This is a genomic window from Zarconia sp. (genome assembly GCF_057467645.1).
The window spans coordinates 1-53,670 of sequence record NZ_JBRJXU010000015.1 but is presented as its reverse complement, the minus strand read 5'-3'; the positions used below and the strand labels follow the sequence as shown (position 1 = coordinate 53,670).

40 protein-coding genes are annotated in these 53,670 nt (G+C 50.5%); 12 read left to right on the top strand and 28 right to left on the bottom strand.

Features of this window, described 5'->3' with window-relative positions; translation table 11 throughout:
• The 8 genes from AC2215_RS02635 to AC2215_RS02600 form a co-directional block, all read right to left on the bottom strand.
• The coding region (locus AC2215_RS02635) for a protein kinase domain-containing protein (RefSeq protein ID WP_486808398.1) at positions 1-1,181 on the bottom strand (1,181 nt) is incomplete at its 3' end.
• 196 nt (positions 1,182-1,377) lie between these two features.
• A complete protein-coding gene (locus AC2215_RS02630; protein ID WP_486808397.1) occupies positions 1,378-3,720 on the bottom strand; it encodes a hypothetical protein in 2,343 nt (780 codons plus the stop codon).
• A 49-nt stretch (positions 3,721-3,769) separates the two neighbouring features.
• Positions 3,770-6,031: a hypothetical protein gene (locus AC2215_RS02625; RefSeq protein ID WP_486808396.1), complete on the bottom strand. Its 2,262-nt coding sequence runs from the start codon at positions 6,029-6,031 to the stop codon at positions 3,770-3,772.
• Between the two features lie 27 nt (positions 6,032-6,058).
• Positions 6,059-6,871: a sugar phosphate isomerase/epimerase family protein gene (locus AC2215_RS02620; RefSeq protein ID WP_486808395.1), complete on the bottom strand. Its 813-nt coding sequence runs from the start codon at positions 6,869-6,871 to the stop codon at positions 6,059-6,061.
• Positions 6,872-6,897: 26 nt separating this feature from the next.
• Entirely contained in the window at positions 6,898-7,671 is a 774-nt protein-coding gene (locus AC2215_RS02615) for a Rossmann-fold NAD(P)-binding domain-containing protein (RefSeq protein WP_486808394.1), read from the bottom strand.
• Positions 7,668-8,483 (bottom strand): glycosyltransferase family 2 protein, encoded by an 816-nt coding sequence (locus tag AC2215_RS02610; protein WP_486808393.1) that lies wholly within the window; start codon positions 8,481-8,483, stop codon positions 7,668-7,670. Before AC2215_RS02610 ends, AC2215_RS02615 begins: the two co-directional genes overlap by 4 nt.
• A 137-nt stretch (positions 8,484-8,620) precedes the next feature.
• The gene (locus AC2215_RS02605; protein ID WP_486808392.1) at positions 8,621-9,619 is read right to left on the bottom strand and encodes a glycosyltransferase family 2 protein; all 999 of its coding nucleotides are present in this window, start codon (positions 9,617-9,619) and stop codon (positions 8,621-8,623) included.
• Positions 9,620-9,624: 5 nt separating this feature from the next.
• Positions 9,625-10,791, bottom strand: coding sequence for an FAD-dependent oxidoreductase (locus AC2215_RS02600; protein WP_486808391.1), 1,167 nt, complete (start codon positions 10,789-10,791; stop codon positions 9,625-9,627).
• A gap of 420 nt (positions 10,792-11,211) precedes the next feature.
• On the opposite strand from AC2215_RS02600, the gene AC2215_RS02595 reads away from it, so the two are divergent.
• A complete protein-coding gene (locus AC2215_RS02595) occupies positions 11,212-11,577 on the top strand; it encodes a response regulator (protein ID WP_486808390.1) in 366 nt (121 codons plus the stop codon).
• 54 nt (positions 11,578-11,631) lie between these two features.
• On the opposite strand, the gene AC2215_RS02590 is transcribed toward AC2215_RS02595, so the two are convergent.
• The 4 genes from AC2215_RS02590 to AC2215_RS02575 form a co-directional block, all read right to left on the bottom strand.
• Positions 11,632-12,297, bottom strand: a complete 666-nt coding sequence (locus AC2215_RS02590; protein ID WP_486808389.1) for a class I SAM-dependent methyltransferase — start codon at positions 12,295-12,297, stop codon at positions 11,632-11,634.
• Between the two features lie 392 nt (positions 12,298-12,689).
• Positions 12,690-13,283 (bottom strand): DUF6940 family protein, encoded by a 594-nt coding sequence (locus tag AC2215_RS02585; RefSeq protein WP_486808388.1) that lies wholly within the window; start codon positions 13,281-13,283, stop codon positions 12,690-12,692.
• A gap of 8 nt (positions 13,284-13,291) precedes the next feature.
• Positions 13,292-14,521, bottom strand: a complete 1,230-nt coding sequence (locus tag AC2215_RS02580; protein WP_486808387.1) for a homocysteine biosynthesis protein — start codon at positions 14,519-14,521, stop codon at positions 13,292-13,294.
• A gap of 170 nt (positions 14,522-14,691) precedes the next feature.
• Positions 14,692-14,886 (bottom strand): hypothetical protein, encoded by a 195-nt coding sequence (locus tag AC2215_RS02575; protein WP_486808386.1) that lies wholly within the window; start codon positions 14,884-14,886, stop codon positions 14,692-14,694.
• A gap of 356 nt (positions 14,887-15,242) precedes the next feature.
• Here AC2215_RS02575 and AC2215_RS02570 point away from each other — a divergent pair, with 356 nt between their 5' ends.
• Positions 15,243-15,878, top strand: a complete 636-nt coding sequence (locus AC2215_RS02570; protein ID WP_486808385.1) for a MotA/TolQ/ExbB proton channel family protein — start codon at positions 15,243-15,245, stop codon at positions 15,876-15,878.
• 39 nt (positions 15,879-15,917) lie between these two features.
• Here the strand turns inward: AC2215_RS02570 and AC2215_RS02565 are convergent, their stop codons facing one another.
• On the bottom strand, positions 15,918-17,864 hold the full coding sequence (locus AC2215_RS02565) for a trypsin-like serine protease (RefSeq protein WP_486808384.1): 1,947 nt from the start codon (positions 17,862-17,864) through the stop codon (positions 15,918-15,920).
• Positions 17,865-18,093: 229 nt separating this feature from the next.
• Positions 18,094-20,604: an AMIN domain-containing protein gene (locus tag AC2215_RS02560; protein ID WP_486808383.1), complete on the bottom strand. Its 2,511-nt coding sequence runs from the start codon at positions 20,602-20,604 to the stop codon at positions 18,094-18,096.
• Between the two features lie 424 nt (positions 20,605-21,028).
• On the opposite strand from AC2215_RS02560, the gene rbsK reads away from it, so the two are divergent.
• Positions 21,029-21,952, top strand: a complete 924-nt coding sequence (rbsK, locus tag AC2215_RS02555; protein ID WP_486808382.1) for a ribokinase — start codon at positions 21,029-21,031, stop codon at positions 21,950-21,952.
• A gap of 26 nt (positions 21,953-21,978) precedes the next feature.
• Here rbsK and AC2215_RS02550 read toward each other — a convergent pair whose 3' ends face one another.
• The 7 genes from AC2215_RS02550 to AC2215_RS02520 form a co-directional block, all read right to left on the bottom strand.
• Positions 21,979-22,392: an FHA domain-containing protein gene (locus AC2215_RS02550; protein WP_486808381.1), complete on the bottom strand. Its 414-nt coding sequence runs from the start codon at positions 22,390-22,392 to the stop codon at positions 21,979-21,981.
• 346 nt (positions 22,393-22,738) lie between these two features.
• On the bottom strand, positions 22,739-26,317 hold the full coding sequence (locus AC2215_RS02545; RefSeq protein WP_486808380.1) for an EAL domain-containing protein: 3,579 nt from the start codon (positions 26,315-26,317) through the stop codon (positions 22,739-22,741).
• Positions 26,318-26,795: 478 nt separating this feature from the next.
• The gene (locus tag AC2215_RS02540; RefSeq protein ID WP_486808379.1) at positions 26,796-27,230 is read right to left on the bottom strand and encodes a hypothetical protein; all 435 of its coding nucleotides are present in this window, start codon (positions 27,228-27,230) and stop codon (positions 26,796-26,798) included.
• Between the two features lie 385 nt (positions 27,231-27,615).
• Positions 27,616-28,806: a class I SAM-dependent methyltransferase gene (locus tag AC2215_RS02535; RefSeq protein WP_486808378.1), complete on the bottom strand. Its 1,191-nt coding sequence runs from the start codon at positions 28,804-28,806 to the stop codon at positions 27,616-27,618.
• A 374-nt stretch (positions 28,807-29,180) separates the two neighbouring features.
• Entirely contained in the window at positions 29,181-30,257 is a 1,077-nt protein-coding gene (locus tag AC2215_RS02530; RefSeq protein ID WP_486808377.1) for a hypothetical protein, read from the bottom strand.
• 82 nt (positions 30,258-30,339) lie between these two features.
• A complete protein-coding gene (gene lhgO / locus AC2215_RS02525) occupies positions 30,340-31,527 on the bottom strand; it encodes an L-2-hydroxyglutarate oxidase (RefSeq protein ID WP_486808376.1) in 1,188 nt (395 codons plus the stop codon).
• Between the two features lie 274 nt (positions 31,528-31,801).
• Complete coding sequence (locus AC2215_RS02520; protein ID WP_486808375.1) at positions 31,802-32,722, bottom strand: glycosyltransferase family 2 protein; 921 nt, start codon at positions 32,720-32,722, stop codon at positions 31,802-31,804.
• 1,430 nt (positions 32,723-34,152) lie between these two features.
• Here AC2215_RS02520 and AC2215_RS02515 point away from each other — a divergent pair.
• The 3 genes from AC2215_RS02515 to AC2215_RS02505 all read left to right on the top strand — a co-directional run bounded on the left by AC2215_RS02515 (position 34,153) and on the right by AC2215_RS02505 (position 35,552).
• Complete coding sequence (locus tag AC2215_RS02515; RefSeq protein ID WP_486808374.1) at positions 34,153-34,536, top strand: hypothetical protein; 384 nt, start codon at positions 34,153-34,155, stop codon at positions 34,534-34,536.
• Between the two features lie 339 nt (positions 34,537-34,875).
• A complete protein-coding gene (locus AC2215_RS02510) occupies positions 34,876-35,040 on the top strand; it encodes a hypothetical protein (RefSeq protein ID WP_486808373.1) in 165 nt (54 codons plus the stop codon).
• A gap of 23 nt (positions 35,041-35,063) precedes the next feature.
• Positions 35,064-35,552 carry an HAD domain-containing protein gene (locus AC2215_RS02505; RefSeq protein ID WP_486808372.1) on the top strand — a complete coding sequence of 163 codons (489 nt, stop codon included), beginning with the start codon at positions 35,064-35,066 and terminating at the stop codon, positions 35,550-35,552.
• Between the two features lie 207 nt (positions 35,553-35,759).
• Here AC2215_RS02505 and AC2215_RS02500 read toward each other — a convergent pair whose 3' ends face one another.
• Complete coding sequence (locus tag AC2215_RS02500; protein WP_486808371.1) at positions 35,760-36,689, bottom strand: LysR substrate-binding domain-containing protein; 930 nt, start codon at positions 36,687-36,689, stop codon at positions 35,760-35,762.
• Between the two features lie 143 nt (positions 36,690-36,832).
• Here AC2215_RS02500 and AC2215_RS02495 point away from each other — a divergent pair, with 143 nt between their 5' ends.
• The 4 genes from AC2215_RS02495 to AC2215_RS02480 all read left to right on the top strand — a co-directional run bounded on the left by AC2215_RS02495 (position 36,833) and on the right by AC2215_RS02480 (position 42,245).
• Positions 36,833-37,771 (top strand): aspartoacylase, encoded by a 939-nt coding sequence (locus tag AC2215_RS02495; protein WP_486808370.1) that lies wholly within the window; start codon positions 36,833-36,835, stop codon positions 37,769-37,771.
• 113 nt (positions 37,772-37,884) lie between these two features.
• On the top strand, positions 37,885-40,668 hold the full coding sequence (locus AC2215_RS02490; protein WP_486808369.1) for a protein kinase domain-containing protein: 2,784 nt from the start codon (positions 37,885-37,887) through the stop codon (positions 40,666-40,668).
• Positions 40,669-40,860: 192 nt separating this feature from the next.
• On the top strand, positions 40,861-41,514 hold the full coding sequence (locus AC2215_RS02485; RefSeq protein ID WP_486808368.1) for a CDP-alcohol phosphatidyltransferase family protein: 654 nt from the start codon (positions 40,861-40,863) through the stop codon (positions 41,512-41,514).
• 410 nt (positions 41,515-41,924) lie between these two features.
• Positions 41,925-42,245 (top strand): hypothetical protein, encoded by a 321-nt coding sequence (locus tag AC2215_RS02480; RefSeq protein ID WP_486808367.1) that lies wholly within the window; start codon positions 41,925-41,927, stop codon positions 42,243-42,245.
• A gap of 158 nt (positions 42,246-42,403) precedes the next feature.
• Here AC2215_RS02480 and AC2215_RS02475 read toward each other — a convergent pair whose 3' ends face one another.
• A complete protein-coding gene (locus tag AC2215_RS02475) occupies positions 42,404-43,147 on the bottom strand; it encodes an SDR family NAD(P)-dependent oxidoreductase (RefSeq protein ID WP_486808366.1) in 744 nt (247 codons plus the stop codon).
• Positions 43,148-43,397: 250 nt separating this feature from the next.
• Here AC2215_RS02475 and AC2215_RS02470 point away from each other — a divergent pair, with 250 nt between their 5' ends.
• Positions 43,398-43,535, top strand: coding sequence for a hypothetical protein (locus AC2215_RS02470; protein ID WP_486808365.1), 138 nt, complete (start codon positions 43,398-43,400; stop codon positions 43,533-43,535).
• Positions 43,536-43,601: 66 nt separating this feature from the next.
• Here the strand turns inward: AC2215_RS02470 and AC2215_RS02465 are convergent, their stop codons facing one another.
• The 5 genes from AC2215_RS02465 to serA all read right to left on the bottom strand — a co-directional run bounded on the left by AC2215_RS02465 (position 43,602) and on the right by serA (position 49,481).
• A complete protein-coding gene (locus AC2215_RS02465; RefSeq protein WP_486808364.1) occupies positions 43,602-44,513 on the bottom strand; it encodes a LysR family transcriptional regulator in 912 nt (303 codons plus the stop codon).
• Between the two features lie 110 nt (positions 44,514-44,623).
• Positions 44,624-46,009 (bottom strand): CCA tRNA nucleotidyltransferase, encoded by a 1,386-nt coding sequence (locus AC2215_RS02460; protein ID WP_486808363.1) that lies wholly within the window; start codon positions 46,007-46,009, stop codon positions 44,624-44,626.
• 114 nt (positions 46,010-46,123) lie between these two features.
• A complete protein-coding gene (gene panD / locus AC2215_RS02455) occupies positions 46,124-46,516 on the bottom strand; it encodes an aspartate 1-decarboxylase (protein WP_486808362.1) in 393 nt (130 codons plus the stop codon).
• Between the two features lie 338 nt (positions 46,517-46,854).
• Positions 46,855-47,745, bottom strand: coding sequence for a 50S ribosomal protein L11 methyltransferase (prmA, locus tag AC2215_RS02450; protein ID WP_486808361.1), 891 nt, complete (start codon positions 47,743-47,745; stop codon positions 46,855-46,857).
• A 152-nt stretch (positions 47,746-47,897) separates the two neighbouring features.
• Positions 47,898-49,481 carry a phosphoglycerate dehydrogenase gene (gene serA / locus AC2215_RS02445; RefSeq protein ID WP_486808360.1) on the bottom strand — a complete coding sequence of 528 codons (1,584 nt, stop codon included), beginning with the start codon at positions 49,479-49,481 and terminating at the stop codon, positions 47,898-47,900.
• A 431-nt stretch (positions 49,482-49,912) separates the two neighbouring features.
• Between serA and AC2215_RS02440 the strand changes: the two genes are divergently transcribed.
• A complete protein-coding gene (locus AC2215_RS02440; protein ID WP_486808359.1) occupies positions 49,913-53,272 on the top strand; it encodes a substrate-binding domain-containing protein in 3,360 nt (1,119 codons plus the stop codon).
• Positions 53,273-53,670 lie beyond the last annotated feature (398 nt).

The following is a 53,670-nucleotide window of genomic DNA, read 5'->3' as shown; positions in this document are numbered from 1 at the left end:
GGTGCGGGGGGTTCCGGTTCCGGTGCGGGGGGTTCCGGTTCCAGGGGCAGGATTTCGACGATGGGGGTAACTGCTGGGGATGGGGGTTCGGGTTGGTTGAGGGCAAAGCTAATCCCCACCAAGGTTCCGACTCCCACGAGTCCACCGGCGATAGCGCGGGCGATGGCGGTTTTTTTGAAACCGGGTGGGGAGGGAAGAGACGATCTGCCCGAGGCGGAGGGGTCGGTGGCGGCCACCGTTGCACCGGTGGCGGGGATGGGGACTTGATAGATGGGGGTCCCGGTCGCAGGGATGGGGACTTGATAGATGGGGGTTCCGGGAGCGGGGGCGACACCCAATGCCGGAGATGGCTTTGGGGTGGTGGGTTCGAGGGCCGCTCGCATTTCCTGGGGTTGGGAATAGCGATCTCGAGGATGGGATTCGATCGCTTTATCTAAGACGGCGGCTAATTGCGGGCTGACTCCTTGAGCGTATCCTTGCCACAGCAGGGCCCCAGTTTGCGGATCGGTTGTCATCTGCTGCGGTGTAAAACCGGTGAGGGCGTAAATCGCCGTCATTCCCAAGCTGTAGAGATCGCTGGCGAAGACGGGACGACCGGAGGCCTGTTCGGCGGACATAAAACCGGGGGTGCCGATGATGATGCTGTGGGTGACGTTTCCCGTGGAACTGAGGGTCGTCGCCATGGTTTCCCGAACCGCCCCAAAATCGATCAGAACGGGTTCGCCATCAGATTTTCGGAGAATGATATTCTCGGGTTTGAGATCGCGATGGACGATACCCTGGCGGTGGACGTATTCGAGGGTGGACAGCAAGCTCTTGAGGAGGCTGCGGACGCAAGGTTCGTCAAGGACACCTTCGAGTGCGACCTTGTCGGCGAGGGTTTGACCGTCAATCCACTCTTGCACCAGGTAAAATTGCCCGGCTTCGCAAAAGTAGGCATAGAGGGAGGGAATGCGATCGTTCCCATCCCCCAAGGATTCGACGATCGCCGCTTCTCGGGCAAATCGTTCTCGTACCAGTTGCAGGACTTGGGGATCGTTGCCGGCGGGTTTGAGTTGCTTGATGGCACAGTAGCGACCGGAGGGCATGTGGGTATCTTGCGCGAGAAAGGTTTCTCCAAATCCCCCCCGTCCTAGGGAACGAACGATCCGATAGCGATGGTTGAGTAGGGTTGAGTTCATAATCGATGGCGGTCGGGTAACGCTTTTTCGCAGCCAGAAAAGCTCTTGGTCAGTGTGGGTTCTCGATCGATCTTCACCCACCGACAGACTCTTTCCGTATCAATACTCAGTATAAATAATTCATGGAAGTTCACCCGATGCAACATTCCGATCGCACCTTATCCGATGGGGATTTCCGATGCGTCCCGATCTTGAGTTATCGGACAATGTTAATTTCTAGATCGTATCCAACCGGTCGGAGTCGATCGCCTTCGGCATCGTAAGCCCACACCCACAAGCTCTCTTTCCCCAACGGGAGGGTCATCGAGGGAACGGCCAGACTCCAGGAACCATCGCCATTCACCCGCGACGCCGTCACGAGGCGATCGCTGCTGCCGTAACTGAGATAGACCGCATCGGCCGGTCGATTTCGTTCAGGAAGAATGGCGGAACCTTCAATGGTATAAATGGGTTTTCCCCGGCGAAGTGCGTGCCGATTTCCGGGTTCTGGCATGGGGAGGCATTCCCGGTCTTCGGTGGCGATGCACCACCGCTCGAGGGTGCCAATGGCGGTGCTGTCTCGGGTTAATTCTAGGGGAGTTTGGCTGCGACGCCACATCCACCGTTCGGCAACGAGGCGTTCGGGTCGGTATCGTTCGAGGATGTATTGGAAAATAATGGGGGTGGTATCGGCGATCGTACGTCCGGTGAGAATAATACCGTCGGTGAGTAAGATGCGCTCGGGTTGGGTCGCTTCGAGTTCGCGCGCGACGACTTCCTGAGCAACCGTTGGTAGCGCGTAATAAAGGTTGCCGAATTTGGAACAAGAGGGTTTATCGAATAAGTAATACCAAATCCCTTCGGTATTGGCCGTATAAAAGCAAGATTGGCGATCGATGTCGGCTTTAAAGGTTTCGAGAACTTCTAAATGAGCGGGTTGCAAGATTTCAGCATTTGATTTCGTTAGGTTATCGAAGCGTCCGGATAGATTAGAAAGCGCAAAACCAGGTTCGGCGGCAATTAAAGCGAAGAGAATTGCCACAACCATAATTTTTCGATCGGGATAATTTAAAAATAAAATTAATTTTTCTTTTAAATAAATCTGGTTAACTTTTAAAGTGATATAAGTAATGAGTATAAAGCACCAAAACCCACCTTGACCCGCCATAATAACATTACTGCGATCTAACGGAACTCTCATGTGAAGTAAACTCACAAAAAGAGTCACGAATAAGAAAAAATGCTTTTGAATAAAGTGTTTAATATTCGTGTTGTGGATAAAGTCGTACGTTAAATAGACCAACGTCATGCTTTGCACGAGCATTGGCAGCCAATATAATTGATTGACCCAATTAATTTTTAGATCGGGCATCGGCAACGCAAACATATACCGACTGTATTTCGGCCAGTAGGAAACCTGAGATAAAATTTCGGTCACTTGAGAGAGTCCGAGAATGCATACAATGAATAGACAGGAAAATATAATCCCTAAAATTGAAAACCGAATCCACCGCCAGTAAGTCTGCTTTTCTAAGCTCAAACTTAGTGCACTGACAAAAATATAAGTGACTAAAAAATAAATGGCTCGATCGTAAGTATGCAAAAATCCGATCGGAATTAAGACACCCACCCAGAACGAAAGCAGGCGCAGTTTTTGGATCGCGGATATTTTCGCACTATAGGGTTTGTCGAATGAATGAGGCTCGTAAAATCCCCCTGAATAAGGGGAATTCAGAGAGACTGGAGATTCACAATCTACCCTCCCTGAGTTGGGAAGCGCGATAGACAAACGAAAATAACGGAGCGTTAACGCGAGGTTAATTGTCAAAATAAAGCTTCTGCCGCCATCAAGGAAAAAGAAATATTTCTCAAATAAACAGCAGATAACGATCGAAAAAATAAAAATATATTGGCGATACTTTGTCAATAATAAACTGACAATCTCCCACAGTATCCAAAAATAGCCGAACATTGCCAAAATGGAGGTATAAACATAAAAAAAACGGGTCATGGCAATCCCGTTATTTCCATCTCCAACCCACCAATTTGCCAGTAAACTCGGTACGGCATCTAAGCCAAATCCATGAATAAAAACACTTTGAAGAAAAGGTTTTTCGAGTTGGGTGAAATTCGGTAAATATCCGAGATATTCTCCTTCGTGAAAGGTATCTACCAGCGGTCTCCCGAAATCGGGACAGATTCGATCGAGCGACCAGATGATAATTAAGCCGATCGTGAAGATTGAAACCAGGGCTTTATTTTCGATGATTTTTAAAACGAGAGCGAGACATTTTGCTTTTATTTGTGAATGAAGTTGAGATAGGCAAAATGCGATCGCCGCTGGAACAAACAACAGAATTGCAAATTTGAGATAATCGGTATAAGGAGAAAATTGTTTGATGGCAACTGTTGAAACCACTCCCGTATCATTTTCGGCAAACGGAAGTTCGATCGTATTGACGATTGGCAAAAGCACCAACCATGAAATTAGGGTAATACTTAGGAGACCGGTGAAATTGGAATTCTCTCTTGAATTTCCTCGGTGTTGGGAGTCTGGCATGGCTTGCAATTCGTCACTAAAGTCGAGTAAAGTAATTGCTTATTACTTATCAATCATCCATTTCTACTCGAAGATCCGAACCAAGTTGCACCAGTTTATCTTGGGTGAGATCGTAACTCCAAACCCGGAAAATATTATCCCCTTCAGGAAGAGACATCGTCGGAATCGTCAGCGTCCACCGCAAATCGGGATTAATCCGCGCCGCAGATACCAACCGATTCTCCTCGCCGTAACTGAGGTAGACCGCATCGACGGGTTGACCGTTGGGGGATAGTGTCGTCCAGCCGTTCAGAGATGCCGTATCCCCCATATCGATTTCCAGTTCCTCTAAATTAGCCGTCAGTCGGCAATCTGGGGGAGTGTAACACAGGGTATCGGCGCTTCCCAGGGTATTGGAGGCAACCGGATCGAAGGTAATATTTTGCGATCGCCGCTGCCAAAACCAATGGTCGGAAATACTGCGGTAGGGTTGATAGTTTTGCAGGAAATATTGATAAACCCGCGATGCCGAATCGAGAATCGGGACGCCATCAATCGCATTCGACCACATGGAATTGGTTAGGAGAATAATATTTGGCTGAGTTTCCTCAATTTCGCGAATCACCGCATCTTGGGTTTCGGGAGGTCGAACGTAGTATAGATAGTTGATTTTAGAACAAGAAGGCTTGTCGAAGAGATAGTACCACAGTCCTTCCGAGGTTAAGGTATAAAAACAAGATTGCCGATCGATTTCCGGCTGTAGCGTCTCCCAGGCTTCGAGATAGTGAGGCTGAAGCAGTTCGGTGTCGGGTTTGCGTAGAGACTCAACATAGTCTTGAAGGCGCGCGCCGTAATTAAAGAGATGAAAGCCGGGTTCGGCGGCAATGGCTGCCAGTATCAGTAACACAAAAAATAATTGCGCGGTGGGTGCGATCGTTCCTTCAGTAACACCCGCTTCAAAATAGGTTTGATAGAGTTTCAGCATCAGGTAAACGAGCAAAAATACTGTCACTGTTGCTGCAAAGGTTCCCCGTCCGGGACTGCGATCGACCAAAATTCGCATATAGGTTAAAGAGGCAACGAACAAGACGAGGATGAGATGATTTTGAAGGAAAAAGTCTCTTTTAGAATGGGAAATCCAATAGTCCCAAACGAGATAGATGAGAACGGAGGATAAGAATAAAATTCCGAACCAATCTAAGAATGAAAAGTAATTGAGTTCGATATCTCGCAGGGGGAGAAAGGCGACATATTTGCCATACTCAGACCAGTAGGCAACTTGTCGGAAGATCTCAATGACTTGTGCGATTCCCAGGATGGAAATTTCCAGGAGAAATCCCAGACAAATCCCCAAGCCAGACTCTCCCAGCCAAACTCGCAGGTTTTGCCGACCAAAAGCAATCATTAATGCCGAAGCCACGAGATAAACGGGAACGAAATAGGCGGCGCGATCGTAAGTGTGGAGAAAACTCAAGGGTAAGGATGCGCCGACGAGAACCGCTAGAAATTTTGGGTGTTTGCCACCGGAGAAAACGGTCGGAACGGCAACGCGAAAATAACGCACCACCAGCGCCAGTTGCATGATAAAAACTACATCGCGACCACCGTAGGTTTTATAGATAAAGTTTTCTAAAACACAGAAGAAAATTAAGGCGATCGAAAAAACTTGGACTTGATACGCTTTGAGTTCGATTGAACTGACAATTTCCCAGATTAGCCAAAAATAAGCCATGCAGGCGATCGCATTTTCTACGGAATAGAAAAAACGGGTCAGGGCGATGGTATTATTTTCTGTAGCGAGGCGATCGGCAATCAAGCTTGGCAGTGCGTCTAAGCCAAATCCGTGAATAAAAAATGTTCCTAAAAAAGGTCGATCGAGTTGAGTAAAGTTCGGCAGCAAACCGAAATACTCCCCCTCGTGAAAAGGATCGATGACTGCTGAGTTCCAGTCGGGAACTCCCCAATCAGCAACGACGATAAAACTGACGTAAATCGTCCAAAATATTGCCAGCGATATTGCTAAAGCTAAAACCCGCTTTTTTCGAGTCAAAAGAGAGAAAATGGTTCGATAGATCTTCTGCCAAAATTGTGGCTTGAGTATGAGGACGATCGCGGCCACCAGAGATGGAAACAACAACAGCAATAAAAACTTCAGGTAATCGGTATAGGGACTCAAATTTTTGATGCTGGTGTAGGAAACAATCGAACGTGCCTCTTCTTCTAATGGCAGCGCAATCCCATTCACCACCGGCACGATCGCGATCCAAGAAATAAGAACGATCCCCAAAACGGCAATCGGATTGGGTTTAAGCTGAGGTTTAGAAACAGACATAGATGCAAGGGACCCCACGGGGGGAATTTAGCCGTAATATTTCAGCGCGGTTTTTAACGCCATCTCCACGTTAATGTAGTTAGAATCGGCATCTTGCGCTTTCATCTCGACGGATGTCCAACCCTGATAGTTCCCTTGTTTTAAAGCTTTAGCAAAGCGACGGTGTTCGACGATTCCCGTTCCGACGGTGCCGAGATAGGGTTCGCTAATGTGAAAGTGGCAAATTCGATCGACGCATTTGGCGATCGCCGGTTCGATTTCTTCTTCGCTTAAGGTCATTCCCGCCGTATCTAAATGCAATCCGAATCCCTCATTTCCCACGGCTTTTACTAAGTCTAAACCTTGCGCGGAGGTATTGACAAAATTGCAGCTATATAAAATTGGATTGGGTTCGATGCACAAGGTCACATGATGTTTCTTGGCGACTTCACCCATCTCAAAGAAAAAGTCTCGTGCGATTCGTTCGGCTTCTTTGGGTTTGATATTTCCCACCCGCCGATTTTTGGGAGATCCAAAGACCAACACCCGCACCCCCAATTTCTCGCCGAGTTGAATAATTCCCGTTAAATAGTCGCGGGTTTCTTGCCGATTTTCAGCACTCTCAAAGACTTTCAACTCCGATCGACCGTACAACAGCGCCTGGAGGGAAACGATTTCAATGCCGCGAGAATTCCAGAACTTTTTGTAATCGGCAATTTCTCCATCGCTAGCAGTCAATGGCGACGACCAAATTTTGGTGGGTGCAATTTCAACACCCCGAATTTCTAAGGTTTGCATTAAATCTGCAATGGCTTCTTCTTCGGGGTTTTGCCACGCAATATTAGAAATAGAAATTTTCACGATCGTCCCCTCTTTTCTGGCTGGGTTTACACGGGTTTTTGAGATTGTGCTTTCACAAAGTTGGTTAAATCTTTGAGTATGCACGATCGCTCGTACAAATAGGACGATGCACCCCTCCCGAATCGATCGCCGTATCGGGTTTTCATATCGTAGCGAATCGGTCGATCGTGGGGTCGATTGGTAAACGCCAACCCAAAAGCGTCTCGCGCCACCTCGCGAACGGGGGTGGGTTCCGTGGCAAAATTCACCAATTCGAGACCGCAATCGAGGACGATCTGAATATCTCGCCACAGATAGTCTAGGTTGTAAAACTGAAACACGTGGTCGCAGTGAATTTTCTTCACTTGGTTGTTGTGGAGGAAGTCGTAGACGATATTTTTTTTCAGTCCATCCCCAAACAGTGCCGGTAAGCGGACGATGGCACAATCGAATCGATCGCGAACGAAATTTTCGAGTTCGAGGCGATGTTTGCCATAGGGGTGCAAGTTTTCCGTATCGATGGCAGTGGCTTCATCCACATCTCGCGGAATCGGATACACATCCACCGTCGAAATGAGAACGAACTTGTCTGCTTCAACTTTTGTTAAGGATTGCATCAATCGATCGAGACTGGCTTTGTCGCGATCGGGTTCTTTATTCGCCAGCCACTTCACCGCCGGCGCACCCGCACAGATGAGGAAGTCGAATTTCTCGCCGGCAATGGATTCGATATTTTTCGAGTTGTATCCCTTCTCGAAGGAACTTTGGCGGGTGAGATTCCCCCCCACAAATCCGGTATATCCGATAATGCCTCGATTCACGATCGCACCTCCGCAATTGAATTAGATTTGGGATCGTACTTTCCCAGACAGGCTTGAATCAGGGTTTGCATCACGAGAACGTTCCCCCGAATCGGACTGATTTTCGTCGGTGTCGGTCCGGTTTTGGGATAGATGCGAGTGACGGGAAGTTCGCGCACGTCGTATCCCAACCGCGCCGCGCGAATCGCCAGGTAGTAGTGGAGTTCGTAGCCGGAAAAGACCTCCCGAAACGGTGCCACCCGTTCGTCAAGCAGCAAGCGGCGAGAGTAGGCACGAAACCCGTTGGTGGTATCGGTATAGGGCCACCCGGCCGCGAGACCAATCAGCGGCGCGTGAATGAGTTTGATAGCCCAGAATCGTTCGGGGGGGGTGTTAATCGCCTCACCACCGGGAACGAATCGCGAACCCTGAACGTGATCGCATCCGTCGTCGAGGGCCTCAGCAAAGCTGGGAATCGCCGAGGGATCGTCTTTGTTGTTCCCGTCAATGGTAATGATGCCGTCGTATCCTCGCTCCATGGCGTAGGCAAACCCCATCCGCAACTGAGCGCTCAATTTGCCGGTATCTTGCTTCACCAGCAGCGTTCGCACCCCCAGTTGCGACAGTTTATCGGGTTCGGTCGACCCATCGCTGCTGCCGCCATCCGCAATTATGATATCGAAGCGGCTCGAAATCTGCCGCATTCGATCGAGCTGCTTTTGAATTTTTAATCCTTCGTTAATAATTGGAATGCAGATGCAATATCGACTCTGTTTGGGGGCCAGTTCGATGGATTGGTGGCGGGGAACTTGCCAGGTTTTGGTCTCGAGCAACGGTTGATACCCTCCATATCGCGACGATCGCTTGGTGGTACGGTCGATCGCCTTGCTGGCTCGAACCAGATTGGCGATCGACTCTAAATTTTTTGAGTTTAAATTATTGTTTTAGTTTAAATTGTTTTAGTGTCATCCTAAAGAGAAATTTTTTTCGACTCTTGCACGATATTTCGACGTTCTCGATCGGCAATTAATACCGAACTGTTTTGTTCGCCAGCGACGTAATAAGCCGGCCATCCTTTCAGGCGATCGAAAATAAATCCCACATATTCCGCAAGTATTGTCAATACCATCGAAACAAAAAAGAACATGATGGCATTTTGAAACGAGAGGGTCATCCAACCTTCTGCAACCTGCTCTTTGAGCAGGTAAACCAGTGCGATATAGACGATATAAAAAATATTTAAAACACTGGCAAACAAGCCGATATAACTTGCAAATCGCAAAGGACGAACGGAGTTGACGACGATAATTTGCAGTGCGGTATCTAATAGTTCCAGAAGTCCTTTCAATCTGCGGTGGCGGTATCGATAAATAAAATCGTAGGTAAACGTATCCGAGCGATAACCGACATAGGCACCGAGCAAGCGTAAATAACGAGATTTATCGCGAACTTGAGTAATAGCATTCACCACCTGTCGGCTCAAGACTCGAAATTGAGTCGAATTTTGAATTAAAGGGATTTTAAAGAATGTCCGGCACAGCCAATAAAATAAGTTCGCACCGGCTTTCATCCAGAAGGGTTCGTCATGGCGATCGCGACGAATTCCGATTAAAATATCCTTCCCATCTCGCGCAGTTTCAATCAGCTGGGGAATGAGTTTTGGCGGATCGGATTCGGGAATCATGACGACGACAAAATCGCCAATTACCGAGTCTAAACCCGACGAAATCGCGACATCCATACCAAAACTGCGAGAGAGATTAATGAGGCGAATACATTCGTAATCTCGCAGTAAAGAAGAGACGACAATCGATGTATTGTCTGTCGATCCATCATCGACCAAGACTAATTCATAATTCGCGAAATGGTTCCGTAAAACCTGCATCACGTCTTCGATAAATGGTTTGACAATTCGCGCGTCATTATGCAGGGGAGCTACCACCGAGACAAAACAATCCGATCGTTCCACGCTACTCAAGTTCCTTGGATTAACTGCAAACCATTCAATTCATGGGGAAGGTCGTAAATATTGTCGATTTTACCACCCAAAACGCAATACAAATTTGGAAGTTTGGGGTTGTGCTCGAATAAAATCGGTCGGCTATCATCCACCTCGCTTTGCGGCAAGACGGTTTTTACACCCCAAAGGGAATCGACATACTTACATTCATTGGCAACGGGTAAATATCGCATTGTATCGCGAATCGAAAAGGGAAAGTTCGTTTTTTTGCGAATGTTGCTGTAAGATTGGTGGTCTTCAATCCTGAGATTATCGCTTTCTTGCCAATAGCAATGAGGTGTATACCGAACGTGGCTTAAGGTGTGGAGTCCCCGAGGGGGAAATGGCATCAGGGAGAAAAACGGTCCGCACATGACAGTAATGCCGATGGATTTGAGTTGAGGTGGCACATCCACCAAGGCCATTTCTGCTAACTCGTACTTGAGGGGAACAGTGGGGAGATGAGAAGCCTTGAGAATTTGGTTTATTTCTGAATAAGTACAGTTAAAAACATAACGGGTGCGAATACATCGTTTGCTGTCAGAATTTTTTATCGAAACCTCAATTTGCTCTCCTTTTTTTTGCTGGAGGCAATCGACATGAGTATCAAGCAAAATATCGATATTTGCATCATCAATTTCTTGGCTAACTCGGTGCTTGAGCTTGACCGCATCGAAGGCATATTCTTGGGTTTTAAATACCGCTTCGATCGAACTCGAATTAAATAACCGAGAAATAGAGGGTTCGGCGGGTTTGATGGGAATTCCGACTCGCTGGCAAAATGTCTTAAACTGAGCGGAATTCACTTTAGAAAATGTGCGGGCGATGGCATAATATTTATCGAAGGTATTATCGATACAATCGCGATATTCTTCCACAAACCGAGGAAAATTAACCTTCGATCGCCATGCCGTTAATAAACTGCGGGGATAGTGGTAACCGTTGTGAACTCTCGCTTGATTGGTGTAAGAGGCGCGTTGGAGCAAATCCCCTTCTCGTTCGACAATTAAAATTCGATCGAGATGCGCTTTCAGATAAATTGCAATTTTACATCCGAAAAATCCGCCACCAATAATGACGGCATCATAGTCACTGGATGCAGGGGAAGTTGAAGGTTTCGCGAGATCGGATCGGCACATCATAGCATTGTGGAAAATCGACACCAGCCGGGACGGAAGGCGATCGTGATTCTACTCAATTCCGTCTCCAGTATTAAGATTTGAGTCGAAAACCAGTCTGGGGTGTTCCCCAAACCGAAAAAATCGGTGCGAACGTCTAATTCTAATGACAAGATTCGATCGCAAACGGACAAAAATAGGTAAGCTGTTTTAATAGCTAAAAGTTTGGTCTCGATCGCGTCAGCTCGAAATAGGTCTATCCCCTCATTGACTTTGATTCTTTATCGGGTGCATATTTTGGGGAGATGGCTCCTATAGTTCAATAAAGCGCGAACATCTTGAAACTTTTCTATCCTGACGAGCGACTCTTTTTATAGAGTCGTAACATTATGGGATGACGAACCGAATCATGGCTCGGCAGATCTTTTAGGAGGTGGGAAACAGATGACAACAGTATTAGTGGTTGAGGATAGCATTACCCAACGGCGGACGATCTCGAGTTTGCTCAAAAAGAAAGGACTGACAGTACGCGAAGCGAGTAACGGACAAGAGGCACTTAAAAGCGTCCAGAGCGCTCGCCCCGACTTAATTTTGCTCGATATTATCATGCCGCAGATGAATGGCTATGAAGTGTGCCGGCGGCTGAAAGCGAATCCGAAAACCCAAGAACTTCCAGTGGTTATGTGTTCGACGAAAGCCGAAGATTTCGATCGCTATTGGGGATTGAAGCAAGGTGCGGATGCATATATTGCGAAACCCTTTCATCCCCTTGAGTTAGTAGGAACCCTCAAACAACTGCTGCGAGGGTGAGCGTCGGGTCTGGTTGTGGTGATGGGCGCGGCTGTATTCTGATTCAAAAAACGGTTACGGGCGGCGATACTCGATTCGGACTTGGGTGACGGTATCGCTTTCGGTAAAGGTATTGCGCTCGATTTCTGAGAGTCCCAGCATGCTAAATTCGTGGAGTTCTCGATCGCTCAACGCCCACGGGGGACCATCGGGTTCGGCATCGGTATCCCGCAGTCGCGTCACCACCAGCAGCGTTCCGCCAGGGGCCACCAAGGGGGCAATAGCGGCGAGAACATCCGATCGCACGTTTAGGGGTAAGGCTTGGATCGTGCGGCATTCAAACACGAAGTCAAACTTGCTGCCCCAGCTGGGATCGAGATCGAATAAGTCGGCAACGAGGTAGGTAACATCGGAGTTGGGGAAGCGTTGCTCGCACCAAGCCATTGCCGTGGGAGAAATATCAAAAGCCGTGACTTGAAAACCCCGCGCATTCAACGCTTCGGCATCATCTCCCAACCCGCAACCGATAACCAAAGCCGATCGCCCATCTCCTCGAATGCGATCGCCTTCGAGCCACTCCTGAAGATAGGGATGGGGCGCGAGTTTGGCCCAGGGTACCAGGGAGGTGTCTCCTTGAGATTCGGCGTACAGGGTTTCAAACCACGCCGAAGGATCTGCCTCGGATTCCGTTGCCAATTGCTTGATTTTCTGTCGTAATTCGATCGGTTGTTGCTCGAACATCGATAACCTCTGGGAATGGATAGCGCTTTTATTAAGATAGAACTGGTATTGGGGCTTGAGGGCGGTTCGATCGCAAATGTATAGCAGACACGGGCCGGTATCATGACAAATTTTCAGTCATGGGGAACGGGGAATGGGGAATGGAAAAAACCTGTTTCTTCGATTCGTGTAAATAAACTGCGGGCGAAGCGCAGCGGAGGGGGAGCAAGGCGCAGGGGGAGCAAAGTGCAGGGGGAGCAAAGTGCAGGGGGAGTATAGCTCAGGGGTTGCGCTATCAAGCAAACAACTGCCCACCCTACAAATTTTGACTCCGTATCCTCATTGGAGGGCAAAGCATTTGGATATGTCAGATTTCGTTTGTCGCATAATTTATCGCCCAACTGCTTGTGCCCCTACAGACTCTTCCGATACGGCACATATCCATAGTATTTCGGTCGACAATCCAAGCGGACGTGAAGCCACGCCACACCTCCCCCAGCGGTACTCAGCCAAATCGGTCGTTCTGAAATCTGCTGCCGCATGGTTTGTCCGACAATCCGCCACAGACTCTGTTGTTGAGCATCCGGGGCACTGCGAACGAAAGCAGCCAAATGACTGTAGTCTGAAGTGGCATCCCCAGGAGAGGGAACCACCAGGGTTGCATCTCCCCCCAAATTCTCGAAAACGACGATACCATCGTTAATTGCATCAGTTGTAAAGTAATCGGCAAATGTCCGGAGATCGGGATAGCTAGCAAGTCCGGGAGAATCGAGCAGAACGAATTCAAAGGGGCGATCGAGATTATTTTTTGTAATCGGTGGCGTTTCCCAGCGATAAGCTAAAAACGGAGAACTAGCCAGTAGCGAGATGAAGAAACTGCGGAAGTCTTTTTTTTCGGACCATAAATTTAAAACCTCTGCGTAGGAAATCCGCTGACCCTCGCGAGTGACGGTGTACCTGTATACGCGATTGTGGTTCGAGATTTCCCATGTCGCGTCGAACATCATTTGACTCCTTAATCCGATCGATCTAAATTCATCTGACCCCCCCACAAATCTTGAGGCAAAAACGCCCGATCTTTAGGAATAGAAGCGACGGGTTCGGTGAGGGTAAATTCCCCGGCTTCGATCCAGGTTTTGAGTTCTTCGGCCACTTCCCGCGAGCGGGCAATACTGGCTAAAGGGGCGACTCGCACCGCCTTGCCGTCGATGGTAATCTTGCCGCCTTTGAGTTGGGCGTAACTGACTAAGCCGAAGGTAGGACGGACGCGGCGGGGAATGGCAAAATCCACCACCGGGGCGACCAAATCCGTGTCTTGCACGGCGCAACGCTGCACCACAGTTTCGTCGAGAACGGGGAACGGGATACCCACCCCCAACATTAAAGAAGGGCCGTAGTTGTGGAAATAACATCCCCGCACCCATTGGGGATTCATCTGTTTGGCATCTCCCACTAGGGCGAGCGTTGCTGCGGGACCGATGGGGGTGCGATTGGGCAAGCGTTTTTGCAGGGGAAAATGCTGCGTCCCTTCCCAGGCGACGTAGCCAATGCCGCCTCCGAGAAAAATCCGGCTGCCGATGCCCACAACGTTCAAATCGGGGTCGTTAAACAGGGGAGAAATCGCGCCGGGATTGGAGTATACGGCGTTGCCCAGTTGGGGTTGCAGCGGTCCGAGATAGGTGAATAAAGGGCGATCGCCGCCATTGACTCCGACGATAAAGTTTTGGTAGAGATTGCGGGGATTGAACAGGTAAAATTGATTGATGCGATCGCGGGTGATAGTCGTCTCAAAGGCGGCGCGGGGGTAACAATCGGTGGTTTGCCCGATCGCCTTCAGTTGGATGGGTTTCCCGGCAATTAAGTCCTCAATGACGTGACCCCCACCTCGAATCGGTCCTCCTCGGTTTTGGTTTTCGGGGGTTTCGCGATTGCGCGGGTCTTCGGCTTCGAGGGTATCGGTCATTTGCGCTGCCCCCAAATACAAATCCACTGCCCCAAATCCGGAGTAGGCAGGAACCCCATCCAGCCAACAGCGACGAATTTTAATCGGCGGATCGGTTTGACCTAAGTTAATTATCGCCCCACTCGACTCCATGGGTTCAAAGGTGCCGGTGGTAATGACATCCACCTCTTTGGCAGCTTGAGTCACGCCAATTTCGGCGACGTGCGCTTTGGTTTCTTCTACCGTCCAGACGACAGCTTGTTGGCGCTCGATTTTCTCGTTAATTTCAGCAAGGGTTCGCATGAGACAGCCTGGGTATGAAGGAAAAACCCGAGAAATGACCGGTGAGTTTTGGTTGACTCGATTGTCAAAAGCATACACTTGCAAGGTGCCAGAGAAGGGGCATCATTGAAAAAAAGCTGGCTCGATCGATTATTATCGATCGTTGCGCGATCGTGCGTGACAACGATAAATTACAACGAATTCTTCGATCGAAAACCACGTCCGATCAGGGCGATCGCCACCACCAAAGGAACCCCCAGAACGGCAATGAGTGCGTTGGTGGGTGTCGCCGAAATCGACAGTTGCGGTCCAATGGATTTAATGAAGATCGAGCAGGCGGTTGAAGCGGCGATAACTTTTAAAATTACAAATATTTTATCGTTCATCTTAAATCGTTTGGAATCAGAAATGGCTATTATTAATAATAAAAAATAAATATTACATTAAATCTAATTGTTCGGATAAAAAATCAAAAAATTATCCATTTAAATCCTAGATATAATATTGTATTTATCATTTGTTTGTAATCAATTGAGTAATTTATGTCTTAGACATGAATCGATTTTCCACTTTACTTTAAATATTTTGAACCGGGATTGACTCTGATGATAATGTCACCCGGAAGAGAGCGCCGCTTTCAATTATAATCGAGGACATGGAAAGAATGAAGGGAATTTTTCCAGTGCGTGGAAAACATTTAGCCCTGAGTTCTCATGCTTATCGATCTACGGGGAATCCATCTATGCGACTGAGCGATTTGTTTTTTGCCGCTGGCATTGTTGTTTGGCCTTTGCTTCTTTTTTCACTAGTATCGATCGCTCTAATTGCCGAACGCTCGTTCTTTTGGCTTGGCATTTTACAGCGACAAGATTCAATAATCCAAGAAGCCTTGAAATTATGTCGTTCGGATTGGTATTCCGCGATAAAGTTACTGCAAAAAAATACCAATTTTCCCATAGCTCGAATCTTTCTCGAAGCGATGGAACTCGATCGCCCCAATCCGATGGAGTTTCGCCTCGCCCTTGAAAGTGCCGCACAAGCCGAACTTCCCCTATTGCGTCGCTTCAACACCATTTTCGATACGATCGTCGCAGTATCCCCTTTATTGGGTTTGTTAGGAACGGTGTTGGGTTTGATGAACTCGTTTGCTTCCCTCAAACTTGGAGATATTGGCAGTAGCAATACGGCGGGTGTGACTGGAGGGATTAGCGAAGCCCTCGCCTCGACAGTTTTAGGCTTAATTGTTGCCATTTTTACCCTCCTCTTTTCTAATACCTTTCGCGGGTTTTATCGCCGCCAAACGGCCTTAATTCAAGAGTATGGAGGGAGGCTGGAACTGTTACATCGCAAACACTACGAACGAGAGCGATCGGCTTAAAGTGAACTCGAAGTTCGAGGGAATATAACACCATCTAGATTAAACGATATCGGTGACTTCCACAAACCGACCGAATAACTGGGAAGGAGTCGTATTATTAACAAACCCAAGGAAGATACCCGTTTCAATCACTTGAATCACCGTTCCAGGAGAACCGGCAAAGTTCGACTCAATTAAGTTTAAATTCGATGCAGCAATCCCTTCTGTCAGCCCGATGGTATCTTCAAAGGTATTGAAATCGGCAATAACATCCACCAGGGTTAAATCGACCGAGGCGACAGCCGTGCGGAAAATAAACTCATCATTGCCCGGTCCGCCGATGAGAATATCCTGGCCGAAATCACCACTGAGTCGATCGTTTCCACCACCACCGGTTAGGATATCGTTTCCCTGACCCCCTCTGAGGGTATCGTCGCCATTTCCCCCGTTAATCCCTTCATCCCCTTGATTTCCAGACAGGAAGTCGTTTCCCTCCCCAGCGGTTATGGTATCGCTGCCTTCTCCACCAAAGATGCGATCGTTTCCATCTCCTCCCGTCAGATTGTCATTTCCCAGGTCTCCCACAATCTCATCGTTCCCACTGCCTCCCGTCAGATTGTCATTTCCGACCTCGCCAAAAAGGGTATCGTCGCCATCATCTCCGGAGATCGTATCGTCATCGAGTCCTCCAAGAATCTCATCGTTCCCGATACCACCGGTGAGAACGTCATTTCCCTGACCGCCAGCGAGGGTGTCATCACCATCATTTTCACTAATCGTATCGTTATCTTCACCACCGAACAGTCTGTCGTTCCCCAGACCCCCCGTCAGCAGATCGGCCCCCCGATCGCCGAATACAGTATCGTCTCCATTGTCTCCCTCAAGAGTATCGTTATCGGCACCACCGAATAATTCATCATTTCCGTTTCTTCCTGAAATCCGATCGTTTCCCCGACCGCCCAATAACGTATCATCCCCATCATCTCCGAGAAGGGTATCGTTATCTCGACCGCCAAACAGGAGATCGTTTCCACCGAGTCCTTCAATCAAATCGTTACCCTGGTTGCCTCCGAGGGTATCATCTTGGTTGGTTCCGCGAATGCGATCGTCCCCGCGATTGGACTCGGCGATCGTTTCGTTGATAAAACCCTGATAAACCGCAACCCGAGTATCGACAAAGAACTCACCGAAACTCGAATCTAACCTCGGGTTGAAAACACCCCCTTCATTCGTGACATCGGTACCGAAAACAATTGGTGTAAATCCATAGGACGTCAGTCCGGCAATTTGACCGTTAATAAACGATGGTCCCCCAGAATCCCCTCGGGTGGCACCCACTTCTAGGGGTTCCCCTAAATCTTCGATGGCCAAATCCCGTCCGAACGCATCGTTTTGGCGCAAGCCATTATCGAAGTCGTAAACCAGTTGAGTTCCGGGGATGGCATTAAAGCTGCGCGTTCGGTTAAAAATATCGATCGAGGATTCATAGCGGTTAAAACCTCGGCGTTTGATACGGTCGGTAGCGGGAATTTCCCCAAGGTTCCCCGTTCCGCTAATGCCATAGCCCACTCGTTCGATAACTTGCCCCACTTCATCGGCTTCAAGATACAGTGCGTAGCGATCGGCTGAATCAGGTGCCGTTTCGGCAAGCTGGAGAATTGCCACGTCGTTGTTAAAGCTTGCATCGGCCGTCCAGTCGGGATGGATGAAAATACTCGATACCGCCACCGGAATTCGACCTTCGGGGACATCAAAAAATACGGTGTACTCCCCCGGATTCGGGTTCGGATTCGGGATGCCGTCATCAAGATCGAAACAATGTGCGGCTGTGAGGATATGGCGACCGGTCCCTAACAGTGCCCCCGTACATTCAAAGCTGCCACCTCTGCCATAAGCGACCACACCATCCAATCCCGTACCCGGTTGCACGAAAAACGCCGAGTCGTTGGGGTTATCGGAGGAAACACTAATCCGAGAGCGACGGATGGGGGTGATGAGATCGGTCATCTGAGGCAGTCTCCAAGTCGGGTGCGAGGGCAAACAAATCGTTTCTCGATCGAAACGCTCCAGACATAGTGTACTGAAAGCTGGTTCTTCTGCAATGGCTCTAGCACAAACTACCCGGCTGGCGGAATAACACGAACCGGATTCAATAATCTTTGCTGACACTCAGAGAAGGGCGCACGATCGTACGCCCTTTTTTTGTCGATCGATCGACTCTGAAGCGACGAAAGACTTACCTCGGTGCGGTGGGACTGAAGTAGTTCTGACCGTTACGCTCGAGAACTTCCTGCACTTCGGGTCCGGGGGTATAGCCGTAGCCAAAGGTCGAGAATTCCGTATCGCGGATGATGTTGGGGGTCAACAGAACGATCACCTCACTGCGGCTATTTTCGGTGTTGGTGTTGCGGAAGAGAGAACCAATTAAAGGTAAATCCCCCAGAATAGGGACTTTCGATACGGTTGTGCGATCGCTGTCCTGAATAATCCCCGACAAAATCAGCGTCTGACCGTCCCGCATTCGAATCAAGCCCGAATCCACCGAACGACTTTGCACCAGAGTCACCTCTCCAGAGTCGCCCAAATCTTGAGTACTGATAGGAGAAGAAACCGTAGGTTCGACATCTACGGTCACGAAACCGTTATCATCAATCCGGTTGACGGTAACAGCAAGTTGCAACCCGACATCGGCAAACTCCACCTCTCGGGTTTCTCGCTGTCCGGCGTTCGTATCAGTAAATTCAACGTTGATTCGCTGCACCACCTGTTGGGTGAGGTTGACGTTTGCGGTTTGCCCCTCTTGAATAACCAAAGTCGGATCGGTCAAAATCTTGGCATTGCCACTGACCACTTGAGCTTGCAAAGTAGACAAGAAGCGCGTCGGGAACTCGAACAACGAAGGTAAGGAAAATTCAACCGTTGCATTTTCACCTAATGTCGTGTCCGTGGTAATCGTTCCGTCATCATTCCGAGTTTGGGTAATAACGTTATTCGTTGGTGGCTCGAAATCCGTAAACCCTGGCGTAAACGGATCTTCACTCACCGGGGAAATCGGTTGGGGAGTTTGTCCGACACCGGCTGGCTGCGTAAAGATATTTCCGTCTGGATCGACAAAAATCGTACCGGGAGTTCCCCCTGGAACCAAGGCAGGATCTGATAAATCTAAAAACGGTTGGTTACCGCCAAACGGATTATTAATAACCGGTCGCCCGAACAAGCCGTTGGATGATGTGGCTGCTGAGGGTGGGTTCGTTCCCCCAAAGTTAACCACTGCATTTCCACCATCAACCGTCACAAACGTATCGCCAATCCCAAAGGAGAAGCTGCTGTTGAAGGTATCTTCATTGAGCAGGTTCACGTCTACGATTTTCACGTTCACCGCCACCTGCGGACGACGAGCTTCAAGTTGGGTCAGTAGCGCCGAGGCCACTTCAACCTGGCGCGGATCGCCCACCAGGGTGATTTCGTTCCCCACTTCTACCGCACCGGTTGCCCGTCGGGCGATGGAGAACAACAATCCCCGCAAGGGCAGGGGAGCAAAACCTTCATAAGGTTCTCCAGTAGTGTCAGCCGCGAGTAACTCCACCTGGGTTTGGGTGCTTTGAATCACTAGGGGGTCGACATTATCGCCGATCGCCTGAGACTGAATTTGTTGCCGAAGCTGCACCTCAACGGTTTCCGCCCCTTGGGAAATTAGAAAGTCCCGCGCGACCAGCAGTGGTGTTTGATTCAAGCGCAGGGTGCGGCTGACGACGTTGCGAGCCGCATCGGGCAAACTCGTCCCGACAACGATCGTGGTGCCTTCTCGGTTGGCTTCCAAACCCGTTAAGCGCAGAACGTTGTTGAATACATCCTGCACGGACTCGTTTTCCACATCAAGAGAGATGGTGAGCTGGGTCATTTCTTCATCTTCTTCACCTCTACCCCCTTCAAAAAAGGCGAGGTTGAGTCCGGCGGCCCGTGCGAGCAGCGCCAAAACATCTTCGACAGGGGCGTCTTTCAAGACTAGGCGGGGGACTCGTTCGGCCGTTCCCATACTAATGACCGATGCCGAGGGATCGATGGTGGAGATCGCAATATCGCCAATGGGTGGGGGAACGGCCCGAGGTAGACTGGGAGGCACGGGATTAATGGGCGATATGGAGGTGGCTGGATTGCCCTCAATGGTAATGTTGGGGTTGGGAACCAGGACGTCGGGATTAGTTCGCAGGGGAACTTGGGCGACAGGAGGCTGGGTCGCAGGCGGTTGAGCTACCGGTGGCTGAGTCGCGGGAGGCTGGACCACCGGTGCGGGAGTCAGAGGTGTGGGGGCGGGAGGCGGTGGCGATGCGTAATTCCCCGGCGGTGCTTGATAGTTAAACACAATGCCTCTGGGGTCTTGTTGGAAGACTTCTCCCGAGGGCGCACCGGTCAGTCCGGTGACGATGATGCGAGTGCTGTTGGAGTCGAGGGGGGTGACGACAACGGAAGCGATACCGGGACTGGGGTTATCTTGGCGAAAGCCCCCTTCTTGAGGCAGGCGCAACCGAGTATCGATGAGGTCGGCAACCAGTTCGTTCTCCTGCTCGATGACGAATATTTGGGGACGATCGCCACTTTCAGTCTCCAGAATTAACGTCATGCCCGAGTTCGTTGGGGTCACGCTGACTCCGGTGACTTGAGCCTGAGCGATCGCCGGCTCCATCGCGACCAGGGCGATCGCAGCACTCGCGCAGATCCCTCCAAGTCCTAACAGATGCTGTTTCACCGTCTGCCTCCTCGACATCCAAAAATACATACTTTTAGGCCTTACTTCTACCATATTTTCGACTCCAAAGCCAAGGGGATATGGGGAGATAGAGAGACACGAAGATGAGGTGATGGACAGACACGGAGATGAGGGAGAATAACTATTAGACATCTGTAAATATTAGACATCTGGTAGAAATAAAAACTCAAATCAATTTCGATCCCGAATTCATGCATTTTTTATCCCTTTCCCCCTTCCCCCTTCACCCTTTGCCTCCAGAGGTGTCGGGTGTTTCCGGGACTGTGGCTAGCGGCGACGGCCCTACTGGAGGGAAATATGCAGGAGGTACTCGCAGTGTTACAGTTGGGTTTAGCGTCGGCAAAGCACGAAAATTGAAGATTGTGTCGGACGTTTGAAGCAACGGTAAGAAGATATTGAGCCGGTGAGCGCGATCGTTTTTGGCAGTCTCAATATGGATGTAGTGACCCGCACCCCTCGGTTTCCTAAACCGGGAGAGACGATCGCGGGTTTGAGTTTTTCGACGGTTCCGGGGGGCAAAGGAGCTAATCAAGCGGTTGCGGCTGCACGGTTGGGCGTTTCGACGTCTCTGGTGGGTCGAGTCGGGGCCGACGATTTTGGGCGGGTTTTACTCGATCTGTTGCGCGATGCGGGGGTGAATGTAGATGGAGTGAAGGTCGATTGCCATACTCATTCGGGGATTGCAACGATCGCCATCGACAATCGCGGAGAAAATAATATTATCGTCGTCCCGGGTGCCAACGGATGCGTCGATGCCTCAGATGTCGATCGCTTAAAGCGTTTGCTACCCCAAGCGAAGGTACTGCTACTCCAGCTTGAAATTCCTCTCGATACCGTCAAAGCCGCGATAAAAGTCGCTCGCGATGTCGGGGTGCGCGTCATCCTCGATCCGGCTCCCGCACCCTCGGAGTTTCCCCCCGAACTCTACCGCCAAATCGATATTATCACCCCCAATGAAGTAGAAGCCTCCCAAATGACAGGAATTCGTGTCGAGTGTCCCGAGTCAGCAGCCCAAGCCGCCGGTCGATTGCGAGAATGGGGAGTGGGTACGGCGATTGTTAAGTTGGGGGATCGAGGGGTTTACTGTGCCACGGCAGGCGTTCGCTTTTTTCTCCCGGCGTTTGCGGTGGATGCGGTGGATACGGTCGCTGCTGGAGATGCCTTCAACGGAGCGCTAGCTGACGCCCTCGAGCGAGATCTATCTTGGCGAGAAGCTGTTATCCAGGCAGCCGCTGCTGGGGCGATCGCAACCACTCAAGCGGGGGCGCAAACCGCTATGTGCGATCGTTCCACCTTAGAGGCTTTCCTCCAAGAGCGAAGGGTTTAAAAGTTAGATCGCTACCCTCGTCGAGACTAAGAGCCGATATCCACTTTGGTCTTGACGCGATGGGCGAGGTCTGGAGCATTGGTGACAATGAGATCTCGATCGACTGACTTTTGCTTGCCGATGGGCTGAGCTTCTTGAGTATCGCTGAGCTGAATCTGAATTTTCGGACCGGAACTCCCCAAGCGAATCACCATACCGTCTGCAACAGGTGCTTGAGCGATCCGCTCGCCATTGACGTAAGTTCCATTGGCTCCGTATCCGATCGCCTCCCAGTTGGAAGGGGTTTTCCACAATTCAAGATGGAGGCGGGAAACGACGGAACTCACGATGGTCACATCGTTACTTTTGGCTCGCCCGATGCGAATTGCTGGCTGGTCTGCAAATTTCCAGCTCCGGAGTACCGTATTTTGGGTAGGATGCAACAGGACTAGAGTAATCACGAGTTTTGATGGAGTTAAGGACACACATACTGTTGAGTGAAGAAGCTCGCGCCGATGATGCTGCTTTTTCTCCATTAAAAGCTGACTGTCGCGGCTTGGGTGAGTTGGAAGTCAGAGCAACCCAATAACCCTAATGATTCGAGCGTCGATCGGGGTGCGAGTCGCCTCCTGACTGACGGCAATTTATGGGATGAATTTGGGGGTTTGGATGACGGATAGCTCAAATGGATCGACTGAAGATATTATAAAGCTAAACCCGCGACCCGAGCCTCCCGAAGCCGCAAGAGCACCAGAGCCATCGATGGAAAAAATTGATGCTTTCAAGTACAGCCATGCGTCCGATCGACTACAGCAAAAGCTGACTGGCAACTCGAGCCTTCACGGGTTTGGAGAACAGATAGCCCTGTCCGAACTCGCAGCCCAAGCGGCACAGGGTCTCCCGTTGAATGGGAGTTTCGATTCCTTCGGCGATCGCGTTCATCCCTAAATTGTGGGCGAGGGTAATAATGGTTTGGAGGATTTCCGATTTTTCCCCCCCTGCTTGGATGGGGCTGACAAAAGAGCGATCGATTTTGAGGGTGTCTAAAGGAAAGCGATGTAGGTAGCTCAAAGAAGAGTATCCCGTGCCAAAATCATCCATACACAGGTGAATGTTCCGATCTTTGAGTTGGAGCAACATTGCTGTTGCCGAATCGTAATTATCGACGATCGCACTTTCGGTGACTTCTAACTTCAGGTTACTGCCACCGATTTGAGTGGATTTTAAAATGAAATCTACCCGATCGAGTAAATCGACGTGAGCGAACTGACGACCGGAGAGGTTCACCGACATTTTCAAGGGAATGCGATGGCGCAGCTGCTCTTGCCAAGCCCGCAGTTGATGGCAGGCTCGGTTGAGTATCCAGGTGCCTAAGGGGACGATTAAGCCCGTCTCTTCCGCGATCGGAATGAATTGAGCGGGAGAAACTTGTCCTAACTCCGGATGCTGCCAGCGAACCAGGGCTTCAAAAGCCACAATGCGATTTGTTTTTAAAGAGACGATCGGCTGATAGTAAACTTGGAAGGGAATATCCTCAGGTGGCTGGGCGTTGAGGATCTGTGGTTCGAGGGCCGTCACCGCTCGGCGCAGATCGTGTTCCAACCGTTCCAGGCGTAGCTGTTCCAACACCTGCTCGTGCATGGTGTTATCGAACACTTCAAAGGATGACTGACCTCGAAGTTTGGCTTGGTACATGACCGTATCGGCATCCCGCAGCAGGTCTTCGGGTTTGTCGTAATCTGGGGAACTCAAGGCAATCCCGATGCTCACCGTGGTTAAAATTTCATGTTCGTCAAGATGAAAGGGTTGAGTGAGACTCGTCTTCACCCGTTCGGCAATCCGGGTGGCATCCTCGAGTTGGTGGGTGCGGTTGAGCAAGATGGCAAACTCGTCACCCCCCAATCGAGACACTAAGTCACCGTGACGCACGCACATCATCAGGCGAGATGCGGACTCGACGAGCATGCGATCGCCCACGCTATGACCGAAACTGTCGTTAATCACCTTAAAGCGATCGAGATCCAACAGAAGAATCGCAAAAGAGTACGCCGATTGTTCCCGAACGCGAGTCAGTGCTTTTTCCAACTCCTCCATTAACAACACCCGGTTCGGCAATCCGGTGAGGGCATCGTGATAGGCATTGTAATTCAGCTGCCGGTTGACCATCATCAACTCGGCCGTGCGCTCTTGCACTCGACGTTCGAGCTGGGCGTTCAAACTGGCCAATTGTGTCGCAGTCTTTTGACGGGCAATGGCGCCACCGATACTCCCCGCAGCCGCTCTTAAAATCGACTTTTCGCTCTCAGACCACTGGCGATCGCCCCCACATTCATCAAATCCCAAAAAGCCCCAACATTTGCCCTCGCTTTCAATGGGTACCAAGGCAAAAGAGCGGACGTTGGGGGTTCGTAGAAAGTCGCGTTCCGCTTCTGGGAGATCGCGTACCAAACCGCAGACGAGGTGACCGGCCCCCAGGCGATCGAACCACTCGGCCCAAATCCCATCGCAGGGGAACTCTTGCAGGCTCTCGATCTGGACTGGGGTGCCTTGTACCATCCACTCGTAGCGCTGGCTGACTAGAGGGCGACCGGAAATCGGATCGAGGTGCCGTTCGAGGATGTAGACGCGATCGACCGCGGCTGCATATCCCAAAGCCGACAGCGCCCGATGAATTCCGGTGCGATCGTCGTGGGTGGTTAACAGTTGCGTGGTTGCCGTGGCGACCCCATCGAGGAGGCGATCGCGTTCTTTGAGCTTGGCTTCCGTTTGCCCGCGAGCGATCGCCCCGCCCAAACTACTCGCAGCCGCTCTCAAAATCAATTTTTCCGTTTCCGACCATAGGCGTTCGTCCTGGCAGTTGTCAAACTCCAAACAACCCCAACATTGCCCTTCCACTTCGATGGGTAGGGCTAAAAGCGATCGAATCCCTTCTCGGGCAAGTAGTTTTCTGACCCCCTCGTCGTCAAAATCCCGTGCTAAACCGCAAATCGGCTCGTTTGGGGAGAAACTGGGAACGTCTGTGGCTCTGGCGGGGATCTCCTCTCCACGACACCATTGCCACCGCAGGGTGGTGACTCGTTCTCCGGTAACCGGATGGGGATGGTGTTCCAAAACGCAGACGCGATCGACCCCAGCAGCATATCCCAACATTTTGAGGGCCCGATCGATCGCCCAATCTCGATCGGTTTTCGTCAGCAGCAGGTTGGTGGACCAAGCAACGCCTTCGAGGAGACGATCTCGCATTTCCAACTCGGCTTGCGCCAGCAGGTGAGCGATAGTTTCTCCCAAGCGCCTGACGGGACTGGCTAAAATCGAGTTGGCGGTTTGAGACCAATCGCAGTAATCCCATCGAGACGGGGTCGGGCTGAAGGAGTTCGAACGGGGGCGATAGCATTCATCAAACCCAATACATCCCCAAAAATAACCGGCAATCTCAATGGGAATGAGTAAAATCGAGCGAATCCCCCAACGGGCAAAAAAGTCTCGCTCGCAGGGGGTAAAATCCCGTACTGCTCCCATCATGGGTTGTCCCCGCTCGAGGGATTCGTACCAATTGGGGAGACATTCCCGGTAAGATAAACTTTGAAATTGCGCCTCGATTCGATCGGTGATGCCATCAGCCTGCCATTGAGCGCGCTGGCTCAAGAGCACTTCCGTACTCGAGGGGTGAAAGTGATTTTCCCAGATATAGATGCGATCGACGTCTGTGGCCGCCCCCAATGCCGCTAGCGCTCGCTCGATCCCTTCTTGGCGATCGCTGTGGGTGAGGAGTTGATTGATGGCTTCGATGACCCCCTCGAGCGATAGGCACTGTAATTGGGAGTTTGGGATCGGCAGCTCGGGTTCGGGTTGCGCGCGAGAGGGGGTTAGCTGGAGTCTCGACGAGGGAGAAAGACCCAGCGTTGGATTGTCCGTCGGGCGAGCGGTCCCACAACCTTCAACGAGGATCGCCGAACGTCCGCCTTCGAGTTGAATTCTCGAACAGCTACAGGCAATAGACCTCGAACCCTCCAGATCGGCAATCGTCCAAGTTCCAAGAGCGGTTTGTCCGAGTTCGAGTTGTTCGAGGGCGCAGATCCCAGTATCGGGATTGGGATGCCAGCCATCGTACCCGTTGTGCTGTTTGAGTTCCTCCATCGAGCTGACCCCCCACAGCGATAGGGCAGCACGATTACCCCACCACAGTTGTTGTGGCTCGAAATCGAGCATCCAAATGGGGGTTTGCAATAGGTTCAGTCCTGCCACTTCCGACGGATTTAACACTGAGGTTTTTGAGAAGGCTACCGATAGACCGGTCGTTCCTTGAGTTGGAATGGGCTCGATCTCAAAATCGCTCGATGAAGATGAACTTCCCAAGAAGCGACGACCCTGGCAGTGGTGAGGCATTCGACTCTATTCCCTCCATTGGCGACAACGGTCTGACTTAATTTGGTGGCACAACCTTGAGTAGTTTTGCGGAAGTTCTAGCATTCTCATATCCTGATGGGTCAAGGTTTCAAGCCTTTTGACCCCGATCGAAGTAATTAGAGAATACCGTTGTGGTTCGACCACTGGTTCTTTTCCTCGAACCTCGCCCTATTTAACCCTGCCTCCATTAACCTCGATCGCATTTTCAGATTGGATGCGTATGTTTTAACCTCGACCAACTCTGTTTGGCGGTTGTTAGAGTACTCGCAGATCGGGCATCTCTGATTACGTTCGGTTGAACGTTCGTGAAGAACCCAATATAAAACGTTGGCAGAATCGATCGCACTTAAGAGCGGCTCGAGCGGTTCTCCCCCGTGCTTTTGAGAGTACCAATGCAGTAGAGTTGTTGAGTTGGCTTTCTCAAGCATAATCCAAGAACTAGGCAACTGCCACGGTCTCAGATCGATGAAAACTCGCGAAAAAATCGGCAATTTACCCGGAAAATCCTCCAATTTGGAGAACCGAAGAAACTCTGGCGCGATTGCGTAATATTACGTAATTGAAGAACTGTGAGGGGAAGGGGAGATCGATCGTGTTTTCGGGGATCGCAGGGAGAATTCGGAATTCGGAAGAGGGAAGGAGAAGGAGGAATGGGGACGGGAGTATTTTTCTCCCCAGCCAGGTGTTGTACCCAGTATTGTCGTCTGGCTTTCAAGAGGCTTGCCGAACGCCCGAACGTCACCCAGAGTCGGCATCCCGATGAGACGGTCGCATCAAAACTGACGTTAATATAGCAGTCGCCAGATTGGGCGCGGACAACGCCAGACAATCGTGTAATCTTGCGGAAGTCTTCCCCCCCCAACGGTCGGCGTTCCCTTGGGCTTGTCGGCATTCCCTTGCGTCTTGCGCGCGAACTCGGGGTCCGATCGCTGCTCCCGAAGCGATCGTTGTCCCGTGAAGCCCACCTTCACGAGCGTCCTCATCGATCTGGCAACAGCTATATAGCTAAGCGCAGGGGACTTAGGACAATTAATTGGAGGTCACTTTTACATGACTCATTTGGGTTGGGTTCGTGACATTTTTGAGCGACTGAGTGCGTCCCGCTGCATGTGTCCTAACCGCTATGCGCTCGGCTATATCGCCATATTCAATGATTTGAGGAAAATTTAGTGTGTTCGCGAAGCGTGCGCGTGAGCGCAAACATCTTGCTCCCATCACCCATCGATCGCGCCCAAAAATGTCCGAACCCCTCTGAATACCGCTAGATGTCGATCTCGTTAAACGCAAACCACTTCGCAATCAAGTCCTAAATCCTTCAGAACTTGTCGAATTTCGGATTCGTAAATCGGGTTCATGACGATCGCGACATCGGGTGGATGCTTGGGCAGTAATTCGGGCGGGATAATTTCTTGTCCGGTGCCGGCGACGTACATTCCTTGCTTGCGAGGGTTAATATCGACAACGTATTCGATCGACCCTTGGGTTTTGAGCAAGTTGAGGAAGGTCACTCCTTTCGAGCCGGCCCCCCACACGATGGCTTTTTGACCGGCACGTGCCATACCGTCCAGTTTTTGCTGCCAGGTGTCGATGAGGGTTTTGAATTTCGTGGTGAACGTCGCGATATCTTGCGAGAGTTCCCGGACTTCGTTTTGCTCGTTCCCCGTCATGTTTTCGGAGTTGGGTGCTGGAACCGCCTCGAGACACAGAAACTGCTCCCCGAAGGTTTCCGTCATATCGTTTACCAAAAAGTCAGACTGAGTAAACGCTCTTGCCAGGGATGTTGGGGCAAAGTAGCAGCAGTGTTCGTAGATAATATCCCACACGGCAAGGTTGCGGAAGGTATGGAGGGCGTTGGGAACTTCAAAAAACACTTGCGTCTCCATCCGATGACCGATGGCGCGGCGCAAGGGTTGAAGTAAATCCGCTGGATTGGGGACGTGTTCGAGGGTGTGGCGACAGCAAATGAAATCCGCTTCCTCGTTGGCGTATCGTTCTGAATACAAATCTCGGACGATCCGCACCCGATCGGATAGGTGTTGGTGTTCCGATCGATCGACGTAAGTGGGATCGAAACCGACGCCGCGATTGTTCCCCAACTCGCATAGGGACATGAGAAAATCTCCTTTACCGCAACCGATTTCAACGATTTTTTTATTGTGGAGGTGGTGGCGTTCTACTAAGCTGCGAGCGAGGGCATCGGCGTATTCTTGAAAGCGGGGAGAGTAATGAAGGGAATTTTCGTATTCCTGGGTATACTCCAATCGATCGGCATCGAAGGCGAGGTTGGGAATAAAACCGCACTCGGGACAGAAGGCCAAGCGGATATCGCCTTTCGGACAATCTACGGCCGCAACCCGATCTCGCCAGAGTAAATTGCAATAGATCGGAACCGCCAGCATCTCGAAAAAGACCTCTAAATCGGGCGATCCACAAACCGGGCATTTCAGGTTTTCTAAAACGTTCACCATCGGTTTACACTCCTAATTTTTTGTAGAAAGGGTGAAGGGGGAAAGGGTAAAGGAGATAGGGGAATCTTGGATGAATTGATAATAACCCTCGAAGCATCGATCGAATTTTTCATAGTGGCGCCGAGATCCGATGGTGTAAAGACACGAGGCTGTTGCGCTCTATGTTCTGATTGCTAGATCTGTGCTGTATTGATAGCAGTTAGCTTCAAGGCGCGGCTCGAACCGGACCATTGCGCGATCGACTCGTAGTCTTTCCCCCCTTGCCCCCTTCATGAGTATCCGCGCTGGATGTGGCGATCCCGAGATTTGGCTGCCAGACAAAACAGATCGCAAGATCCCATACTCGCCTATTTCTTCCCCAGCCTCCCCAACCTCTAACCCAAAATTTGGGTCGATTCGAGTTCTGTAATATCTGCTGGGGGTTTTTCGAGGGCGCTGACAACAGTTTTCCCGAATTCCACTTGGCAGAAATGGGCGATGAGGGCAACGGCGTATTCTTCCTCCGGTAGGGGACATCCTTCCGTATCCCGCAGTTCGATCCAGGTATTGGTGTCGGCTTCCCCTTCTTTGTGCCATTTCATCCGTTGTCGGTAGCCCAGGTGCTTGCCAGATCCATCTTTTTCGGGCCAGCACTCGGTGGTGAGGAAATATCGCACGTTGGGTTCTGGCTCGTATTGGCGGTAGGAATCGACCCAGGTTCTGGGTTCGTCGCCGTTTTTGTAGCCAAACTCGACGCCTCCTCCCTGTCGGTAGGGATGAAACCAGGCAATGCTGTAAATCCAGCCTCGGCGAGGGGAAATGTCTTCCGGGTCTTTGTGACCGCCCCATAACGGTATCACGCCGAACCCACAGCGTGTGGGGAAATCGGTGCTGCGGAAAATTAACTGGGTTTCGATGCGCCGTCCTCCGGCAAAAGCACCCGCAATGCAAAGGATGCGATCGTAATCCTCAAAACCCGGTTTGGGACGCACGCGCCACTCCCCTTCCGATTCAAAGGTTTCCCAGTATCCATCTTGAACTTCGAGTTCGTCTTGAGACCAATCGGGTTCGATGGGGAGGACGATGGGTTGGGGATCGTATTCAAATTCGACGGAAATGGCTTCCGAGCGACCCCGACGACCTTGAACGGCAAGATTTAGGGTATTGGTTCCCTCACGCAGCACGTCCTCTTTCATTTCGATCACGAATAAGGGATCTAGCGCTCGTTTTCCCCCTCGACCGATATCGCGCCAGCTTCCGCCATTGAGTTGGTATTGGGCCGTCTCGACTCCCTCGGAGAGCGAACCGTAGAGATTCGCCGAAAGTTCGCCAGCGCGACGAGAAAACCGTTTGGGTTGGTGGAAAATCTGGACTAGGGGTTCGTTGGAGTCGGTGGTACATCCGTAGGCGATAACTCCGGCTGCAGCCAGGGCACTAGTTTGGATGAATTTGCGACGAGAATATTTAGTCATCGAATGCAAACTTAAAAATTAACGGTTCTTCCCATCTCTTCCTATCTGTGGGATCCCTCAATGCTCCCGTTTCCCGCGAGGATTACTCAGACAAAACACAATCGGCGATCGCCCGACCGATTTCCAGGGATGAGGTGGCCGCTGGAGAGGGAGCATTACAGATATGAATGCTATTTTCTCCACGCACGATTAAGAAGTCATCCACGAGGCGGCCGTCGGGTTTGAGGGCTTGAGCGCGGACTCCGGGGGGGTAGGGCACGAGATCGTCGGCAACGACATCGGGAATTAATCGTTGCAGGCTGCGGACGAAGGCAGCTTTGCTAAAGGAACGAATCATCTCTTGTACCCCCACATCGATATAGCGCCCGGTCAATTTCCAAAAACCGGGATAGGTGATGATGTCGCGAAAGTCTTGCCAGTCGAAATCGGTTTTGCGGTAGCCTTCTCGTTTGAGGCTGAGGACGGCATTGGGTCCGGCATGAACGCTACCGTCGATCGAGCGGGTAAAGTGAACTCCCAAAAACGGGAAGCTTGGATTGGGAACCGGGTAAATGAGGTTTTTGACTAAATGGCGTTTTTCGGGCTTTAGCTCGTAGTATTCTCCGCGAAAGGGAACGATTCTCGCCTCGGGGTCCACCCCATTCGATCGCGCGATTCGATCGCTGTGCAATCCGGCACAGTTGACGATCGTGCGCGCTGTAAAGGTGTCGTTATTGGTTTCGATTGCTTGACCATCACCGGTGGGTTGCATGTTTTCCACCTTGGTTTTCAGTCGCACTTCAACATCGAGATCGCCGCAGAGTTCGATATATTTGTGGCAAACTGCCCGATAGTCTACAATGCCGGTGGAATCGACCCGAATTCCGCCCAAACAGCGGACGTGGGGTTCGATTTGGCTGACTTCTTCTGGGGTGAGTCGGGCGATCTCGAGTCCGTTTTCGAGACCGCGTTGGTAGAGGTTCTCCAGGACCGGGAGTTCTTCGGGAACGGTTGCGGCAATGACTTTACCGCAGATTTCGTGGGGAATATCGTGTTTCTGGCAGAACTCCACCATCGATCGATTTCCCTGGCGGCAAAACTTGGCTTTGAAACTCCCGGGTTTGTAGTAGATGCCCGAATGAATGACACCGCTGTTACGACCGGTTTGGTGAGCAGCCGGCTGGCTTTCTTTTTCGAGAACTAAAATACGAGCGTGGGGATCGCGCTGACCGATGGCCATCGCTGCGGACAGACCCACGATTCCCCCACCAATAATTGCAAAGTCATACATAGATGCTAGTTGCGAGATTGCCAGACATGACCTTTGGGGTTGGGTGTTGTGGCTTTTCGCACTCCTAGATTGACGCTTTTGGAGACATTGATGGTTGGGGTGGGTGGGCAGTTTGAAGATCGGTCTCTCCAGTGAAATCTCCCGACCCACTGCCTACCCTACCCATCGATCCTTCTTGGGGCAACTTAGAATTTCCCCAAACTTTATTTTCCCATTCCCAGCGCGATACGTATTGGAGAAGCCAGAGCAGCGAGATCTCCGATACGCGACCCATTTAGCCGACGATCTTTCCGGTGAGCTTGGCTTCGGCCGCAGACCACAGCCGGCGACGCAGGGAACGGGCGATTGCCCGCCCATGCAAGTAGAACTTGCGACTGGCCCGCTTCCCGGTAAACTTGACGATCGCTTCTAGGCAGGACAATTTAGCCGAGGTATTGAGATTACTCTTCCAAACCACCGACCCAAAAGCGGTCGCTACACCTAAAATGGGATCGACGAGATTTTTCTTCGTTCCGGGTTGATACCGACCGCTCAATTCTTCGGCGCTGGTGCGGGAGAAATCTTCTCGCCGACGGTGGGACAGGCATTGAGGAATGTGACCGAATGCACCCAATAGCGCGATTTCCACCGATAAAACCTGATCCATGCGCGCAATGGGTCGGATTTTCTGGGTTGTCATCAACATATCCCGACGCATCATCGTATAGATGGGATCGATGTAACCGTAATGGGCCGTCATAAACCACACCATCTGCCGAAATCGGAGATGGGGGAGTGGAGAATCGAGACGTTTACCGGTATATTCTTGGTAATCGCGCTCCCCTTCGTCGGTGATGTGATCTTGATAGGTGGTTACGCCCACTTGCTCCGGATGAGCCTCGAGTTGTTCGACACATTGGCCGGTGTAACTTGCCTCTAACCAATCATCCGATCCAATCCAGCGAAAGTACCGACCGCGAGAGAGTTCTAACACGCGATTGAAGTTGGCAATTTGACCGATATTTTCCGAGTTGCGATGGTAGCGTATGGGTAACCCTCGACTAACGTACTCTTTACAGATGTCTGGAGTGGAATCGGTGGAAGCATTATCGCTGACGACCACTTCAAAATTTGAGTAGTCTTGGGCGAGTAACGAGTTGAATAACCGTCGCAGGTACTTTTGTGCGTTGTATACAGGTAAGCCAAAGCTCACCATCGGATTTAACGGTCGGTTCGGGGATTGGCGATGGAATGATATCTGGCCATGAGTCACGGATACATCACTAGGATTTGAGGAAGAGATAGAGTTCTGTACTGATTTCATCTGACACCTTCTGTGTATTCTGTACCTTGCTCGTTCCCGATTGAAGTTCTCACGAGTTTGGTGATGCTCGATCGAACTCACAATCTTGATTCTTGACGATTTCTAGTCCGTAAAAATTTCTCAGAGGGAGTCCGTATTTTTATGCAAAAATCGATTTTTTTTACGATTTTTTACAAAATGACGTAGACTATTAACTCGGACGATAAATCGGTCAGTAATTCCTACAAAACACTGAGGAAGAATCCCGAAGAAACTTATCAAATCGATTGATTTATCGTACCGAGCGCTCGAAATAGTATTTCGACTGAGTTCGAGTCGATCGTAAGTCGCTGTCGATCGCAGGAAATTTTTGACCCTAAGAGAAACCGACTTGAACTGAATTGTAGAAAAAGAGTCGTTCGTATTTTTACGGAACTTCTATTATTCAGTTTATATCACAGTTTTTAAACTAGCTGAATACTTCTACGCAATCTTCACTGAAAGTTTACATCTTACGCAGAAACTTTCCCGGTACTTAGCCCCATTTTTGGAGTGAATTTGAATAAATTAAGTATTTACACGAGTTTTTTGTCGTTTTTGGAGCTTCGCTTGCTAGCACAATCCCATGTTAGCACGTAAGTATTAATACGGAAAATATTTTGAATTCATAAATTATACGTAAATACACTGAAAAAAGATCGGCGAATCACTTTTACATAGTTTGGCTCGTGACAAATGTCGTACGTTCCGATCGAGATCCGGGTTTTCAAGCAAGAGTACAGATACTTCTGGCTCGATCGCTTTCCATTATCTTGATTCATTGACACGATCTATCGTTGAACAGGTACCCGTCTTCTCCTGGAAAATACGCAAAGCGAGTATAAGAAAGACATTCGATCGTGCGATCTCCTTGAGAGCGATCGAGGTTTACGTCACTTTTTCATATAAATTAGCCAAATGGCGGATTGACAAAATATGTAAGTTGTACAGGTCAATCAGTTCTCTAGGATTCTCAGCATTCGAGCGTAATTTTGACTGATTGAAACCCGAGACTACGTAATTTTCCACAATAGATTTCGAGTCATATAAGTTACGTCCGTAAAATTACGATTTCCTCACATTGTTTGTACGAATGTCGTGTCAATATTAATGCGGAATCAATTATCTTGTGAGCAAAAATAGGAAATTTAAAATCATCATCTAATGATTTTCCTAAGAACAATTAAAAAGCTCAAGATAAGTCAAATGACCGATGACAAAATCTTGAAAATGTTAAATAATGTTAAAAATTAACTCTAAAATCAAAAAACTGACAGTCTTACTCCAAACGAAAAGAATTTAGCATGAAAATATCATTTCAACGAAAAACTGTAAAAGGTTGGTTTGGGAAAACATACTACAAAAGTGCCATTCAGGTAACTCTAAAACCGGAAGAGAAAGAAGTGGCTAGCCAACAAAATATTTTAAAAGTGGCTCTTTTAGGCGGAAAAGAGTTAGAAGATGAAGAAGCCGCCATGGCTTATATCTGTCGTCGACTTAGAGTAACGATGAAGGATTTGGAACGGGGAATTGTTGCCAAGGTTCGTGGAGAAAGCGAACTCGGACAACTTTCGTGGTTCGAGAATCAAGTGCGCAAACGCTGCAAAACTTTTAAATCCTTACTAGAGTCCGTGCAAAACTCTCAAGAGGCTTTTCCAGAGCGTCTTTGTTTTGAAGAAGAAATTTAGACGGCTCGATTTTTTTGATTCAAGTATCAAATTTAAGGGGGAATTTGTTTCGGATTTTCTCGATCGATCTTGGCTTTGATGAAAGTCCGATCGAGGGGTGTAACAAACCTGGTGATAACGATCTCTTGGCAATTACGATCGACAGCCAATTCACAGAATTTAAACCCGTACGGTTGGTCAAATAGAACTCATCATTTTCTAGAACTCATCATTTTCAATTGTGAGGGGTTATTTGTCGATCGCGAGCGCATTACCCAAACCGTGTTTGCTCAAATGCTCGACGAACTCGGAATCTCCATGACATGAAAACAGATGTTCGATCGATTTGTGGGCAAATCGATGTCTTGCAGCCTCGATCCGATCGAAGAACTGTTGGGAAAATCCGTTCCCGAGGGCTTCATTGAAGAAGACCGCGAAAGAAGCACCATCGCCCCACAAAAAGAATTAAAACCCGTTGATGGGATTCGAGAAGCCAGAGAAAATTCGATCGCTAAAATGGAGTGATATCGTAAGTTGACGATCGCTCGATGTTAATTTTTCTGGATATTGATGGGGTTTTGGTTCCCGATCGCCCATTGAATGCAGCGGAATCCCTCCAAGACTTAATGAAGTTCGATCGAACTTGTCTCCAAGAATTTGAAACCATTCTGCGTCGCTATCCCAGCGTCCGGGTCGTTATCTCTTCTTCTTGGCGGGAAATGTTTCCCTTTGAAACGATTCCGCCGCTGTTTTCGCCGGATATCACCCCTCGGATTATCGGCAGTACGCCGTTTCTCGACCCCAAAGCCGTCTGCGAGTTGGAGTATCTGCGATATCAAGAAGTGCTGGAGTACTTGCGACAAAATTGCCCGGAACACTCACCCTGGGTTGCCGTCGACGATATTCCCGAACACTATCCCCCAGATGCGCCAATCGTCGCCACCGTGGCTGAGGTGGGATTCGATCGAAATGCGGCTAAGGCGCTCTCGAAGTATCTGATGGCAATGGGCAATGGGCAATGGACAATTGACTGTTGACTATTGAAAATTAACAATGGGTCAGTTGCAACGCTATACCCCCCGCTCGGGTAGAGCATTTGGATCTGTCAGATTTCGTTTGTTGCAGAATTTATCGCCCAAATGCTTGTGCCTCTATAACCTCCCCATTTTTAATTTTTAATTTGTAATTTTTAATTCTCTTCCCTCTCCCTTATCTCCCCCTCTCCGCGTCCCCGCGTCACCGCGTCAATCTCCCCCCTCCCCCCAAGTCACCTCCTGAGTCACCTTGAGGAAGGTATCCAACACTGCAGAAGTTCGATCGCGCGACCAGACGACAGCCATTTCCAGGGTAGGCATCTCATCGAGCAATCTTCGATAAACCACCCCTTGCCGTTGTAGGCTGAGGACGTTTTCCGGGAGTAGCGTCACCCCCATTCCGGCTGAAACCAAACTCAGAATCGTTTGCATCCACTGGGCCTCTTGAATGACATTCGGTTCAAAACCCGATCGCCCGCAAAGGCTGACAATTTGGGCGTACAGGTTCGTTCCCAGGTGGGATGGCGGCAGAATAAATCGATCGCGCGCCAGTTCTTTTAAGGAGAGTTTCGTTCGAGAAGCCAGGGAATGGGTTTCGGGTAAGACGGCGAGGAAGGATTCCTGCATCACGGTGAGAAAACTCAAGGTGTCGTTTTGCGCTTCCACCCCTTCTTCAGCGCCCTCTTCGATAAGAGAACGATGCATGAACCCGACATCAATTTCCCCCCGGCGCAAGGCTTGGAGTTGTTGCCTAGCCGTGAGTTCTTGCAAAACCAGTTCGATTTGCTCGAAACCCGATCGAACCGCGCGCAGAACGTCGGGCAAAATACTGTTGGCTGCCGAACTGTTGAACCCCACCGTCAACTGTCCGCTTTCTCCCCGTTCTGCCTGTCGGGTGGCGGTGATGCTGCGATCGACTCGCGCTAAAATCGATCGCGCTTCCGCGAGAAACACCGATCCCGCTGGGGTTAGTTCGAGGGGACGCTGGCGGCGATCGAGCAGTTGCACCCCCAACTCCCCTTCCAGATCGCGGATTTGCTTGCTCAAGGGGGGTTGAGCGATATGCAAGCGATCGGCTGCTCGGCTGAAGTTCGCCGCTTCGGCAACGGCGACAAAGTATCGTAAATGTCTCAGTTCCATCGTGGGTAGGTATCTATGATCCAAGGGTCTTTATATCTTTTAAATATGATTAATTTGCTTTTTAATATAAGATATATCTTGAAAATATATGTCACTCATTTTACTGTAGGAAAATAGCGGCAATTCTCAACTCAACTAATGCGATGAGTGCAGCTCTATCCTGCGGTTGTTCTTGGGAAAAATTAGCGATGAATGTCATGAACTCAAAAATCGATCGCGTCGCCATTTTTGGTGGAACTCACGGTAACGAATCTACCGGGGTGTATCTAGTAAAAAAATTTAAAAATTTTCCCGATATAATTCGCCGCTCGAGTTTTGATACGCTGACATTTTTGGCTAACCCCAAAGCCATTGAAGCAAGGACGAGGTATATCGATATCGATCTAAATCGTTGCTTCAACGTTCTAGATTTGGAGAATCCCGATTTATTTGGATACGAGCAGGTTTTGGCAAAAAACATTTATCGCCAAGTCCAAGCCGATGGTATTAATTTTTTGATTGACCTGCATTCTACGACTTCAAATATGGGGCTAACCCTTCTAGTCGATAACGATTGTCCGTTTAATTTACGGTTGGCGGCATATCTTGTTTCTCGTAATTCTGAGGTTAGAATTTTACAAACGGAAGGCAGTCAAGATAAAAATAGATTAAGAAATATTTGCGATTTGAGTTTAACGATCGAAGTGGGTGGCGTCGCGCAAGGAATTTTAGATGCCACGTTATTTCAAAAAACTGAGAATTTAATTTTAGAGATTTTAGATTATTTAGATCGATACAATCGAGAGATAGAAATCCTCGATCCCCAAGAACTAGAACTCTATGCTTACTGGCAAACGGTCAACTACCCGAGAGATGAGGAAGGGGGGGTCGTTGCCATGATTCATCCATGGCTTCAGGGTCGAGATTACTTACCGCTGAATGAAGGCGATCCCCTCTTTGTTCGATTTGACGGCACCGAAATTTTCTATCACGGTCAAAATACCGTCTATCCCGTCTTTATTAATGAAAGTGCCTATTGGGAAAAGAATATTGCCATGTCGTTAACTCAGAAAAAAAAGGTATCGATCGAGAGTCTCGATTAAAAGGTGTTTTCTCTTCGTTACTCGATCGGGAAAATCTCTCCCCTCGACTTTGGAAAGAACAAAAAAATAACCGATCGCTCCGGAGTGAAGATTCTGGCTTCACCTCAGCGAAGATGACATTTCTGCCCGATTTCCAAAATGGCATCGGTCTACAAGACTTGACCGGCACCAAATCTTGCTTTTACCTGAAAAAATCGGCGTTACATGAATTCTATGGCAAGATCGACACGAACGAGTGTCTTCGAGCTGAGGATGTTGCAACACCCATGTGTCTGAATCCAGGGGATATCTTGCGCGATCGCTACATCATCGATCGAGCATTAGGACGGGGCGGCTTTGGGGTGACGTACTTGGCGCTAGACTTGGCAACTTTCGATTGGGTAGTTGTTAAAGAAATTCCCCAACCGATCTCGGAGGAGGATTTACAAGAGGCAAGAATTCGATTCGAGCAAGAAGTTGAAGCCCTTATACAACTCGAAGAGCATTCTCCAATTCCCCAACTTGTCGATTCTTTTGAAGAACGGGGCAACTTTTACTCAGTTCAAGAATACGATGTTTTACACGATCGCTACCTAATCGATCGAGAATTAGGACGAGGCGGCTTTGGGGTGACTTACTTGGCGCTAGACTTGGCAACTTTCGATTGGGTGGTTGTCAAAGAAATTCCCCAACCGCCATCGGAAGAGACGGAATTGTTAGAACAAGCAACAACGCTGTTCGAGCGAGAAGTTGAAGCCCTTATACAACTGGGAGAGCATCTTAAAATACCTAAATTCGTCGATTCCTTTGAAGAAGGATGTAACGAAGAACAGGGCTATTTTTACTTAGTTCAAGAATATATTGAAGGTCACCCGCTCAAAAACGAATTCATCTCCAATCTACTCTGGAACGAAGCAGACACCCTTGCCTTACTGCGAGATATCTTAGAAGTTTTGGCGTTCGTCCATCAACCTCGTGTCGTCCATCAATGTGATGTCGTTGTCGTCCATCGGGATCTTCACCCAGGCAACCTGATTCGCTGCGCGTCTGACGGCAAAATAGCCTTAATCGATTTTGGAGCCGTCAAAGAAATCGGGACTTTAGAAAGCAATGACAATGACGAAGAAGGGAATAACGAGCCAGAATTTACCACTCGTGCTATCGGCATCCCCGGTTATATGCCCCCGGAACAAACCCGAAGAGTAACCAAACCCAGCAGCGATATCTACGCCGTCGGGTGTACTTGCATCCAAGCGTTGACGGGGTTGCATCCAAACCAGTTTCAAAGCCAGTTCTCGCGAGATGAAGCAGGGAATCTTGTATTGCCGAATCTCCCCATTCGCTCGAAATTTCGGGAAATTTTGCAAACCATGGTGCGCTATCACTTCAACGATCGCTATTCGAGTGCTGTTGAAGCCCTCGAAGCAGTGCGCGAATTGGAGAAACCCTGGTGGTGCGATCTCGCGACTCGATTGGCGTTAGGATTGGCGATCGTTTGTGGAGGTGTGGCAATAGGCATTACCGGATGGCGATTTTTGGCCCCAGACACCTGTTCGAGTGCCCAAAATGACCATTTAAGCTGTGGGGAAGAAATTCTCGTGGGGGGAAACCCGATATCAGACAAAAAGGAGGGGGTGGAGGCATTTGCACGAGAGAATTACCCGCAAGCGATCGAATTGTTGGAGGCAGCGCGCGTGCAACAACCCAACGATCCCGAAACCCTCATCTACCTCAACAACGCCAAGTTAGCCACCAGTGGCGATCGCATCTATACCATCGCCGTGGTAGTTCCCTTGGAAAAACCGGCAAACTGGCAAACCCCAGGCTTGGAAGTATTGCGAGGTGTCGCTCAAGCTCAAGACGCGATTAACAATGGGGAAGATTTCGATTGGAAGCTGCAAGTCTTGGTTGCCAACGACGATAACGACGAACTACAGGCGCAAAATATCGCCGGAGAATTGGGAAAGCGATCGGGGGTTATCGCCGTTGTCGGACATTCTACCAGCGCCACCACCCTGGCGGCGATGGAGATTTACAAACGCCACCAGCAGGTGTTGATTTCGGCCACCAGTTCTTCCGATGAACTGACGGGTTTGGAGAATCCCTTCTTCTTTCGCACCCTTGCCGGAGAAGAGAACAGCACTCACGTCTTAGCCGAGTACCTGCTCGAAAAATTCCAACAGGCTGCCATTTTTTACAATCCGGGGAAACCCGCTAGCCGTTCCTTGCGCGATGGCTTCTCGAAACATTTTCAAGCGGGGGGAGGAACCATCGTCGAGGAGATCGATTTATCGGAGTCGGACTTCGATGCGAGGGTGAGGCTAGAACGAGTGCGGGCGAAAGGAGCAAACGGTTTGCTGCTGTTCCCTGACGCGCAAGTCGATGGATTTGCGTTTCCCAATGCGTTGAAAGTTCTCGAAGGCAATGACAATCGGGATTGGATGGGGGCGGGTACGGGATTGTATGCAACCGATATTTTGGAGGAAAAAGACCGGGCGCAAAAGTTAGTGGTGACGGTTCCCTGGCATATGGCTAAAAGTCCGAACTCGGAGTTTCCCGAAGCGGGGAAAAATCTGTGGGGGGAAACGGTGGGTTGGCGCACGGCGACGGCTTACGATGCGACGCAGGTGTTGGTTGAAGCGATCGAAGCGCAATCTTCTCTCAACCCCATCGAAGTGTTCCAGACCTATCTCGATCCGAAAATGCGCTCTCGTCGCCTTCAAAAAACCCTCGCCGATGCCAATTTTTCCGCAACGGGGGCCACGGGAACGATTCAATTCGAGGCAACGGGCGATCGTCGCAATCCGTCGATCGAACTGGTGCGAGTATTGCCCTGCGGGAAACAACCTTTTGGATTTTCTTTCGTCCCGATCGAGTTTTCCACGGCAGCAGAGGCGGGAATCGTCTGCGATCGATAAATTCAGTCAAGCTTGAAAAGAACTGAATGCTGACTGTCTATGGGGAAGTCATAAATTCCTTCGAGACTTCCCCCTTCACCTTTCCCCCTTTCCCCTTCTCCTTTAAACAGAGATGTCTTTTCTCTTAACCGAGATATGCTACGGTGGCAACGATTCTGCAATCCATTTATACCAATAAACTCCGAACCAACTATGTCAGACGGATCGTGGACTCCTCCATCGAAACAGTCTTTAGAAGTCCCTCAACCGGAAAATTCGATCGCCCCCTCCAGACCCCCCATCGATCGCGCGGTTCATTTCATCACCGAACGGGTAGCCGCCGCCCTCCTCGATTTCCCTTGGATTACCCCCAACGGCATTAGCTGGTTGTCCGCTGCCGTCGGTGGCCCGCTTGCGGCTTGGTCGATTTGGCAGCATCAGTACGGACTGGCCGTCGGGGCGATCGCCCTCAGTGGAATTTTAGATTGCCTGGATGGAGATTTAGCCAGGGCGCGGGGAATTGCCTCCGGGCAAGGGGATATTCTCGATAGCGTTCTCGATCGATATGTGGATTTTTCCCTCATTGCGGCGATGATTTTGGTATCGCCCAACGAGTATATTGTGGCCGGATTGCTAGCACTTTTAGGGACGACGATCGTCCCCTACGTTCGCGCCCGCGTTGAAGCAGCTGGCAAAAGTACGGTGTCTTCGATCGGCAGTCGATCGACCCGAACGGTGTTAATTATTCTTGGGTTGCTGGCGGGGAAAATTTTGCCCTTGCTGGTGATTTTGGCGATAATTTCTAATATCGCGGCTATCCACCGATTTGCCTTTGCGTTATTAAATAATACGGAAGAAGATTCGTAAAATCCCGGTACGGTGGTAACGGTCGCCCGATCGTTACCCCCCTACCGTTTGTTCTCATTTCTCAAGCCAATCGGCGTGATTTATCTTATTTTGATGGATACCGTTTGATTTTTCCACTGAAGGCAATCGGTCGAAGTTCTTGAATCTGATGGTTCCTATCGATCGAAGATTGGAAAACTTTTCGGTCAGTCAGCTTGCCCAAATTCGTCGATAATCTTGCCACTTCGCTGACATTAATTTAAAACCGATTTTTAGAGATATCGGTTATACTCAAATGTTTGCCTCGGATTTAGATCGAGCGATCGATTGATTGATTAATCCAGAATGCAAAAAATTATGCAAAATAATTGACAAAAACGAAAAAAGTATACTAGAACAGAAGCGTTACTCAGCGAGATTTCATTTTCCATATGAAATATAACTCCGTAATAACCGCTGTTACCACATTCCTCGCCACTTTCTCTGCTGCGGCACCGGCTTTTGCGACGAATTGGGTTTACATCGGACATGCTTCCACCGGAGAAGCACTCTACGTCGATAGCGATAGTATTTTCAAAGGTCAGAATGGTTCGAATCATCTCGTCGCCTTTTCCTATAGCCTCAATGAAGAAGAATTGAATGCGATGGCGGATTGTTCTAAAAATGAATGGTACGTCGAAGATTTTGGAACCTATTCCCCCGAAAGCCAAGCCACTCAGGATATGCTGAATTATGTTTGTCAATCAGGTTGAAATGGTGCTTTAAACTTGGGTCACAGAAAAGATACATTTAGGTCAATTTAATTGGATATTGCTACCCGGATTACTTAATATTGTAATCCGGGTAACTTTTTGCAAAGCAGATTCTCTAGGTTGCTCGATCCATGAGGAAATCTTGACTGTTTCAACCACTAAGCATTCACACCACCATCAATCGTTAAGCTGGCTCCAGTAATGTAGGCAGCGGCTTCTGAGGCGAGAAAGGCAACCAGGGCGGCGACTTCTTGAGGCTGACCGTAGCGTCCCAATGCCGTGTAAGGTAGGATCTGCTCTGCAAATTCTCCTTCTGCGGGGTTGAGTTCGGTATCGATCGGACCGGGTTGGACGGTGTTGACGGTAATCTTACGCGGACCTAAATCTCGCGACCAGGCTCGGGTAAAGCCAGCCACGGCAAATTTACTCATCGTATACAGTCCAATTCCGGGTAAGGGCATGCGTTCGCCAAAAATGCTGCCGATGTTGATAATTCTGCCCCCTTCTTCCATGCGCGAGATCGCTTCGCGAGCTGCAAGAAACACGCCGCGAACGTTCAAATTGACGATCTTCTCGAAGTCTTCCGGGGTTGATTCTTCTAAAGTACCTAGGGGAAAAAAGCCTGCATTGTTGACCAGGATATCGAGGCGACCATCCAAGATTCGATCGGCCTGGGCAAACAAAGTTTCAACACCAGAAGGACTCGACATGTCTGCCTGCACCATTGTGGCTTGTCCGCCCTGAGCTTGAATCTCTTCAACCACTTGCTCTGCCGCACTGGCAGAACGGGCGTAGTTGATGATGACATGCGCTCCTTCTGCGGCTAATTTTTTGGCGATCGCTGCTCCGATCCCTTTTGAAGAACCCGTCACGATCGCAGTTTTGCCTTGTAATGTCTTCATCGATAACTCTCCTGAATGGTTGTAGAGGGTGAATGGGTGTCGCCTCAACTGCGACTATTTCACCGTAACTCTGTTTAAAAAGAATGTGAATATGACGTTTAAGCCAAATACTTTTGCGTAAAATGCAAAAATACTCGATCGAGCTGCTGTCATGCCGACCTTTCACGAGTGGTTGAAGTCCGTAACTTAACGTCAGTTTTGGGTAAGACTATTTCAGGTGAGGGCGGGGAATGGGGAATAGGGAATGGGGATGGAGTACTTTCCTCCTAAGCAAGGAGATTTAGCCAGTGTTGTCGCTTCGCTCATCAAGAGGCTTGCCGACCGCCCGAATGTCACCCAGAGTCGGCATCCCGGGGAGGTCGCGGTAGCAAAACTGACGTTAACTTAATGCTCTCGACGAGATACGACCCGATCCCTCACCCGTATTATTCGCCTCGCACTGCAAGAGCGTGCGTTAGCTTAAGTGATTCAGATGTTGAGTCAAGAAATCAATGAAAGCTCGCACTCTCAATGAATGACGACGATTCGATAAGTAAAGGGCATAAATTCCCGTATCCATATCGATCGGAGGATAAAACTGAAAATCCTCCAGAATGGCTTTTAATCGATGGTGTTGAAGATCGTTGCCAATCAACCAAGTCGGCATCAGAATTAAACCCAAACCATCTAAACAGGCTTGGCGAAGGACTTCAGAATTATTAGCAACTAACGACCCCTTAACTTTGACATCACAGACTTCCTGACCCCGTTTAAATCGCCAGACTTCCGAACCGGTAGAATAGCTAAAACATAAACAATTATGGTTAACCAAATCTTCTGGATGTTTCGGCTGTCCGTGTTGGTTAAAATAGGCATCGCTCCCACAAACGATGCGCCGATAAGAGGCAATTTTTCGGACTAACCAACTCGCACCAGAGCGCTCTAAGTTCCCCAAACGAATGACCAAATCTAGTTCTTCTTCGACAGGATTTGCTAACGTATCGCTCAAGACTAAATTGAGTTTCATTTCAGGATAATGCACCAAGAAAGGTTGAATTAAAGGTGCAATATAGAGCCGTCCGAAAGCTACAGGTAAACTGACCCGCAAGATACCTCTAGGTATTTCATCTTGTTCGGCCACCGAAAGATTCGCAGCTTCTACATCTTGGAGAATTCGCACAATTTTTTCATAATATTGACGCCCTTGGGGAGTTAGCGAGATCCTGCGGGTGGAACGATTCGTCAGTTGAGTATTCAGCATCTTTTCGAGAGAGTTGACCTGACGAGTGACAGAGGAAACCGCAAGTCCTAACTGTCGAGATGCCTCAGAAAAGCTACCCGTTTCGGCGACTCTGACGAATGCCTCCATTGCAGTAAATCGATCCATTCAATTTATACCAACCCGACTTATACCAACCCGACTTATACCAACCCGACAATCGCGTACGGGGCAATAGCATTGAGCTTGAGAGCATTGAAAGAACAATGGGAAAAACCTTAGGGCGAAAGCGGATAGCGATCGAGAACGAACAATCGAGCGCTTTCATCAATCTCTTCTGGCGTATTGCCACCTATTTCCCCATCCACCATAGCGGCTTTTAATGCCTCTAACATTTCTCGGAAATGGGGTCCGGACTGATAACCCATCTGCTGTAATTTCTTGCCGTTTAGGGGCGCTTTAACCTCTTGCCATCGGATGAGATACTGCCACAGGGGGCGACGAATCGATCGCGGACTGGTGACCGTCGCCAGCCACAGATTCTTGCAACGATGGGGTTGGAGGCAGCGCACGACTTGGCTTGCTCGATCGCATTTCGGGAGTGCCTCGCCCAGGGTCTGATGCCAGCGATCGAGGTTTTTGAGGCGATCGATACTGTCACCGGGTAGTTGGAGATTGCGGGCAACGGACTCCCGAAATTCCGGGGCGAGATGGGCGAGAATAACTTCCAATCGCGTCAGCCAAAGATCCGGTAGATGGGAAGCGAAACGCTGCCACCCGCGAGACACCCATCGCAGCCGGTACCACAGCCTCTCGTCGAGAGTGAGGGTGGGATGGAGGCATCGCAAGGCATCGATAGCGGCTAGTTTCGCGAGGGCTTTTTGCCAGTAGGATGCGCCGAGGGTGTAGCGCAATTCCGCCTTCATTCGGGTTTGCAGGGCCGGGACTTTGGCAATTTCTGCGAGGGTTTGGGGGTAAATGCCACTGGCGAGGGCTTCTTGAATCAGTTGTTGGGTGCGCTCGTCGAACTCGAAGCCGAAGCGCACTGCAAACCGTGCCCCCCGATACATCCGCGTCGGATCGTCAATCAAACTGCGATCGTGCAGAACCCGCAGGTGTCGGTTGTCTAAGTGTGCGAGTCCGTCAAAAAAATCCAGCAGTTCGCCCCGTGCGGGGGTAGTGAGACGCACCGCAAAGGCATTGACGGTAAAATCCCGTCGGTACAAGTCTTCGCGAATGGAACTCGCCCGCACTTCGGGGTTCGCACCGGGATAAGCGTAGGTTTCGGTTCTAGCGGTAGCAAAGTCGATGGAGAAGCCTTTGAGTCGATCGTCTTCGATCCAAGTGAGGGTAGCCGTTCCGAAGGCGGAGAATACCTCCAAACGAGTCTTGGGGTAGTGCTGTTGCAGGGCTGTTGCCAGTTCGATCCCCGCCCCCGGCGTGGCCGCTTCGGGCGCGCGATCGACGGTTAAATCGATATCGGGTAAGTTTAAGCGAACGCCCCCCTCTCCATCGAGTAACAGTAAATCCCGGACAATTCCCCCGACGATATAGAGATGCCACTGTCGTTGTTGGGCCAGTTCTGCGGTGCGAGCGAGAATTTCCCAGAATTCTGGGGCGAGGCGAGCTTTGAGGCGAGAAAGGAGGTTAGTGGGTTGCAACAAAACTGATTAAACCCGAAAAAGAGGGAAAGGGGAAAGGGAAAGGGGGAAAGGGAGAAGAAATTCATGACATCGCTATAGAAATCGAATTTTTGATTTCGATCGCCGATCTAGTCATTAAAGCAAGTGCGTGGGGACGATTGCATCTCGATCTCGGCGAATTTCGAGAATCTGATTGCGATCGCCGACGATGGCAACGGTGGGTGAGTGGTTGGCAATTTCTTCGGGGGTCAGCTGTCCGTAAGTCATCACGATCGCCCGATCGCCTTTTGCCCCCAAGCGAGCAGCTGCCCCGTTAAGTTCCACCACCCCCGAACCGGCCGGGGCGGGAATCGCATAGGTAATCAACCGTTCCCCATTCGAAATATTCACCACCTGCACCTGTTCGTAGGGTAAGATTTGCACCGCATCTAACAAGTTACAATCGATACTGATGCTGCCGGTATACTCTAGATTGGCTCCGGTCAGGGTACAGTTGTGAAGCTTAGCCAGCAAAAACGATCGGTGCATGAGGTTCGCTGCAAAATCGGTCAGGGAATCTGAAAAGAATGCTCTTACCTCAGAATGACGGAGTGCCGACGCGCTTGGGCTTGAGCTATTTTCGAACTGGACTAGTATGGGCGATCGATGGGGTAGCCCACTAGCCAGTTAGGTCGGTCAACGACCAACGTTCTTATCTTACCAAAATCGGTGTCTGGCTAAGGTGCGCGATCGTAACGTCAGTTTTGCCAGTCAGGGTGGCGGACGGGGAGACACGGTGACGCTCCGGACGCGGTGATGGGAAGAGGGAGAAGATCGTCACAACCAACCCAATTGTCAATTGTCAATTGTCCATTGCCTCCCAACACTCACCCTCGGCGAATATTAAAACAACACCATTCTTTTCGCTTCCAAAGGGTGGCGACGATCCAACCATTTTGCTCTAAAACATCGGCCATCGCCTTCGCCTGTTCGAGCAAAACGCCGCTAATAATACCCCAGGTTGTCGGTTTGGAAATGGCTTCAAATTGAGGCACCATATCCACGATCGTCTCGGCGAGGATATTACACAAAATCCCATCCACCGGTCCGGCCGCCAATTCCATCCCCCGTTCCAAACTGCCCACTTCAGTGTGTAACCGGTTGGGGTCGATGCCGTTGAGATCGCGGTTGCTGCGGGTGGCACCCACGGCTAGGGAGTCAGTATCGACGGCGTAGAGCTGAGTGGCCCCGAGTAATACCGAGGCGATCGATAAAATCCCCGAACCGCAGCCGATGTCGAGCAGCGTGGTTTCTGCTTGCGGTTCGGCCAGACGCATTTCCAGAGACTCCAGACACAGTTGGGTGGTGGGGTGAGAACCGGTGCCGAATGCCGCCCCCGGATCGAGGCGCAACAACAGGCGATCGGGATTTTCCGGCAGCGTCAGCCACGCGGGATACACCAAGAAGCGATCGCCTATCTCCTCCGGATGCCAGTATTGCTTCCAGCTACTCGACCAATCTTCCTCGTCGATGAGATTCCATCGCGTGACCGGAGAGGGTAAATTCGCCGAGAGAGCATCTTGCCGCAACCACAGAGCCAGCGCCGCTAAATCCAGCATTTGAGCCTTTTCCTGGGGTAAATAGGCATAGACCCAAAAGGCTTCTCCCTTCATTTGGCTGGCGGTTCCCCGACAGCCAAATAGCTCCAAACGCCAAAAGATCGAATCTTCCAGTGCCGGATCGCTGAGAACTTTAATTTCCCACCAACTATGTGCCATATTTACCGGTTATAGGGTTTAGGGTATGGGACTTTGGGAGGCTTCGGGGGCAACGAGCGCTTCGGAGGCTTTGGGAGCGAACTAAATTTCTCCCCTTGTCCCCTTGTCCCCTTGTCTCCTTGTCTCCTCATCCCCCACACCCCCATCTTCCCCTAAAGCGTCACGGTATAGGCATCGCGAATACCGGGGACTTTCATAATTTCATCCAAAATCCCTTCCGGTAAAGGATCGTCGAGACTCAGCACCATCACCGCATCGCCGCGCACGATTTTGCGTCCCACTTGCATACTGGCAATATTGACGTTAAAGCTACCGAGCAGGGAGCCGATTTTACCAATAATTCCGGGCATGTCCCGATGTCGGGTAAACAGCATATGCTGGATCGGTGGCACGTTAATGGGGAAATCGTCGAGGCTGGTGATGCGAATTTCCCCATCGCCGAGGAGGGCGCCGGTGACGGTATGTTCGCCGAGGGAACCTTTGGCTTGCAGGTGCAAGGAGTCGGTGTAGTCGCGAATCGATGCATCCCGCGTTTCGATGATTCGAATGCCCCGTTCTTTGGCTTCGATGCTGGCGTTGACGTAGTTTACTCGTTCCCGCAAGGCTGGAGAAAGCAATCCTTTGAGGGAAGCAACGACGATCGGCTGACTTTGCTGTTCGGCCAGGTCTCCCTGCAGGCGGACGTTGAGGGAATCGACTCGTCCTCCGGCCAGTTGACCCACCAAATTTCCTAAGGTTTCGGCTAGTTCCAGATAGGGACGGAGTTTGGCGAGGGCTTCGGGGTAGAGTCCGGGAATATTCACCGCAGAACGGGCGGGCAATCCCAAGAGGACATCGCGAATTTGTTCGGCGACATCAATGGCGACGTTCACCTGGGCTTCTTCCGTGGATGCGCCGAGGTGGGGGGTGAGAATTAAGTTTTTACCCACCGATCGCAATGGAGAATCTGCTTCGAGGGGTTCGTTGCCGTATACGTCTAGGGCAGCCCCGGCAATCCGTTCTTCTTTGAGGGCTTCGGCGAGGGCGGCTTCGTCAATTAATCCCCCCCGCGCGCAGTTGACCAATCGAGCGCCCGGCTTCATTTTCGCCAACATTGGGGCATCGAGCATATTGGCCGTTTCCGGGGTTTTGGGCATATGCAGGGTGATGTAGTCGGCTTCGCGCACTAGCAGTTCGAGTTCGACCAAGCGGCAGCCGAGTTGTTCGGCCCGTTCGGCAGAAATGAAGGGATCGTAGGCCAGCAAGCGCATTCCCATGGCTTTGGCGGCTTTGGCAACGTGGGAACCGATTTTCCCCAATCCGACAACCCCCAAGGTTTTTTTGTAAACTTCGGTACCAATATACTGTTTGCGATTCCACTCCCCTTGTTTGACGGAATGGTTGGCATCGGGGATGTAGCGAGACAGGGCTAACATCATGGCGATGGCGTGTTCGGCCGCGGCGATCGTATTGCCTTGAGGAGAGTTGACGACGACGACTCCCTGGCGGGTGGCGGCGGCGACATTCACATTATCGACCCCAACTCCAGCGCGACCGATAATTTTGAGCTGCGTCCCGGCGGTAATGACTTCTTCGGTGACTTGGGTTCCCGATCGAATCATCAAGGCATCGTATTCGGGAATCATCGCCACCAGTTCTGAGGGAGATAGCCCCGTGTTAACGTCCACTTGAGCAACTTGGGAGAGGATGTCGATTCCAGCTTTATCGACAGAATCGGAAACAAGAACCTTGGGCATATCTACAGTTGGGTGAGAATAGGACGGTACGTTTCGGGTTGCCCGGCAGCAGTTGCCGGAATTGGCAGTTCTCGACCTCTATGGCTTGGCTAACCCGCGATCGATGGGGCACAGTTCGTTCCTTAGAACCCACGCGCTGTTGTTGCCCGACGATCGAGGTTGCGATCGCGCTTATCGGAACCCCCGCAGGTGGTTATTGTACCGGGAAAGTGGATTTTGTCTAACAGGATACGAAAAGTCTTTAGTTTTAATATGGGATCGACATGCAGAAAATTCCGGAAAACCGCTTTAGATCTGCTACTGGTCGATTGTGTCAGACAGTAAACAATTCCCGTTGACTATTTAGTGCTATTACTGCGATATTTAGCCTATCTTTCTCGATTTGAAAGAATCAATAATATACAAAGCGAGTCTGCTCGCTTTTGATTCTGATGGGACAAAAAAAAGATAATTCAATTTTAAAGCTATCGTTGTGGATGGCATTGGCTGCCGCACCGATGGGCATCAGTTTGCTCGCACCGAAGGCGATCGTGGCGCAATCGGACGCGCCTTTAGAAACCCTTGCGCAATCGACGGACAATACCGGGACTGCGACCGTCCGCATCGACGGCTCTCCCAGTATGACGCAAATTAATACTCTTCTAGAGCAACGGTATCGAGGACAGCTTCCCGATGCCAAGATCGAACTCGGAACCAGTGGCACGGATGCGGCACTGGATGCCTTGCTCGCAGGCAAGATCGATTTGGCGGCGATCGGGCGCTCTCTCACGCCCCAAGAAACTGTCCGAGGGTTGGTTGAGGTTCCGTTATATCGGGAAAAAATCGCCATCGTCGTTGGCGAAAATAACCCCTTCGCCGAGAGTCTCACCTCCGGGCAGTTCGCCCAAATTTTTCGGGGAGAGATTACCGATTGGTCTGAAGTGGGCGGCAAACCCGGAAGCATTCGAGTCATCGATCGACCTGAAGACAGCGATTTACGCCAAGCCTTTCGCAATTACCCGGTGTTTCAAGAAGCGACATTTGTCTCCGGTGCGACTGCGACATCCCTAGAGAATGACGATACCGACGAGATGGTGCGTCAATTGGGGAAAGATGGCATCGGTTACGCGATTTTCAGTCAGGTGAAGGATCGCTCGGACGTACAAATCGTGGCGATGCACAAAACCTTACCAGACGATGCCCGGTATCCGTTCTCTGAACCCTTTTCCTACGTCCACAAAACCGATCCCAGTCCGGAAACCCGCGCTTTTGTAGAGTTCGTTTCCAATCCGGTCGAGCAAGACGCTCTCGCAGCGGCGATCGCATCTGGCGTGGCTGTTGCTCCCAGCGCCACTCTCACGCCGGAAACTCCTGCTGCTGATACTTCCGTAGCTGACGCCGAGGGTGAATCCCAAGCGGAAACTCCTGCGGCTGATACTTCCGCAGCGGATACCGAGGGCGAACCCCAAGCGGAAACTCCTGCGGCTGATATTTCCGCAGCGGATACCGAGGGCGAACCCCAAGCGGAAACTCCTGCGGCTGACGCTGAGGACGAATCCCAAGTCCAGACCCCCGAAGCCCAGACTCCCGAAGTCGCAGCCGAAACAGAACCCGATGCGGATTCTGAGGACAATGCCAGTGCAGATAATGCCGAGGAAACTGCCGAGGACGCTGCTGCCGCGACGAACCCAGAGACAGCCCCGCCTGAAACCGGCGACATCGCGACCAATGCCATTGCCTCTGAGGAGGGAGAAACAGCACCCGTCGCAACGGACGCAGCCGACTCCTCCAGGGGTCGATCGAAACCCTTCTGGCTGTTATTACTGCCTTTGGGCTTAGCTGGCGGAGCGCTTTGGTGGATGATGAAAGACTCTAAAGAGGCAGCCCAAGGGAGCGACTTTCCCCCTACGGGTACGGTTCCCCCGGACAATGCTCCCATCGGCGGTACGGGCGTAACTGACGCTGCTGCCCCGATGACAGACGATCGGGATAATGTATCCACTTCTAATGCTGCGAGCAATCTGACCTCGGCGGTGGGTACGGGTCTAGCGGCGGCAGCAGCTGGTGCGGCGTTCTCCGATGAAGACGATCGCGCTCAAACCTCTGCAGAAGACCCCACTGAAGATGAAACCCCCACAGCGGCAGTTTCTCCCACTTCCACTAACGGTCTCATCGAAGACTATACCCCGTCCGGTACCAACGGCAATGGAGCCAGCAACGGGTTTTCGGGCATGGGAGCCGCTCTTGCTGGCGGTGCGGCAGGCATTGGTGCGGCTCTCTCTGATGCGGGCGATCGTTTGGGATCCACGGTGGATGCGGCGCGAGATGCCCTGTCTGGAACTGAGGGGACGAGCGATAACCCGGAAGACATTGCGGATGCTTCTGGCACGATGACAAACGACACCGAGGATGAGGAGTCGGATTCGGGTCTGTCATTGAAAGGAGCGGCATTGGCTGGCGGTGCGGCATTGGCTGCGGGAGCGGCTGCCGTGGGGTCGAAAATATTCGGCGATCGCGAACCCACTGAAGTCACCGACGATACCGATGACACCTTAACGCTCGAAACTTCCGACGGCGACATGCCACCGGTGGAAGATGGATTAAATCTTCCGTCCGACCCGATGACGACTGAGATCGAGAAAGATACGACTCCAGAAGCGGAAGCCATCGAGACTCCCTTAATCGACGACGCAACCCTGGCACCGGAAACCACCGAAGAGGAAACTTCGCCGGTTAACGATGGTAGCGGTCTCGCCTCGGCGATGGCTGCGGGCGGTGCGGCATTGGCTGCAGGGGTCGCTGCCATGGGGACGAAGGCGTTCGGCGATGGTGAAGATGCTCAAGAGGCGTCTGAAGACCAGATCCCAGAAGCGGAAATTATCGAGACTCCCTTAATCGACGACGCAACCCTGGCACCGGAAACCACCGAAGCGGAAACTTCGCCGGTTGACGATGGTAACGGTCTCACTAAGGCAATGGCTGCGGGCGGTGCGGCATTAGCTGCAGGGGTCGCTGCCATGGGGACGAAGGCGTTCGGCGATGGTGAAGATGCTCAAGAGGCGTCTGAAGAGACCCAAGCGCCAGTTTCTGGTGGCAGCAACACCGTTTTTCCCGGGGAAATTTTCGTCAATCTGGCAGATTTCGATACCGGCATTCGCCAACTGTTGCCTGGATACGAGGAAATGCTAGAGGCGATCGTCCTGGGCGTTCCGACAGATTGCCGTCGGATTCTCGATTTGGGAACCGGAACCGGTGCCCTTAGCCTCAAACTCCTCGAACGCTGTCCGAACGCTCAAATTGTGGGTATCGATTACTCACCCCGAATGCTGCGGTTCGCCCAAGCTAAAATCGATGCGGCTGGGTACGACGATCGATGGACGGGTGTAGAAACAGACTTCGGCGAATTGGCAAAGGGTGCAACCGTACCGGAAGTGGAAGAAAAGTTCGATGCGTGCGTATCGTCTTTTGCCATCCATCACCTCGAAGACGAGATGAAGCAACAACTCTATCACTGGGTTGTCCAACATTTGGTTGAAGGCGGGTACTTCTGGAATGCCGATCCGATGTTGGCAGAGTCTCCTGCTTTAGCCGAGAAATACAAAGCGCTGCGGGAAGAGTCCGCCCGACAAAACGGTATCGATCTCGAGGCCGTACGGGCAAAAATGGGTCAAAGCATCCTCCAAGGATACTCCGGTCCCGATCGCCTGGCTACTTTAACTCGCCACTTGGAAATGATGACTGAAGCGGGGTTGACTTCCTTCCTGGTACCGTGGAAGTTCTACGGATTCGCGGTCTTTGGGGGTCGCGCTTAGCTTCGCAATCGTCCGTTGCGATGTTGGCAAGCTTCCCAGACAGAAGGTACTGTAACGCCAGTGCGCAGATCGGCTCAACCCCTCACTCTTTGGTTGAATCAAGCTCGATTGAGCGCTTAAGTACAACTGACGTTACACAATAGCCAAAAAGAACCCGATCGCGCTCTGTGTGCGATCGGGTTCAATCTTCGGGGAGATTTTATCGCTGTATTCATCTGAATTAACGTCAGTTTTGCGACCGCGACGTCGACGGGATGACGACTCTGGGTGAGATTCGGGCGGTTGGCAAGCCTCTTGATGAGCGAAGCGATCGCACTGGCTACATCTGGTTGCTGGGGAGCAAAGTACTTCATCCCTATTCCCCATTCCCCATTCCCCGCCCTCACCGGAAACAGTCT

Bases quoted from the DNA above. Each gene is read 5' to 3' on its own strand.
- AC2215_RS02630 (WP_486808397.1), bottom strand. From the start codon at position 3,720: ATGCCAGACTCCCAACACCGAGGAAATTCAAGAGAGAATTCCAATTTC.
- AC2215_RS02625 (WP_486808396.1), bottom strand. From the start codon at position 6,031: ATGTCTGTTTCTAAACCTCAGCTTAAACCCAATCCGATTGCCGTTTTG.
- AC2215_RS02600 (WP_486808391.1), bottom strand. From the start codon at position 10,791: ATGATGTGCCGATCCGATCTCGCGAAACCTTCAACTTCCCCTGCATCC.
- AC2215_RS02595 (WP_486808390.1), top strand. From the start codon at position 11,212: ATGACAACAGTATTAGTGGTTGAGGATAGCATTACCCAACGGCGGACG.
- AC2215_RS02590 (WP_486808389.1), bottom strand. From the start codon at position 12,297: ATGTTCGAGCAACAACCGATCGAATTACGACAGAAAATCAAGCAATTG.
- AC2215_RS02585 (WP_486808388.1), bottom strand. From the start codon at position 13,283: ATGATGTTCGACGCGACATGGGAAATCTCGAACCACAATCGCGTATAC.
- AC2215_RS02580 (WP_486808387.1), bottom strand. From the start codon at position 14,521: ATGCGAACCCTTGCTGAAATTAACGAGAAAATCGAGCGCCAACAAGCT.
- AC2215_RS02575 (WP_486808386.1), bottom strand. From the start codon at position 14,886: ATGAACGATAAAATATTTGTAATTTTAAAAGTTATCGCCGCTTCAACC.
- AC2215_RS02570 (WP_486808385.1), top strand. From the start codon at position 15,243: ATGCGACTGAGCGATTTGTTTTTTGCCGCTGGCATTGTTGTTTGGCCT.
- AC2215_RS02565 (WP_486808384.1), bottom strand. From the start codon at position 17,864: ATGACCGATCTCATCACCCCCATCCGTCGCTCTCGGATTAGTGTTTCC.
- AC2215_RS02545 (WP_486808380.1), bottom strand. From the start codon at position 26,317: ATGCCTCACCACTGCCAGGGTCGTCGCTTCTTGGGAAGTTCATCTTCA.
- AC2215_RS02540 (WP_486808379.1), bottom strand. From the start codon at position 27,230: ATGCCGACAAGCCCAAGGGAACGCCGACCGTTGGGGGGGGAAGACTTC.
- AC2215_RS02535 (WP_486808378.1), bottom strand. From the start codon at position 28,806: ATGGTGAACGTTTTAGAAAACCTGAAATGCCCGGTTTGTGGATCGCCC.
- AC2215_RS02530 (WP_486808377.1), bottom strand. From the start codon at position 30,257: ATGACTAAATATTCTCGTCGCAAATTCATCCAAACTAGTGCCCTGGCT.
- lhgO (WP_486808376.1), bottom strand. From the start codon at position 31,527: ATGTATGACTTTGCAATTATTGGTGGGGGAATCGTGGGTCTGTCCGCA.
- AC2215_RS02520 (WP_486808375.1), bottom strand. From the start codon at position 32,722: ATGGTGAGCTTTGGCTTACCTGTATACAACGCACAAAAGTACCTGCGA.
- AC2215_RS02515 (WP_486808374.1), top strand. From the start codon at position 34,153: ATGAAAATATCATTTCAACGAAAAACTGTAAAAGGTTGGTTTGGGAAA.
- AC2215_RS02510 (WP_486808373.1), top strand. From the start codon at position 34,876: ATGTCTTGCAGCCTCGATCCGATCGAAGAACTGTTGGGAAAATCCGTT.
- AC2215_RS02505 (WP_486808372.1), top strand. From the start codon at position 35,064: ATGTTAATTTTTCTGGATATTGATGGGGTTTTGGTTCCCGATCGCCCA.
- AC2215_RS02500 (WP_486808371.1), bottom strand. From the start codon at position 36,689: ATGGAACTGAGACATTTACGATACTTTGTCGCCGTTGCCGAAGCGGCG.
- AC2215_RS02495 (WP_486808370.1), top strand. From the start codon at position 36,833: ATGAGTGCAGCTCTATCCTGCGGTTGTTCTTGGGAAAAATTAGCGATG.
- AC2215_RS02490 (WP_486808369.1), top strand. From the start codon at position 37,885: ATGACATTTCTGCCCGATTTCCAAAATGGCATCGGTCTACAAGACTTG.
- AC2215_RS02485 (WP_486808368.1), top strand. From the start codon at position 40,861: ATGTCAGACGGATCGTGGACTCCTCCATCGAAACAGTCTTTAGAAGTC.
- AC2215_RS02480 (WP_486808367.1), top strand. From the start codon at position 41,925: ATGAAATATAACTCCGTAATAACCGCTGTTACCACATTCCTCGCCACT.
- AC2215_RS02475 (WP_486808366.1), bottom strand. From the start codon at position 43,147: ATGAAGACATTACAAGGCAAAACTGCGATCGTGACGGGTTCTTCAAAA.
- AC2215_RS02470 (WP_486808365.1), top strand. From the start codon at position 43,398: ATGGAGTACTTTCCTCCTAAGCAAGGAGATTTAGCCAGTGTTGTCGCT.
- AC2215_RS02465 (WP_486808364.1), bottom strand. From the start codon at position 44,513: ATGGATCGATTTACTGCAATGGAGGCATTCGTCAGAGTCGCCGAAACG.
- panD (WP_486808362.1), bottom strand. From the start codon at position 46,516: ATGCACCGATCGTTTTTGCTGGCTAAGCTTCACAACTGTACCCTGACC.
- prmA (WP_486808361.1), bottom strand. From the start codon at position 47,745: ATGGCACATAGTTGGTGGGAAATTAAAGTTCTCAGCGATCCGGCACTG.
- serA (WP_486808360.1), bottom strand. From the start codon at position 49,481: ATGCCCAAGGTTCTTGTTTCCGATTCTGTCGATAAAGCTGGAATCGAC.
- AC2215_RS02440 (WP_486808359.1), top strand. From the start codon at position 49,913: ATGGGACAAAAAAAAGATAATTCAATTTTAAAGCTATCGTTGTGGATG.